We start from the raw sequence: 56526 nt of genomic DNA, 5'->3' as shown, positions 1-56526 counted from the left end.
GCCCGCCAACCCCAGGATGGAGGCTGCCACGCTGGCGACCCAGATGCGCCAGCGCCTGAGTGGTTTCACCGGGCTGATCGGCGAACTGCGCGAGCAAATAACCGACAGCGACCAGGTGGTCTACAAGCCGCTGGAGGTGCTGTTCGTCAGCGAGCCCTGGTACCGCGGCCGTGTCGTGCTGATTGGCGATGCGGTGCACGCCACGACGCCGCACCTGGGCCAGGGTGCCGGCATGGCCATCGAGGATGCCGTGGTGCTTGGCGAAGAGTTGATCGCCGGCGGCAGCCTCGAACAGCAGCTCCAACGCTTTATGGCGCGCCGTTATGAGCGCTGCAAATTCATCAGCGACAGCTCGGTGCTGGCCGGTGACAAGGAAATGGCCCACGACAGCAGCTTCGACCGGATCGGCCTGGTCAGGCGGATGCTCGACGTCACGGCAGCGCCTATCTGAGGCGCCGGCAAAACTGAATTTGCTCTCCCATGGATGCTTCATGCCTGTGCAGGCTTGGCCCGGTTCGACTGCGGGCGCCGTTCCACCAGAAGAGCTGACATACAACAACAATAAAGAGGGTTACTTCGATGGCTACTCGCAAGTTCGCTGCGTCGCGGCGCGTCCCCTTCACCCTGACCCTTGCGGCCAGCCTGGGGCTTGGCGCTTCGGCTGCCCAGGCCTTTCAGATCGACACCGGTAGTCCCGATCTCAGCTTGCGCTGGGACAACACGCTGAAGTACAGCGCGGCCTGGCGCCTGAAGGAGCCCAGCAGCAAGCTTAGCGAGGGGCAGACGGCGCTGAACCAGAATGACGGTGATCACAACTTCGGCAAGGGCCTGATCTCCAATCGCCTGGATATTCTTTCCGAACTGGACATCGGTTTTCACAACTTTGGTGCCCGTCTGAGCGGTGCGGCCTGGTACGACACTGTCTACCAGGACCGCAACGACAACAACGACGCGGCCAGTGCCAACCAGCGTTCGGTGGGTTTCAACGAGTTCACCAGTGATACCCGTCAACTGCACGGCGGTGACGGTGAACTGTTGGATGCGTTCGTCTACTGGAACGGTGAGCTGGCCGACCGTACCTTGTCGGTTCGCGCCGGGCGCCACGGGCTGATCTGGGGCGAGAGCCTGTTCTTCGGCGGCAACGGCATTGCCGGAGCCATGGCGCCGGTGGACGTGGTCAAGGCGCAATCGGTGCCCAACACCCAATTCAAGGAAATCACCCGACCGGTCAACCAGCTCTCGACCGCCTACCAACTAACCGACGATGTGTCATTGGGCGCCTTCTACCAGTTGGAGTGGGAAGCCACCCGCTTGCCGGGCGCCGGTAGCTATTTCTCCACCAGCGATACCATCGGCGACGGCAATGAACGGCTGATCACCGGCGGGCCGTTCCCGGATTTCCTCGGCGGTAATGCCAACAGCCCGGCTGCGTTTTTCCATGGCAAGGACAAGAAAGCCAGGAGTTCCGGCCAGGGCGGCCTGCAGCTCAAGTACAACACCGGGACGACGGATTACGGCCTGTACGCACTCCAATATCACGAGAAAACCCCAACGCTGTACTTGAAGCCGAATGCCACCGGGCCGAACTTCAGTACCGGGCAAGTCGGCGAATATTCCTGGGTCTACCCGGAAGATATCCGGGTCCTGGGCGCCAGTTTCGCGACCTCCGTGAACGAGTACAGCTTTGCCGGCGAGGCATCGATGCGCTGGAACATGCCGCTGGTGTCCAACGCCCAGACCGTCCTGCCGGGCGCCGAGGCGGACAACAACGACGACGCCCTCTATGCCGTCGGCCGTACGGCCCACGTCAACCTCAACGTCCTGGCATCGCTGGGCCCTTCCTTCGTCGCCAATGAAGCCAGCCTGGTAGGGGAAATCGCCTGGAACCGCCTGCTCGCCGTAACCAGGAACCGCGCCGCCCTAGACCCTAACGCCACTGATGATGGACTGGGCTTGAAGTTGGTTTACACGCCCACCTATCGCCAGTTCTTTCCGGGCGTGGATATCAGCGTGCCGCTGGGCATCAGCTATTTCCCCATGGGCAAGTCGGCTGTGATCAGCGGGTTCGGCCCCGACAGAGGCGGGGACATGAACATCGGCGTCTCCGCCACCTATTTGGACCAAGTGACGGTGGGGCTGACCTACACCCACTTTTACGGTCCCGAGGACACCAGCCTCAACGCCGCCAACCAGTTCAATTACAAGCAGTCGCTGAAGGATCGGGATTACCTGGCTTTCTCCGTCAAGACCACGTTCTAAGAGGATTTGCGCATGACCATTCAGTTCACTCTAAAGGCCTTGTGCTTAACCCTGCTGGCCGCTGCCGCGCCGATGGCCTTGGCCGCCAGCGCCGAACAAGCGGCCGCGCTGGGCAAGACCCTGACGCCCTTCGGTGCCGAGAAAGCCGGCAATGCCGACGGCAGTATTCCGGCCTGGGACGGTGGCTACACCAAGGTTGATCCAGGCTACGTCCCGGGCGGCAAACGCAGCGATCCATTTGCTGCGGACAAACCCTTGTACAGCATCACCGCCCAGAACCTGGCCAAGTACGCCGACAAACTCAGCGACGGCACCAAGGAGCTGTTCAAGCGTTTCCCGGACACCTATCGCATCGATGTCTATCCGACCCGGCGCACGGCGGCCGCGCCGCAGTGGGTCTATGACAACACGTTCAAGAATGCGACCCGCGCCAAACTGGTCGACAGCAGCGCCGGACTGATCCCCGACGGTGCCTATGGCGGGATCCCGTTCCCGATTCCACAGAATGGTACCGAAGCCATCTGGAACCATGTGCTGAACTGGCGCGGCACTTCGGTGGCGGGGCACTTTCGCCACTATCTGATGACCGCTGACGGCAACCAGGTGATGACCAGCGACGGCCTGTTGACCCAGGAAATGCCCTACTACTTTCAGGAGGGCGGCCCTGAGAACTATTCGGGCGACTACTGGCAGGTGCACTTTGTCAATCTCGGCCCGGCGATTCGTGCCGGTGAGCAGATCCTGGGGCGTGAAAACATCAACGGTGACAAATCCCAGGCCCATGTCTACCTGAGCGGTCAACGCCGGGTACGCACGCTGCCCAACGCTTGCTGCGATACGCCGACGCCGTCCACTGCCGGGGTCATGTCCTTCGATGAGTTGAGTGTGTGGGGTGGTCGCACGGACCGGTTCGACTGGAAACTGGTGGGCAAGCAGGAGATGTATGTCCCCTACAACACCAACAAGGTGCAAAACGCTGCCCAGCCGCAGGACCTGCTGGGCAAGCACCATCTGAACCCGGACTACGTGCGCTGGGAATTGCACCGCGTCTGGGTGCTCGAATCGACGGTGGCCGCCGGCAAGCGCCACCAGTTGCCCAAGGGGCGTTACTACCTCGATGAAGACACTTGGCAAGCCCTGCTCGGCGACCGTTGGGATGCCAGCGGCCAACTGGCCAAGACCCTCTGGTCGCTGCCTTCCGTATTGCCCGACCTGCCTGGGCTGGTGCAACTCTCTTCAGGTTTTTATGACCTGACCTCCGGTGCGTGGTTTATCCAGAATCTCTATGCCGGGTTGCCGGATCAGTATCGCGCGGTCGATCGCTACAAGTCCTCGGAGTTCTCGCCCGCGGCGATGGCGGGGCGTGGCGTGCGTTAGACCTGAGCCGAGAGTGAAGGGCAGGCCTGCCGGTCTGCCCTTGGGATACGAGTGTTTGTCCGAGGTAGGTTATGAACAGAATCAGTCAGGCGAGTGCGTTGCTGTTGGCCTTGTATTTGCCCCTCGCCACGAGCGAGTGTCTGGCCGGGTCGGCAGCGGTGGGCGTGCCGCTCAATACCCCGGCCATGCGGGTACCGGCTGCGCAGAACGGCGTATTGATCGACCTGGCGCGTGCCGGCACACGCCTGGTGGCCGTGGGTGAGCGCGGCCTGGTGCTGTTCTCCGACGACAATGGGCAAAGCTGGCACCAGGCTTCGGTACCGGTTTCGGTCAGCCTGACGGCGGTGCGGTTCGTGGATGCGCAAAAGGGCTGGGCAGTCGGTCATGCGGGCGTGGTGCTGGCGACGCTGGACGGCGGCGAGCACTGGACGCTGCAGCTCGACGGCGTACGCGTGGCACAGCTGGAACTGGACGCCGCCAAGGCGGAACAAGCCACCGCTGTCGACCCGGATGCCGCCCTGATACGGGTACAAAATGCCGAGCGTCTTGTCGCCGATGGTCCAGACAAACCCTTTCTGGCACTGGAGTTCGTCGACGCACATCGCGGGCTGATCGTCGGTGCCTACGGTTTGGCGCTGCTGACCACCGATGGTGGCGCCACCTGGCAATCGCTGATGGGGCAAATTGCCAACCCCAACGGCTTGCACCTGTACGCCATCAGTCGCCACGGCACACGTTGGTTCCTGGCTGGCGAGCAGGGCTACCTGGCACGCTCGGACGACGATGCGCTGTCGTTCAGTCAACTGGACAGCCCCTACGAAGGTAGTTTCTTCACCCTGCAGAACCGCGCGGATGGCGCGCTGATGGTCGCCGGTCTGAAGGGCAATGCCTTTGTCTCCCACGACGCCGGCGCAAGTTTCCAGCGTCTTTCGGTGCCCGTACCGATCTCCTTCAACGACGCCACACGCCTGGCCGACGGCCAACTACTGCTGGTCAACCAGGGCGGCATGCTGTTTCGCAACAGCGAGCAGACCGGGGCGGCGCTGCTGCCGTTGGGAACGCCCTTGGGCAAACCTGTTTCAAGTGTGATCGAGGCCGCCGATGGCAGCTTGATCGTTGCCGGTTTCACCGGGCTGCAGCGTCTTGCGCAGCCAGCCACTGCCGCTCCGGAGTGAGGTTATGACGTCCCCTGATAAATTTTCCCCGTCTCGTGCAAGTACGTTCGATGACTTTGATCCACGCTCCGGCTCGCTGCTCGAACGAGCATTGTTCAACCATCGTCTGTGGGTGTTGCTGCTGTGCCTGGCGACCACGCTGGTGCTGGGGTGGCAGTCCAGTCGTGTCGAGCTCAATGCCAGCTTCGAAAAAATGATTCCCACCCATCAGCCCTATATCGCCAACTACCTTGAGCACCAGCAGGAGTTGAGCGGGCTGGGGAATGCGGTGCGCATTGCAGTGGTCAACAAGCGGGGCGACATCTATGACAGCGCCTACCTCAAGACCCTGCAGGCGTTGAGCGACAAGATCTACCTGCTGCCCGGTGTCGACCGTGCGTACATGAAATCGCTCTGGACGCCGGCCACGCGCTGGGTGGCGGTGACCGAGGCGGGCCTGGAGGGTGGGCCGGTCATTCCGGATAACTACGATGGCGGCGCAGCGAGCCTTGCGGCATTGCGGCGCAACGTGCAGTTGTCCAACGAAATCGGCCAGTTGGTGGCGTTCGACCAGGCTTCGAGCATCATCCAGGTACCGCTGCTGCAGCGCACCCCGGACGGCAAACCCTTGGACTACAGCCAACTGTCGCAACAGTTGGAATCATTGCGCAGCCAATACCAGAGCGACAGCATCGACATCCGCATCACCGGTTTCGCCAAGAAAGTCGGTGACCTGATTGCCGGCCTGCGGCAAATCCTGATGTTCTTCGCCGTGGCGATCCTGATCACCACGGTGGTGCTTTATTGGTACACCCGCTGCATTCGCAGCACTCTGTTGGTGGTGTTCTGCTCATTGGTGGCGGTGGTTTGGCAGCTCGGCTTGCTGCCGCTGCTCAATTATCAACTGGACCCCTATTCGGTGCTGGTGCCGTTCCTGGTGTTTGCCATTGGCATGAGCCACGGCGCACAGAAGATGAACGGCATCATGCAGGATATCGGGCGCGGCATGCACCGGGTGGTCGCCGCACGCTTCACCTTCCGCCGCCTGTTTCTCGCCGGCCTCACCGCGCTGCTGTGTGATGCGGTCGGTTTCGCGGTGCTGATGATCATCAAGATCCAGGTGATCCAGGACCTGGCGATGATTGCCAGTATCGGCGTGGCGGTGCTGATTTTCACCAATTTGATCCTGCTGCCGATATTGCTTTCTTATGTGGGGGTCAGCCGCCGTGCGGCGCAACTGAGCCTGAAAAGCGAACACGCCGAACTGGCCGGCCACAATCGCCACGGATTCTGGCGCTTCCTCGACCTGTTCACCCAGCGCCGGTGGGCGGCGCTGTGCATCGCCCTGAGCCTGGCGCTGGCGACGCTCGGCTTCATCGTCAGCCTGCAATTGAAAGTCGGTGACCTGGATGCGGGCGCGCCTGAGCTGCGGGCCGACTCGCGCTACAACCAGGATGATGCATTCCTGACCCGGCATTACGGCGCCAGCAGCGATCTGTTCGCGGTCATGATCAAGACACCCGCCAGCGCCTGTTCGCGCTATGACATCCTGAACAAGGTCGATGCCCTCGACTGGCAGTTGCGCACCTTGCCGGGTGTCGATTCGACCAATTCCCTGGCGTTGCTCAACCGCCGCATGCTGGTGGGCCTGAGCGAAGGCAGCCCGAAATGGTATGAGCTGCAGAACAACCAGGCGATGCTCAACATGGTCACCGCCGGGGCACCGCGCGGTTTGTACAACGAAGACTGCAGCCTGCTGACACTGTACGTCTACCTCTCCGACCACAAGGCGCAAACCTTGAGCCGCCTGGTGGATCACGTCGAGCAATTCGCCGCGGCGAACAATACCGATGACGTCCAGTTCCTCCTGGCCGCTGGCAATGCCGGGATCGAGGCCGCGACCAACATCGTCGTCAGGCAGGCCAACCGCGAAATGCTGTTCTGGGTCTACGGCGCGGTGATCCTGCTGTGCCTGATCACCTTCCGTTCCTGGCGCGCCACGATTTGCGCGGTGATTCCGCTGATGCTCACATCGATCCTCTGTGAGGCGCTGATGGTCTGGCTGAACATCGGCGTCAAGGTCGCGACCCTGCCGGTGATTGCCCTCGGCGTGGGCATCGGCGTCGACTACGCGCTGTACGTGATGAGCATCCTGCTCGGTCATATGCGCCAGGGCACAAGCTTGTCTGAGTCGTATTACCGGGCACTGCTGTCCACCGGCAAGGTGGTGATGCTGACTGGCGTGACCTTGGCGATCGGCGTGGCCACCTGGATGTTTTCGCCAATCAAGTTCCAGGCTGATATGGGCGTGCTGCTGGCCTTCATGTTCGTCTGGAACATGGTCGGTGCGCTGGTTCTATTGCCAGCCCTGGCTCACTTCCTGTTGCCGAGCAAGCGGGTGAGCGCGGGGCAGGCCGAAGCCAGACCCAGCCATTCGACGAGCTTGCCGATGATGCCTGCCGTAGCCGAGGAGGGGGCTTGCGTGAAGCACTCGCTACGCCTGACTTCAGAGCACGATCAAACGATAAAAGACGCCAATCCCGTCGCGTCATAACAACAAAAAAGGACGTTCCCATGCCTCGTGTGCATTTGTTCCAGCAGTCTCTATGGTTCGACCTCATCGCCGGCCTGAGCGCCTTTGGTATGGCATTTTGCGCGGCGCAACCTGCGGAGGTGTGCGATGAACGTTGAACGCCAGGCGCGGCTACCGCAATCCTTGTTGCTGTTGCTCGGCAGTTGCCTGCCAGTGCTCGGTGCGGTGCTGCTGGCCCCCGTCCTGCCGCGTATGCAGGAACACTTCGCCGACACACCGGGTGTGGCCGTGCTGGTGCCCATCGCCCTGACGCTGCCGGCGTTGATGATTGCGTTGTTGGCTCCCGTGGCCGGAATCATCGCTGACCGGCTGGGGCGCAAACCGTTGTTGATCGGTGCGATGGTGCTCTACACCGTCTGCGGCGTGCTGCCGCTATGGCTGGAGTCGCTGCAGGTCATCGTGATCAGCCGCGCCGGCATCGGTGTGGCCGAAGCGGCGATCATGACCTGCTGCACCACGATGATGGGCGACTACTACAGCGGCGCGCGACGTGAACGCATGTTCGCCCTGCAAATGGTCGCGACCTCATTGTCGGCGGCGATCTTCATTGCCATCGGTGGAGTGCTCGGCGAGCACGGCTGGCGTACCCCATTTGCCCTGTATGGGTTGGGGCTGGTGTTCCTGCCGCTGATGGCCTGGTTGCTATGGGAGCCGCGTGCGCAGGCGGCCACCCTCACAACGGCGGGCAGGGCATTACCCTGGCGCCCGCTGGCACCGTTGTATGCCCTGGCATTCCTGGCGGGCCTGAGCCTGTTCATCGTGCCGGTACAAGTCGGTTACCTGCTTAACCTGCTGCATGTCGAAGGTTCGCAGCAGATCGGCCTGACCATGGGCGCCAGTCAGTTCGGCGTATTGGTCGGCGCCCTGAGTTTTCGTCTGTTGAGCGGTGTGCCGGCGCAGCGGCAGATGCTCCTGGCCTTCGTCGCGGCCGGGATCGGTGGCGGGCTGCTGGCGGTAGCCGACAGTCACGGGCTGGTGGTGATCGCCGTCCTGATCAACGGTCTGGGCATCGGCCTGATGATGCCGACCCTGCTCACCTGGATCATGAGCCAGGTCGACTTCCAGCAGCGCGGCCGCGCGGCCGGCGGCTTCACGGCGATGTTCTTCGCCGGTGAGTTCGCCAGCCCGCTGGTGGTGCTGGCGATCACCGGCGGCGTAATCGGCGCCTTGCCAGCGGCCTTGGGCATCGTCGCGGGCGTTCAACTGGTGGTAGCCCTGGCCTGCCTTCGGTTGCGTGGCAGCGGGTCTGTTTTTGCCACTGCGGTGGCCGCAGACCCTGAGCACTGACCTGCCCATTCGACGCTTCGACACAATAAGAACAACGAGGAGAACCGCATGAGTTATTTGCTCAATACCTGGTACATCGCTGGATGGGCAGACGAGCTGGCGCAAGGTGGCATGCTGGGCAGAACCATCGTCGAGCAACCCATTGTGTTCTTTCGCGATAGCCAAGGCGTGATCCAGGCGCTCGCCGATCGTTGCCCGCACCGTTTTGCCCCGCTGCACATGGGCAAGGTTGTCGGCGACAGCGTTCAGTGTCCGTACCACGGCTTGCGTTTCGATGGCAGTGGCCAATGCACGCAAAACCCCCACGGCGATGGGAATATCCCCAAAGCCGCCTGTGTTCGCGCGTTCGCAGTCGTTGAGCGCCATGGCGCGATCTGGGTCTGGCCTGGCGATGCGAGCCTGGCCAACGATGCGCTGATCGCGGATTTTTCCTTCTTCGAACAGGCGCCCACCCATGCCAAGGGGCACGGGTATTTGCCAACCCGCGCGCACTACGAGTTGCTGTCCGACAACATCATGGATTTGAGCCACGTTGATTTCCTCCACCCCGATACGCTCGGTGGCGGGGCGCTGTCACGCACCCGCGCCACCATCGAGGAGCTGCCCAACGACCGTGTGCGCATCAGTTGGTGGGCACCGGATGATGTGCCTCCTCCGGCTTTCGGCGCTCACCTTGAAGACCCGACCCGGGCGGACGTCTGGGCTGAAGTGATCTGGCACGCGCCCGGCCTGATGTTGCTGGGCAGCGGCGCCACGCCTCCCGGGCGCCCCAGGGCCGAGGGACCAGTGACATGGAACCTGCATCTGATGACGCCGCAGGACGCGGCCAACACCCATTATTTCTTTGCCAACACGCGCAGTTTCGAGCAGGACAATGCGCAGTTGAATGCCTTCGTCCAGGAGATGTTGATCGGTATTTTCGCCGGTGAAGACAAACCCATGGTCGAGGCTCAACAGCGCCAGATTGGTGAGGTTGAACTGCTTGGCCTCAACCCTGTGTTGCTGCCAGTCGATGCAGGGGCCGTGCGCTGTCGACGTGTTCTGCGTCGATTGATGGAAGCCGAGCGAGCGGAGACGCAAGCCAGTCGGTCATCAAACTATGAAAAAGAGGAACTGCGATGAGCTTTCTACGCAACGTCTGGTACGCGGCCGCCTGGGGAAACGAGATCAAGGCTGGCGAGTTGTTCCAACGAACATTGCTCAATGAACCCGTGGTGTTTTTTCGCGACACCCAAGGTAATGCCCAAGCCATTGCCGATCGCTGTCCCCACCGTTTCGCGCCCCTGGGCATGGGCATCCTCAAAGGCGATGCGGTGCGTTGTCCGTACCACGGCCTGGAATTCGATGGCAGCGGCACCTGTGTGCATAACCCTCATGGTGATGGTGCAATTCCCAAGGCGGCAAAGGTCAAGGCCTACCCGCTGGTTGAACGCTACAGCCTGCTGTGGATCTGGATGGGCGATGCACAACTGGCCGATGCGACGCTGATTCCGGATTTCAGTTGCATGGATGAAGACCGTTGGTATGTCGGCAAACGCTACCTGCACGCCAGAGCCAACTACGTGCTGGAAACCGACAACATCATGGACCTGAGTCATATCGAATTCTTGCACCCGTCTACGCTGGGTGGCGATGGCGTCAAGAGCGCGTTGACCAGCGTGCAAGAGGAGGGCAACACCGTTTGGTCCAACCGCCAGACGGTTGCGGAAATCATGCCGGAGTTTCTCTACACCGCCTGGAACATTCCTCAGGGCACACCGGTGGACCGTTGGATCGATGTGCGTTGGGATGCTCCGGCGAACATGTTGCTGTTTTCCGGCGCCGTGGCGACCGGGCTCCCCAGGGATAAGGGCGTTTCCACACCGATTCCGCATCTGTTCACTCCAGAGACCGAGACCACGACTCACTACTGGTTCTCAGTCTGTTTCCCCAAGGCAATGGGCGAATTTGCCGAGAGATTCGCTGATGAGCAGGCGGCCGCGATCAGCCGGCCCTTTGCCGATGAAGACTTGCCAATGCTCGAGGCGCAGCAGCGCATGATGGGCGCTGCATCATTCTGGGACTTGAAGCCGGTCCTGCTGATTGGTGATGCAGGAGCGGTCCGGGCGCGGCGTGTCCTCGACCGCATGATTGCTGCCGAACAGCCTGCGGGTGCCCAGTGATGATTGAAGTCATCGTCACTCGCAAGCGCCTCGAAGCCGAGGGCATCTACAGCTTCGAACTGGCCCCGGTCGAAAATTCCATGCTGCCTGCCTTCAGCGCTGGCTCGCATATCGACGTGCACCTGCCCAATGGCCTGGTGCGCCAGTACTCGCTGTGCAATCACCCGGAAGAACGCCACCGCTACCTGCTGGGAGTGTTGCTCGACCCAGCGTCTCGCGGCGGTTCGCAGGCCATGCACCAGCAAGTGCACGAAGGCAGCCGGCTGCGCATCAGCAAGCCACGCAATCTGTTCCCGCTTGAGCATGGGGCGGGGCACAGCGTGCTGTTCGCCGGCGGTATCGGCATCACGCCGATTCTCTGCATGGCCGAGCGCCTGGCGCGGATCGGCGCGCCTTTCGAGCTGCACTATTGCGGTCGCTCGGTCGGGCGCATGGCCTTTATCGAGTACCTGCGCCATTCGACGTTTGCCAAGTGTGTGCAGGTTCATGTGGACGATGGCGAGGATGCCCAGCGTCTCGACGCCGCTCGGGTTTTATCCGGGCCAGCCGCCGACCGTCACCTGTACGTCTGTGGCCCCAACGGTTTCATGGAACACGTGCTCGGCACGGCTCGCGAGCAGGGCTGGGCCGAGGCGCGACTGCACCGTGAGTACTTTGCCGCCGCCGCTGCCCCGGCGGGTGAGGCGGGCGGGTTCGAGGTGCAACTGGCAAGCACCGGACAGTGTTTCCAAGTGCCGGCCGCGCTCAGCGTGGCCCAGGTGCTGCTGGAAGCGGGAATCGATATTCCCCTGTCCTGCGAGCAGGGCATCTGTGGCACCTGCATTACGCGCGTGCTGGAAGGCGAACCGGAACACCGCGACATGTTCTTGACCGATGCCGAGCGGGCCCGCAACGACCAGTTCACGCCGTGTTGCTCGCGTGCCAGGAGCGCCCGGTTGGTGCTTGATCTTTAAGGTTTTCCACTGATTCATCTCTACCCGCTGCGGTGTTTTGCCAACTGATTAAGGAGTCGAACATGCAACAACTTCCTGGTTTCAAACGCGTGGTCACCGGGCATGATGTCCAAGGCCAGGCGGTGATCGCGCTCAGCGGACCGACGCCCAACAGCTTTGCGCTCAAGGCGGTACCCGGTACGGTCTTCCATGAGATCTGGAACAGTGGCGCCAGCCCCGCCGTACTCGACAACGGCGATGACCCCACTCGCAAGCCGCTTCAGTTGAGTCCGGCGCCGTTGGGCAGCGTCATCCGTGTGGTGGATATTCCGCCCGACAGCGTGCAGAACCAGGTCAGCGCCGAGGATGCCGCGGCGGCCTTCGCCGAAATTGGCCAGGCCCACGCCGGCACGGGGCAGGCTGATTCCAAACACAAGCTGATGCACCGCACCGAAACGCTCGATTACGGCGTGGTCACGGAGGGGGAGGTGTGGCTGGTGCTCGATGGCGAGGAAGTGCATCTCAAGCGCGGTGACATCGTCGTGCAGCGCGGCACCAACCACGCTTGGAGCAATCGCACCGAGCAGATGGCGCGCATGTTGTTCGTGCTGCTCGATGGCCGCTTCGCCCCCGAGCTGCAAGGAGAACCGGCATGAAGCTCAGCACCCTGAAAGATCACAGCCGCGACGGTCGCCTCTTGGTCGTGTCGCGCGACCTGGCCTGGGCGGTGGAGGCCAGCGATATCGCCGCGACGCTGCGGGAGGCTATCGAGCATTGGCCGAGCGTCGAAACGGCTTTGCGCATGCGGTATGACGCCTTGAACGAAGGCACGCTGACCGGGGCCTTCGCCTTTGATCCGCAGCGAGCCGCCGCGCCCTTGCCACGTGCCTGGCAGTGGCTGGACGCTTCGTCGTTCCTCAGTCATGGCGAGCGCATGCAGAAAGCGTTCGCGCTGGATCCGATCGAAGGTGTTGAACACACGCCGCTGATGTATCAGGGCTGTGGCGATGACTTTCTGGGGGCCCACGACGACATCGTGCTGCCCAGTGAAAGCCACGGTATCGATTTCGAAGGTGAATTCGCGGTATTGGTCGATGAGGTCCCCATGGGCTGCTCGGCGCAAGAGGCCGCCGACCATATCCGGCTCATCGTGCAAGTCAACGATGTCAGCTTGCGTGCGCTCGCCCCTCGGGAAATGAAGACCGGCTTCGGTTTTATCCAGGCCAAATCCTCGTCAAGTTTTGCCCCGGTGGCGATCACCCCCGACGAGTTGGGCGAGGCCTGGCGCGACGGGCGTGTGCACTTGCCGCTGAGGGTCGAATGGAATGGCCAGTGGTTCGGTCATGCCCACGGTGGCGCCATGCATTTCGGCTTTCATCAATTGATCGCCCATGCGGCGCTGACCCGGCGACTCAGGGCCGGCTGCGTGATCGGTTCCGGCACCGTTTCCAATGCCGATCCCACGGTCGGCGCGGCCTGCATCGCCGAGCGTCGTGCCGTTGAGATGATTGAGCACGGCGCGCCACAGACGTCCTTCATGCGCTTTGGCGACCGCGTGCGCATGGAGGTCTTCGATCTGCAAGGGCAGTCGGTGTTCGGGGCGATAGACCAGTGCATCGTGCGCGGAGGCCTCCCATGCGCGTAATGATTACCGGGGCCAATGGTTTTGTCGGCCGGGCGTTGGTGAAACGATTGCTCCAAACCAATGAGTTGCGAGGCCGGTCGATCAGCGCGTTGATATTACTGGACAAGGAATTGGTGGGGTTTGCTGAGGATAAGCGCCTGCGCCGGCATTGCGGCAGTGTCACCGACGCCGCGTTATTGCGCCGGGCCTTGGCCGATGGCATCGATGTGGTCTTTCACTTGGTCAGCATCCCGGGTGGCGCGGCCGAGCAGCACTATTCACTGGGCTATCAGGTCAACCTGCTGGCAAGCCTGGAGTTGCTTGACCAGTTGCGCGAGCAGCCTGGTACGCCGGTGCTGGTGTATGCCAGCAGCGTGGCGGTGTACGGCGGCGACCTGCCGGCTCGCATGGATGAGCGTGCCGTGCCGCACCCGCAGTTGAGTTACGGTGCGCACAAGGCAATGGTGGAAATGGCGATCAATGACCTTGCCCGACGGGGCGAGGTGGACGGTCGTGCCGTGCGCCTGCCCGGCATCGTCGCCCGTCCACGTGAACCCAATGGGCTGCGCTCGGCGTTCATGAGCGATCTACTTTACGCCTTCGCTCAAGGTGAACCGTATTGCTGCCCGGTGTCGCCGCAGGCGCAGGCGTGGTGGATGTCCGTGCGGTGTTGCGTGGATAACCTGCTGCGGGCCGCCGAACTGCCCGCTGTTGAGCTTGGTGAGTCACGTGTCTGGCAATTGCCGCTGTTGCACCTGTCCATTGCCCAGGTCATGGATGCCCTGGCCGCTGCCTACGGCCAGGAACGCCGCGCGCTGATCAGCTTCGCGCCGGATGCCGGGCTGCAAGCGTTGTTCGGCAACTTCCCTGCAATGAAAACCCCTCTGGCCCGCGCCCTTGGCTTTCGCCATGACGGCTCTGCCGGCGCCTTGATACGAAACAGTTTGAACGCTGCTGCCCCGGCGCGTCGTATGCGTGGACGGGTGGCGCTTGGAGTGACTGATCATGCAAACAGCTAAACGCCGCCTCGTGGACCTGTCCGTCACCCTGGACAACAACCCCTACACCGATCCGCCGCCATTGCTGCCGAAAATCGACTACATGGACCATCAGCAAGGCTGGCCGGAGATGGCCGCGATGTTTCCCGGCCTGTCCAAGGCGCAACTGCCTGGCGACGAATCCTGGGCGGCCGAGCGCCTGCAGATCACCACGCACAGCGGTACGCACATGGACGCCCCTTGGCACTACGCCTCGACCACGGACGGTGGCAAGCCGGCGTTTGGCATCGACGAGTTGCCGCTGGACTGGTGCCTGCAACCCGGCGTCAAACTGGACTTTCGTCATTTGCCGGATGGCCATGTGGTCAGCGCTGCCCAAGTGCAAGCAGAGCTGGAGCGTATTGGCCATATTCTACGGCCGCTGGACATTGTCCTGGTCAATACCCGTGCCGGCGCGCTGTTTGGCCAGCCTGGGTACCTGGACGCCGGGGTTGGCATCGGCCGTGAGGCCACGTTGTACTTGTTGGAACGCGGCGTGCGCGTGGTGGGCACCGATGCCTGGAGCTGGGACGCGCCGTTCAAGTACACACGCGAACGCTTCGCCGCCACAGGCGACGCCTCGATCATCTGGGAAGGGCACAAGGCCGGACGCGACATCGGTTACGGCCAGATGGAGAAGCTGGCCAACCTGGAATGCCTGCCGGCCCATGGTTTCCAGGTGTCCTGCTTCCCCTACAAGATCAGGCACGCTTCGGCCGGTTTCGTCCGCGCCGTAGCGATTTTCGAGGAATGAGCGTGCCGGCTGCCGGTGGGAAAAAGCGCGCTAGCCTGTCCCAGGGGCTTGAGGCGCTGCTGTCGGAGCACATTATCGAGGGACGGCTGCGTGGCGGTGAACAGTTGCCCACCGAGTCGGCCCTGATGCTGGAGCATGGCGTCAGCAGGACCGTGGTGCGCGAGGCCATGTCGCGTCTACAGGCCGGGGGAATGGTCGAGACACGCCACGGCATAGGGACCTTTGTATGCGGTAGCGCCCTGTCGTTGGGGTCCTTCATCGACCCGGAGACGATCGGTCTCATCACCGATTCGCTGGCGATCATGGAGTTTCGGATCGGTCTTGAGGTCGAAGCCGCCGGGCTCGCGGCCCAGCGACGCAACACGGATCAGTTGACGGGGTTGCGGGCACTTCTCGATCAGCTCGGGCAGCCGGATGTCAGCGTCAATGATCGGGCGGCGTTGGATTTTCAATTCCATTTGGGCATTGCCCAGGCGACCGGCAACCCCTACATCGCCAGCACACTGCTCAACCTGGGCGAGGTCATCATCCCCCGCAGCCGACTGGATTCTGCGCGTCTGTTTCACGATGAGCCTTTGCATTACGAACAGCGCATGCAAAGCGAGCACGAGCAGATTTACCAGGCGATCTTCCATCAGGACACTGAGTGTGCGCGTGCCGCGATGCGCCTGCATCTCCAGGACAGTCGCGAATACTTGCACCAGGCCCGCCAAGAGTTGATGACATGACGGAGAACCAGAGCTACCCGGTGCCGGACATGGCCACGCAGCCTACTGCCACGGCGCTCACCATCATCGATCCCCGCTGGACTTTGTTCGTCCGGGTCGTGGCGGCTGGCAGTCTCAGCAAAGCGGCCGTACTGCTGGACATGCCGCAGTCCATGGTGAGTCGCAATATTGCCCTGCTCGAATCGCAATGTGGCGAACGCCTGTTCCATCGCAACGGACGTGGGGTGGTTCTGACCGAATTTGGCGAGCAGTTGCTGCCCTGTATATCGGATCTTCTGGCGAACGCTGAAAGCCTTGTCGATGACATTCGCAACCTGCGTGGAAAGCCGGTGGGGGAGGTAGTTGTGGGCATGTTGCCTTCCGCGGTGCGCCGGTTTGCGGGGACGCTCTTTTCTGCGGTGCGCGCGCAGATGCCCGGGGTGAGATTGCACCTGATCGAGGGCGCCAGTGCTCAACTCGAAGAGCAGTTGCACGATGGTCGTCTGGATATGGCGCTGGTGCTGCGCGAGAGCGAGGCGAGCGTCGGCCAAGCTCATCTGTTGGCCAGGCTACCGCTGCACCTGGTAGGACCCGTCGCCGATCCTCTGCTCGGAAATCGAGATATTGCGCTGGAAAATCTATCTGGGTTGCCATTGGTCGTGCCTGGGCGGCCGCATCTGCTGAGGGCCAGGCTCGATCATTTGGCTGCGGAGCAAGGCGTGGAACTGTGCGTGGCCGTGGAAGCCGACTCGGTCCAGCTCCAGTACGAAGTCGTCGCGGCAGGCGGAGGCTATGCGATTGCCTCGGTGTTGCCGGGCTCACTGGATCAACGACTTATTTCATCGCGCATTATAGAGCCCGTGTTGGAGCGCTTTGTCGTGCTGGTCGAATCGCCCCGGCGCCCCTTGACCCGTGCTTCCCGTGAAGTGCGACGGCTGATTTGCAATCTGTCCATGCCATCGATTTAAGCGATAGCTGCTTTGCATCCCCAGCAGTATTCGGTGGGGGGCGCGCCTCGTAGGGTGTCAGTCAACCAACGACTGATCCCCGATTGCGAGGTTTGCGCCATGCATCACGCCCAAGAACTCCAAGTCATTGCCCCGACGCTTTTTCTCAGTGACGCCGATGTGGCCTCGCTCGCCGACTGGAGCACCGCCGTCGCCGCGCTCGCCGAGGCGTATGCACGCCCTGCATCGGATGCCATGGTGCCGCCTCGCTCCATGGCCCGGGGCGATGGCATCTGGCTGCGCAGTTTGACTGCCGTACCTCCGGCTGGCGGCCATATGGGCTGCAAGTTGATCGCAGCCTCCATGCGGGCGCGCTGCGCCAGCTACCTGATTGCGTTGTTCGATCAGAAAACCATGGCGCTCAGTGCCCTGATCGACGGCAACCGGGTGACGGGTTTGCGCACCGCGGCAACCGCTGCGCTGGCAGTCGATTTACTGGCGCCCAAGCGCGCGCTGCGGGTGGGGGTGATTGGCTCGGGGTTTGAGGCCCGTGGCGCATTGGACTGCCTCAAGTCCGTGCGCGATGTGGCGCATGTCCGGGTATTCAGTCCAACGCCCGCTAGCCGCGAGCGTTTTGCCGAGAGCTTCAGGCCAGGGCTGGAGATCCAAGCGGTGAACAGCGCGCAAGAAGCTGTGCAGGATTGCGACGTGGTGATTTGTGCCGCCCGCAGTCGTGACGAATCTCCGGTCCTGCAAGGCGCCTGGCTTTGCCCGGGGGCCACGGTTGTGTCGTTGGGTTCCACCTTGCCTGAGCAACGGGAAGTTGACCCGGTCACGATGGAGCGAGCCGTCTGCATCGTCGCCGATATGCCGCAAGAGGTGCTTCACGATACCGGTGACGCCATTGCGGCGATCAGTGCCGGCGTTTATGTCGCCGACAAATTGGTCGCGCTGTCGGACCTCGTCGCGGGCCGTGTCATACCGCGCCAGCACGCAAGCGACATCGTTCTCTACAAGTCTGTTGGCTCGGCGCTGCAGGACGTCGTCATCGCCCAAGCGCTGTACGAGCGCGCCCGGCAACAAGGCCTCGGCATCGAGTTGCCCGCCAGCATTGTCCCTGTCTCGAAATAACTCCCTTCACTGTGCAAAGGAACATCATCATGGCCACATACAAGAAAGCGGATGCCCGTGCCTGGGCGCGGGAAAACCTGGTGGGCTGCTCGGCTGTCACCATTCCAAGTTTCAGTGCTGATTTGAAGCGTCTCAATGAGCGTGGCATACGCCACGACATCGAACATACGGTTGGCCTGGGCTACAGTGCTACGTTGCTGTGCAGCGAGCTGGCGATTTCTATCCAGGAGAATGCCCAGTTCACTGCCTGGGCCCGTGAGTCAGGGAAAGACCTGATCCTGTTTTTCCATGCGGCCTTTGGCACGCTTGCCGAGAATATCGAGGCGGTGAAGCTCGCCGAGAATGCCGGTGCGGACATCGTCCTACTCTCCTATCCACCACAGTTCTGGCCGACCAGCGAGCAGGAAATCTACGACTACACCAAGTCGTTCTGTGACGCGACGGACCTCGCCGTCATGCTCTTCCCGATTCCGCTCTGGGGCTTTGAGCGCGTGCATCCGGCGGGTATGTCGCTGGAATTGGTCCGTCGCCTGTTGGCCGATTGTCCGAACATCGCGGCCATCAAGTCGGAGCAAGGGTTTCCGCTGCCAGCGGGCATTTGCGAGATGTATTACCACTTCCGTGATCAGGTGGTGATCAGTTGCCCGATCGAAGGCGACGCAATCCCCTTGATGAGCCTGATGAAGTTGCAGTTTTCCGGCACCAGCAACACCGCCTGGATGAGCGACTACTACCCGAAAGCGTTCGAACTGGCACGCACGGGCCGCTTTGAAGAGGCGATGGAACTGTACTGGAAGGTCAATCCGGCACGCAGCGCCAACGGCGCCGCCGCGCAAAGCTATGCCGGCGGCACTGGTGTGCTCAATCGCACGATGTGGAAATACCAGGATTGGCTCGCCGGCTTCAACGGCGGCCCACTGCGTGCCCCGGCGATGCGCGTGCCGGATCGCTTCATGAAGTCGCTGCGTCAAGGGTTGGTTGCGTCGGGGTTGCCGGTGACTTCGGATCCTGACAGCGCCTTCATGATCGGGCGTCATCCGTGCTGATCAGGAGGGTTGCACAGTGAAGCATTTACTTAAAGATCCCACACTGTGGCGTGACGGTGCCTATATCGCCGGTGAGTGGCTGACCGAGACGCCGCACGGTCACTACACGCTGCGTAATCCGGTGGACCAAACGGTGCTGGCCGAGTTGCCGCGTTGTCGTGAAACTGAAGTTCGGCACGCCATCGACGCGGCGAATGAGGCCTTTGGCCCATGGCGTCGCCTGACGGCCAAACGCCGTGGCGAGGTGTTGCGCCGCTGGTATGAGTTGATGGTTGAACATCGGGAGGACCTTGCCACGCTGATTACCCTGGAGGAGGGCAAACCACTGGAGGAGGCGCGGGGTGAAGTCGATTACGCGGCGTCTTTTGTGCGCTGGTTTGGCGAGGAAGCCACACGGGTGCGCGGTGATCTGATTCCGGGCGTAAAGGACACTCAGCGCATCGTGGTCCTGCGCGAACCCATCGGGGTCTGCGCCGCGATCACGCCCTGGAACTTCCCCGCTGCGATGATCACGCGCAAGGCCGCTCCGGCTCTCGCGGCCGGTTGCACGATGGTGGTGAAACCGGCCAGCCAGACACCCCTGACCGCCCTGGCACTCGCCGAACTGGCGCAGCGCGCTGGCGTGCCCGCCGGCGTTTTCAGTGTGATCACTGGCAACGACACCCGCGACATTGCCGGTGAGCTTACGGCCAACCCGCTGGTGCGCAAGCTCACCTTCACGGGGTCCACGGAAGTGGGCCGGCTGCTGCTGGCGCAAGCGGCGCAGACGGTCAAGAAATGCTCCATGGAGTTGGGCGGCAACGCCCCGTTCATTGTCTTCGATGATGCTGATCTGGATGCTGCGGCTGACGGGGTGATGTTGGCCAAGTTTCGCAATGGTGGACAGTCCTGTATCGGCGCGAATCGGGTGCTGGTGCAGTCCGCGGTTTATGACGCACTGGCCGAACGCATCGTCGAGCGCATGGCACGCCTGAAGCTGGGCAATGGTCTGGAGCCGGGTGTACAAGTCGGGCCGTTGATCGATGACGCGGCGGTACGAAAATCCCAGGCGCTGGTTGATGATGCGCTGGCCCAAGGCGCTCGACTGCTGTCTGGCGGCAAGCCCCATGCGCTGGGCGGGTGTTTTTTCGAGCCCACCTTGTTGGCTGATGTGACCCATGGGATGCGGGTTGCTCGTGAGGAGATCTTCGGCCCGGTCATGCCGCTGGTGCGTTTCGACACGGATGACCAAGCCATTGCCATGGCCAACGACAGCGAGTTTGGCCTGGCCGCGTATCTGTTCAGCCGTGACGCGGCGCGTATCTGGCGCAACGCCGCGCGCATCGAGTCGGGCATGGTGGGCATCAACTGTGGCTTGATTTCAAATGAGGTCGCACCTTTCGGTGGCGTGAAGCAGAGCGGTCTTGGGCGAGAGGGATCTCACCTGGGAATAGACGAGTTCCTAGAGGTTAAATACCTCTGCTGGGATGGCTTGGAAAGCGTGTAAACAACCGTCGTTAAAGGCCGGTGGACGGCGGTTCGTGTGAGCCGTCGTTCATCGGCTTTTGTATTTGTTCTGCCGCAAAGGCAGGCACTCCGAGCAATGCCCCCGGCTTACCTGCGAGACCCATCGCCGCCAGCGATACCTCGGATTGTGCAAAGCGATTTCAGCCCTGATAGCCGATTCGATAGTCTCGTGGCTGATCCGGCATTTTTCGTCGGCATTCCATGTTGCTGCGGCATTGACGCAATGACGCCGCAGCGCTCGTTGGTGCGCCATGCAATGTCTGCCCGAGTGAATAAGAATAATTAGGAGAGCGTGATGATTGCAGCAGTCAACAAGGTCCTGGTGATCGGGGGAGGGTTCTCCGGTATGACCGCGGCTATCCAGCTCGCCCGCCAGGGCGTCGAAGTGGACCTCGTCGAAATCGATCCATTGTGGTGTCCTTTGGGAGCGGGGATTACGCTCAGTGGGCCCACGCTGCGAGCGCTTGATACGGTTGGGATTTTGGAAAGGGTCGCCGGGGAAGGGTACCTGTCGACCAATTTCGATGTGTTTTCACCGGTGGGCGACCTGATCGTGCAATTGGCGCTTCGACCGCCGGTCAGCGATAAGCCGATTCCCTGTGGTGGCGGCATCCTGCGCCCGGTACTGGCTCGAATATTTGCCGACAGGACGCGGGAAGTGGGGACCCGTGTGCGCCTGGGCATCACCTACGACAGCGTCATCGAGCATGATGATGGCATTGATGTGTCTTTCACCGACGGGACCACTGAACGCTATGACCTGGTCGTCGCCGCTGACGGCGTGCATTCGCGCACGCGAAAGGAGTTTTTCCCGGAAGCACCCTCGCCAAAACCCATTCATCAGAGCGTCTGGCGCGCGGTGCTGAAGCGTCCGCCGGAAATCGTGCGCCCCACTCATTGGCTGGGTAGCACCAAGGTTGGCGTCAATCCAATCTCCGAAACGCACATGTACATGTTCCTCATGGAAAGCCGCGAGTTTTCCGAGTGGATCGACCCGGCCAGTTGGCCGGGTGAAATGGCGCGCCTGTTGAGTGAGTTCCCAGCTCCGATCCTGCAAACGCTGGTGCCGCAACTGTACGAGGCGGACGCCAATATCGACTATCGTCCGCTGTCCAATCTGTTGGTGCCGTTGCCCTGGCACAAGGGCCGAATCGTGCTGATCGGAGACACGGTGCATGCCACCACACCGCACCTGGCTTCCGGGGCTGGCATCGGTATTGAGAGCGCCATCGTGCTTGCCGAAGAGTTGCTCGGCAATAGCAATCTACAGACGGCCCTGAGCCGGTTCGAAACGCGGCGCTGGGAGCGTTGCCAACTCGTGGTCGAGAACTCCGCGCGTCTGTGCGAGATAGAGAAAAGTGGCGGGGACAAGGAAGAGCATGCGCAGATCATGCGTGAGTCCACTGCGACGCTGGCTGAGCCTATCTGATTGATTGCGACCCTGCTGGATGAGAAGGGTCGCGCTTCTGGTCGTTAGGAGCAGTGATCGAAAATAACGACCTCTTTGACGTAAGCGAAAAAAGACGCCGACGTCAGCGCCACGCCGTCCTCGGCAAGTTTTTGAAACAGCGCTCGCTGATACTGCCGAAAGGTCGAAAAATCCGCTTCATTTTCAAACCACAGGCTAGAGGCGCCTTCGTATACGGCGATGTTTGGCCCGAAATAGGCCGTCACCTTGTCACCCTCGGGCAGATACCGGGAGCGAACATACCGGCGTAGGGCGTTCTGGAAGTCGGGCTGTTCGCGGGTAATGCTCTCGTGAGCTGCGTCCCAAGCGTCGAAAAAACGATCGAGCGCCATGGATGGATTTTTCTTCAGCAGGATCATCACTTTCCATGGGAGAGGCGCTGTAGCGGTGCTAGCCGTCTCCGCTTCATCCATCAATTGAGCGAGCTGCTCGGAAAGGTCAGCGAAGTTCTTTGCATCAGGGCCCACGGTTTGCTGGGTATAGGGATCGCTGAAGGTGCGAATCAAACCTGGCACGTCTTCAAAAAACAGCTCCGTAATGGAGTCTTTGTGGAAGGACTGTGCGTAGGCACTGTCGGCGTCAACCCCGAAAGCCGCGTCGATGACATGGTTCTGCACGTACCGTTTGACGCCTAACGGTTTGGCTTTAGCGATTTCTCCGTGGGTGTGCTCTACATAGTTTATAAACTCGGCATGCGTCATTCCGGGTTTTCTGCGTACAGCGGCTAGGATTTTGATCATGAGGCGTTCTCGCTATTGGCAGGGTGAAGGGCGCCTGAACCTTAAATGCACTTCATGCTGTTGTAATTCATCTGATTGTTTTTCAACACCAAAATATAAGGCCAGGTTTAACCCGCAAACCAATCGGTATTCGTGCTGGTAGGTATCGCGCAATAACATGCTTGACCAGCCTTGAGTCAGCTTTGGATTTTGAGCGTTTTGTATGAGCCGATTTGGCGGTGAATCTATGGCAAAGAAAATTAACCGCGAGCAAGCTCAGCCCCCACAGGGGATATCGTGAACCCAGATGAATTGGAAACTGGCTCAAGCCGCTGTTGATTTCTCCCGACTGCCGCTCGCAGTGTCGCGGAACAGTCTGGGCGACATGCCGAACGTCGATTTGAAATGCCGGCTGAAGTGGGAGCTGCTGCCATAGCCCCAAGCGTAGGCGATCTCGGTGAGCGAGCGATGAGCATGTTCCCGATTGCGCAGGTCTTCGGCGCAACGTGACAGGCGCCGCTGCCAGATGTACTCGCTGACACTGCACCCCAGCTCATCCTGGAAGGCGCGGTGCAGGCTGCGTACCGAGCACTGTTCGGCGTTGGCGATGCGTTCGATGGTCAGGTCGCGGTCGGCCAGGTGGCGCTCGATGTACGCTTTGAGGCGGTTCTGCTTGAAGAAGCGGAAGTCGTGTTCGAGTTGCTTTTCTTCCTGCTTGTTCTTCAGCGCGTTATCCAGTAGCCCGGTGATGCTGTCGCCGATCAGCCCGGCCGAATGGTTGTTCAGCAAGGGGTATTGGTTGTAGGCATCGCTGATCAGGTGCATGAGCATCCGCCCCAGTCCATTGCGACCGTTAAGATGCATGTCGGCGGTTTGCGCGAGCTGCCCGGATGCCCCCTGGAACAGCAGGATGAAGTGTTCGCAACCTTGCATGCTGGTCACGTTGAAAGGTTTGCCGCAGTCGACCAAGAGCATTTCGTCAGGGGCCAGCACGCTACTTTGCTGGCCCTGCTCGAAGTGACTGACACCAGCCACCTGCATGATCAACATACGCGGCGTATCGAGGGCATCAATCGCTTTGCTCAGGTGGCGCGAATATCGATGGGCGCTGGCGGTCATTCGACAGAAACGCAACTGGCCCAGGTCCCCGTACTCCAGCCGACCCTGGAAGTTGCTGTCATGCAACGGGTCGATGAACGTCGATTCCAGCCGTTTTATATAGTCCGGCGTACGCCCCAGGTGATCGCTCATGAACTCTTTCCATTTCATCAAGCGGTCGGAGCGAACAACCTGATCGGTGGACACGCAGGCTAAATGGTTCATTTTTCGCCTCTATTTATTATTGTTTTTCTGACGGATCGGGCAAAGGGGTCGATTTGCCCGATCCGGGTGTGATCAAGGGTGCCAAAGACTCAGAACGGGTAGTGATGGCCTCCGGGCTGCCAGGTCACCCAATGGGCACGGGTAAACTCATCCAGGGCATAGTGACCGTTGAAGCGACCGAGGCCGGAATTCTTTTCACCACCGAACGGGGCATTGGGTTGGTCATCGACGGTGATGTCGTTGATATGGGTCATGCCCGCCACAATGCTCCGGGCGAAATTCAAGCCGCGGGCCATGTCCCGGGTGAACACGGCGCTGGAGAGGCCATACTCGCTGGCGTTCGCTAACGCCAATGCATGGGTTTCGTTTTCTGCGACCAGCAGCGGCAGCAGGGGGCCGAACGTTTCATCGCGGGCCAGTTCCTGATCGACTCCCACTTCACCGAACACATGGGCGGGCAGCACCAGCCCGGATGCCGGGCCGCCGCAAAGCTGCTTGAGGCCAGCACTCCGGGCACCGTCGAGCTTACGCAGCAGGCCATCGAGCTGGCTCTGATTGACCACTGGCCCGATCACCGTGTCGGCCTTGGTCGGATCGCCCGTCTTGAGGTTGCGCACGCGCTCCACCACCAGCGCTGCGAAATCGGCATACAGCGAGCGGTCGACGATCACCCGGTTGACGCTCATGCAGATCTGGCCCTGGTGCAGGAAACGCCCGACCACCGCAGCGTGCGCCGCACCTTCAATGTCGGCGTCATCCAGCACCACCAGCGGCGCGTTGCCGCCCAGTTCCAGGGCCACGCGCTTGATGTGTTTGCCACCGGTGGCAATACGGCCGACATTGCGTCCCACATCCGTCGAACCGGTGAAGGAAATCAGGCTCGGCACCGGGTGCTCGACAAAGGCATCGCCGATTTCCGAGCCGGCGCCGACCACGACGTTGAGCGAGCCCTCGGGGAAGCCGGCTTCTTCGAACAGGTGGGCAATCAGCAGGCCGCCGGTCACCGCTGTGTCGCTGGCGGGCTTGAGCACGATCGTGTTGCCCAGGGCGAGTGCCGGCACCACCGAGCGCATGCTCAGGTACAGCGGGAAATTCCATGGGCTGATCACGCCCACCACACCCAAGGGCTCACGGAAGACAAAACTCTGTTCGCCGGGCTTGTAGCTGGTCAGGATTCGACCTTCAACCTGCATCGGCATCGTCGTGCATTCACGCACCAGGTTCAGCGTGAATTGCCATTCCATGCTCGCCTTGATCCGGGTGCTGCCGGACTCGTCGATCAGCCAGTCGATGATCTCTTCACGGCGGTTCTGGATGACTTGGGCGAGCTTTTCAAGTTGAGCGCTGCGCTGGGTGGGGTGCAGTTGTGCCCACGCGGCCTGCGCCTGCTGCGCCGCCTGATAGGCGTCGTCGAGATCGGCAATCGAGGCCAGGGGCATCTCCAGCAATTGTTCGCCATTGAAGGGATTGCGGTCGTCCAGGCGGCGTGCGGAGCGCCCTGCACGCCAGGTACCGTTGATGTATTGGTTGCCGTTGATGGCGTAGGGCCCGAGCGGTTGAGTCGTCATGGTCTTTTACCTTTGGAGGCAGGTGGTCGCCTCGTTTAGAAATTAAGGGGGCAAACGCCGATGGGGAAAACTGCTCAGCTCCTGATCCAGGCGCGGCCCCAGGAATTGAGGGTGTATTCCTCCTGTGCCCAGACACCGGGCTGGCGGCTGGCATCGGTGACTTCGAGCTCCGCCGAGAACTCCAGGCGGTTGCGATCGGCATCGACCACCATGAAGAACAGGTTGTTGCCAGGCCCATGTCGGCCGGGGCCGAAGAAAATGGTGATGCGCTCCTTGGCGAAACGATCCCCCCAGTCACGGATGTCATTCCACTCGTTGGTTTCGTAACAGTGGTGGTCCCACTCGTTTTTCGAGCCGCGGAAAAACGCCAAGGTGTGGTGTTCGTCGTCCGAGCGCAGGAAGCACGTCGTGAGTTGGCCGGTCTGCTCGTCCACGACATTGTCCGAAACGGTAAAGCCCACCGTGTTGACGTAGAAATCAATCATGGCTTCCAGCTCCGTGGTCTGGAACACCACGTGCTGCAAGCGACCCGGCATGCCTGGGTGAGGGGCGTGGAGGGCAGGGGGAGCGACGCCAAATATCGTTTGCCGGCCCTGGGGGTCGCGGATCAGGAACGCCCCCGGCTCAAGCAGCGGCGAGTTGGTCTCTTCGATCACGCAGCCATTGCCGAGCAGGCGAACCCGCAGTTCTTGCAGTCGAGGTTGGCTTCCCAAGTCGAACGCTGCCGCGAGCAGGCCGCTGTGGTCGGCGGGGGAAACGAGCATGGCGCGTTGCGGGCCGCTGAGCATCCAGCTGCCATCGGCTTGCGCCTGGCTGCCCATGTCCAGCATCCGCCGATAGAAATCGATTTGCCGTTGCGCGTCCTTGCTCGCCAGGTGCAGGTAGCACAGGCGTGCAGGTGTGGAAGTCTGGAGTGTTTGCATAACCACCTCTGTGCTTGAAGGTTTTAGTGAAAGACGGGCGCGCTGCTCGGTTCGATTTCGCTGTTGTGGGGCATGGCGATGCCGAACAGTGACTGCAGCGATTCTGCGGCCTGGGTCTCGGTCGCCTTGTCGAAAATCGCCGCGATGTAGCGATCCGGGCGCAGCAGCAGAAACGGGTGGGAATCGCCCAGCAGGGTTTTGAGCTGGCCTTCACGGTCTTGAAGCACCGTGCAGCCCGGGATCGACGGTATGGCATGGACGGACGCGGGCAGGATCAGGATGCGTCTGGCTTCAAGGTGGCTCCAGAGATCATGCTTGAGTTCATCGATACGCTGGCGGGTCGGGTCGCCGTATTGAATCAAGGCGAAGCCGGCGCCGATGGTGTCATCGAGCAGGCGTTCCTGGCCGTGGGCATCGGTGAGCTTCGGTTGGGGGAACATCTGTCCGCAGGACAAGGTGCCTGCTTGCCCCTCGGTCAGCACCAGGCCCCGGGTGAAGCGGGGTTTGGGCTTGAAGCGCATTTGCAGGAAATAATCGCGCAACGGCGGCAACAGGCCGATCAAGGCGAATGCGCCACTGATCAAGCGAGCGCGCAGGACGGTGGCCGGTGCCATGACCACGCCGAGGTTCAAGGCCAACTTGATCAATGCCCACGCATGATCACGACGCTCGCTTTCGTATGACAGCAGTGCGCTTTCCGCCATTTTTCCCTTCAGCACGCCGACCAGCTTCCAGCCCAGGTTGTGGGCATCGCGAACGCCGCTGTTCATGCCTTGCCCGGCATAGGGCGGGGTCAGGTGCGCAGCGTCGCCGGCGAGAAATACCCGTTGCACCTGCCACTGCTCGGCGACCCGGGCATGGAAGGTGTAGACCGTCTTGCGCACGATGGAAACCGGCGTGTCTCCCTTGAACGGGCGCAGCAATGCTTGCAGGCAGGTTTCGTCGAGCACCTGTTCGTCCGTTTCATCGGGCTTGAGCAGGAACTCGAATCGGCGCGTACGGTGAGGGCCGGGCACCTCCACCACCGGACGCCTGGCGTCGCAATACACTCGGGTTTGCCAGAAGGGGTCGTCGTCCTGGTCGGTATCGACCACCAGCCAGCGTGAGGAGAAGCTCGAACCGACCATCTCGATCCCGAGTTGCTTGCGCACCGGACTACGCCCGCCGTCGCATGCCACCAGGTAAGCCGCGTGGACTTCCATCAGTTGCCCTTCGGCGTCACGCACCAGCGCGCACACGCTGTGTGGGTCCTGGGTGAATTCCACCAGCTCGTGGCTGAACCGAGCCGTCAGGCTGGCAAAACGTTCAAGGCCTAGCCTGAGGGTGTTTTCAAAAAGTGGTTGGCGAAACGCGTTGCGCTTGGGGAAGCCATACAGCTTGCCGGTCGGCTCGACCTTGCCGAAGCAGCGACCGCCGGGCCGGGTGAAGTAATGCACGCCGTAGCCGGGCACGACATCACGCAGCACGGCAGCATCCAGCCCGATGGCCTGCATGGTGCGCAAGGACTCATCATCGATTGAAACCGCCCGTGGCTCGGTAACCGTGCCCGGCTTGCGGTCGATGATCAGGGTGTCCACATCGGCTTGGCCGAGCAGGTTGGCCAGGGTCAGCCCGGTAGGACCGGCGCCGATGATCAGTACCTGGGTGTTGATGCGTTTGAGGGTTGTCATTGTTATTCCCTTCCGGATGGCTCAGCCCAATGGCTTGGCGCGGTTGGCGAGCGCAGCCATGCGTTGCGACAGATCCTGGGCCAGGGCAAGGATCTGCTGTCCTTGTGTCTCCTCCTGGGCACTGTCGCGTTCTCGCACCGGGCGCACGCAACTGATGCTGCCAACGACCTTGCCATCGCCATCGAAGATCGGCGCGGCCAGGCCATAGACGCCCGCGTCGACTTCACCTGCGCTGGCCACATAGCCTTGGCGACGCAGTTGCTGCAACGAACGACGGAACTGTTCCCAGGTCTGGCCCAGTTGACTGGCGCGCGCCTCTTCGGGGTGGTCGAGAAACAGCTGGCTGTGTTGACGCGAGGTCATGTTGGCGAGGATCGCCTTGGACGTCGCACCCAGGAACAACGGCCTGGGCGAACCACGGGAGTAGCTGACCTCGCTGAACAAGTCCCCGTGCTGGTGAATGCACACGACCTGGTCCTTGAACAGCCGGCAGATCAGCCAGACCTGTTGTTCGCTCCACTGTGGGAAGTTGGGCTCAAGCGCTTGTGCGGCGCGCAAGAGGGGGTCGCTCAGGCGCAACTGGCGGTCCCAGGTAATGATCCGTGCGCCCAGGGCATAACGCCCGGCTTCGACCTGGAACAATAGATTGGCCTCGGCCAATTCGCGCACGTAGCGGTAGATCGTCGAACGGGTAAAACCCAAGGCGCCGCCCATGTCGTCCACCGCCCAGATCGGGCTCTGTTCGGTGAACAGGTCGAGTACCCGCAACATGCGCTCCAGGCTCGAGCCTTTGCTGTCGCCATCCTGCTCGGGCAGGTGTTCAGGGGTGTGTAGGTTTTCCATGTTCATTGCTCGTCCACGATGCTGTTGCGCAGGGTGCCGATGCCAGCGATCTCGACCTCCACCTGATCGCCCGGCTTCATCCACACCGGTGGTTCGCGGAACGCACCGACGCCGCCGGTGGTGCCGGTGACAATTACGTCACCCGGGGCGAGTTCGGTGAAGGTGGAGCAATACTCGATCAGCTGGCGCACATCGAAAATCATGTCGCTGGTACGGGTGTGCTGCATCACTTGGCCATTGAGGCGGGTGGTCAATTCCAAATCCTGCGGGTCGCCGATCTCGTCGCCGGTCACCAACCAGGGGCCGAAACCGCCGGTGTTCGGGAAGTTCTTGCCGGGGACGAACTGAATGGTGTGCTTCTGCCAGTCGCGGACACTTCCGTCGTTGTAGCAGGCATAACCGGCGACGTAGTCCAGCGCGTCGGCGTGTTTGACGTGGCGGGCCGCTTTACCGATCACCACCGCCAACTCGCCCTCGAAATCAAGCTTGTGGGACGCGGTCGGGCGAACGATGGGTTGCAGGTGGGCAGTCTGGCTGTCGGCGAAGCGGGTAAAGATCATCGGATAGGTCGGCATTTCCCGACCGGTTTCGCGCACGTGAGTGGCGTAGTTGATGCCGATGCACAGCACTTTGCCCGGGTTCGGGATCACCGGCAGGAACGTCACTTCAGCAAGGGGGATACGCGGCAGGCTTGCCAGGCGCGCAGCGCTCAGTTCGTTCAGACGGTTCTGGCCGATAGCCTGTTTTAGGTCGCTGCCAAGGGTTGGCTTGAGCGATTCCAGGTCGATGATTTGATCACCTTCGACCACGCCGTAGCTGCTACGGCCCTGGACAATAAAGCTTGTGAGTTTCATGGAGGCTCCTAGGAAGAGGGAGGGTGCAATGAGGGTTAATCTAATCGTGCTATAAAATCCTGTAAAGTGGGATTTATACAAAAATCCTAAAATATGGAATTTATGTGTTTTTTTGCGCGACTGTCCCTTTGGCGGACTTGGGGAGCAAAGGGCGGGGAGGCAGGCAGCCACCGTAGATGGCAGGGGCCGCGAGAGGTGCGCAAAAGGCTCTAAACCTGTGGGAGCGAGCTTACTCGCGATGAGGTCAGCCAGTTCAATACTCATGTAATTGAACCGCCGCCATCGCGAGAAAGCTCGCTCCCACAGGGATTGTGCTTAATTGACGGATATCAGGGCCTGATGCCAATCAATCGCTTGGTGCCCAGCAGCCATGCAGCGACATGCGCATCCGGAAGGGAATCCTGATGCGGGCAATGGGGCCGCTGGCCATGTCACGGGTGTCCAGCACGACCAGTTCGCTGCGCCCTTCGGCAATGAGGTTGAGCATGGCAACCACGTAGCCATCGGCTTCCTCTGCATCCGCCGAGCGCGGTATGAAGATGGGTTCCTGAAAGCATCCGCTGTCGCCGGGAAACCAGGCGTCGGTGCGGCCTGTCTGCAGGTCCAGGTGCGCCAGCAGGTTGAAAAACTGGAAGGGTATCGGCCCATTCGCCGGGTTGTAAGGACGCTCAGGATCAAAGGCGAGCAGAAAACCATGCTGGTACTTTCGACCGATGTAGCGATCATCACACCGTGGAAACTCGCAGGGATATTCCGTCAGTGGCTGCGGTTGAACGTTCTCCTGCGCGCCATTCAGGTCGAAGGTCCAGCGCATCAGGCTGGCGGCCAGGGTTTCAGGCGGTGGTACGTAGCCGTCGGCCTGGGGGAAGAAGTAGAAGATGTTGCCGCCGGTGACGGGCATGTCGACATACACCTTGCCGTCCTCATCGAACGCATTCAGTGTGTGCCCCTGGAAGCCGTCCTTGGGCCCCTTGAACCAACGTACATCTTGCGCACACCCGTTACGCGGTACGACCGCGAACAGCTGAGGCAGATCGGGTTGCCACTGGAAATGCGGGCCGCCGTTTTTCATGCGCTCGACGTCCACCGTCAACGGAATCAACGGGAACACCACGTACCGTTCGGTCACCGCGAAATCATGCACCATCGCCGCATAAGGCGCCTGGAACCAGATCTCGTGCAGCAGTTTTCCGTCCGGCGAGAGTTCAAAGTAGGCCAGGTCAGGCGTGCCGTCGCCTTTGGCCTCATAACTGCAGGCCAGCAGGTTGCCTGTCACCGGATCGAGCTTGGGGTGGGCGGTGAACGTCGCGGCTTTGATCTGCCCATCAAAGGTCCATTCGCCGAGGGTCTCCAGGGTTTCGAGATCCATCGCCCAAGGCAGGGCATCTTCCTTGAGCGCCAACAGGACGCCGTTGTGAGGGATGACGGTGGTGTTGGCGGTGGTGTTGTTTTTCGCCGCGAGGGGGTCATTGGTGAAAGCGTTGCGATAAACACCATTGAGTGAGCGACCTTCCCGGCGCTGGGCCAGCAGGCGATCGGTTTTCACGTAGCGGCGTCGCAGCGAGGCCTTACCGTTGGCAAAATGAAAGCGGCTAACCATGCCGTCACCGTTAAAAAAGATATCGGTGCCCAGCATGGGGGGATACTGCGGGTCTGGCGCGACTTGATAAAAAGTCCCGTGGATCGAAGCGGGAAGAATGCCTTCGATCTCCAGGTCAAACACGTCGGCTTCCACCCGGCTGGGTGTGTAGAGTGCGCCGCTAAACTCAGGTGTCTGAGGGTATTGAATGGTCATCTGGCAATCTCATCAGTGTGCGGTTTCATTCATTTGCAAGGTGCAGCGTCAGGCCGATTGTGCAGACATGGCCGGCCCGGAAGGTTTTACGCCGCGCCGAAAGCGGGCAACGACCAGGCACGAGATAATCAAGGCTAGCAAATAGGCGGAAGCGGCCAGCCACCCCACCGCCCGGAAGTGTCCCTCGCCGACGACCAGCGCAGCCCCGAATGGCCCCAGCCCCTGGCCGACGAAAATGGCGGCGTTACCCAGGCCCGCCAATCGACCGGAAGGGTCCAGTTCCGCCGCCATGGAAAGCAGGTAGGGCAGGCTGAAAAACCAGACCATATGGATCAAGCAGGCCGTGGTGATAAAGGCAACGGGGCTGGTGCCATAGACCATGATCAAGGTCGCCAGCAATGCCGTGCCGAAGCTCAACAGTTGCGGAAACAGCAGGCCCAGGCGCCGTCCGATCAGACCGGCCAGGCCGGCGCCAAGGGCACCGGCAAGAATGCTGCCGCCGAGGATGCCGCCAATCTGCTGGGGCTCCAGGCCGATGCTCTTGCCGATGCGTTCCTGGTACACCCACAGGGCCGAGTGACCGAAGAACAGCAGGGCAAACAGCAGGATCAACAGCATGGCGGTGAGACCGAATGGCTGGATCGAGCCATTGGCCGCGCGATGGGCGTCCGGGTAGCGCTTGGGCACTCTCCGGCAACCCAGCGCCGCGAGCACGCTGGTGATCGCCAACAGGGAAAACGCCCCATTCACGCCAAATGTTTGAAGGACCAGCGGCATGGAGGTCACCAGCAGCATGCCCCACAGCAGGTTGCCGATGTTGATGACCGCGAAGGTCGCATCCTTGGACGTGCGCAGCGCTGCGGTGGCATAGACCACCGCCATGACCGCGCCGCCGCTGGCGCCGCAGATCATCCTGGAAATGACCAGTCCGGCCTGGCTGTGCAGTTGTGTGCTGACCAGGTTACCCAATGCCAGGATCAACAAGGCCACCAGGGCGAAGCGGCGCCGGTCGACGCTCGCCATGAACAGGGCGCAGCCCCCGCAGGCGATGGCCATCGCCATGAGTTCCGCAGCGAAGATCGCGCCGATTGCATTGAGCGGCAGGCCGAGCTGGTCGATCAAGGCACCGCCCAGGATCGGCTGGATCTGCAGCGTCCCCAGGGAAATGACCATCATCAGGCAGATGGCGCCCAGTGATTTTTTGCTGTCGATGGAGTCGAGTGCGTTCATGAAGCATCACCTCAGGTAAAGAGCCCGCTCATGCGTGAGCCGGCCTACACGTCAATCAGAACTTGTGAACGTAGCGAACCTGCACCTGGTAATCCGCTCGGGAGCGATTCTCGACGCCGGTTTCTTTATAGGTGTTGAGCCAGAAGGCTTTGTCTTCGGTGATTTTCCAGAACAGGCCCGGGCCAAAGCCCAGCACCTTTTCCCGGGAGTCGGTTAGGGTGCTGCCGTTGACCTTGTCATCCGAAATCTGCCGGAAGTAGTAGCCGTTGATGCCGACCGAGACCTTCGGGAACACTTCGTACGAGGCGGTGAAGTTGGCCCATGCCGACTGTCCTGACTGGGTGTCGCGCACCGCTTGCCCTTCAAAGAACTGCTGCGAACTGCTCGCCGGATCGTCGTTCTTGAAGTTGTACAGATAGTTCAGCCTCCAGCTTACTTCCCAACGGGGTGCCGGCATCCAGGTCGCTGCCCAGTAGGGGTTCAGGGAGAAGTGGTTGGAGCCTGGGTTCAGGTCTTTGTCTTTGTCGTACTTGCCCGTTGGTAGAATGATGTCGAAGGCCATGCGCTGGACGAAAACCGGCCGGCCGCTGGCGTCGACGATCGGATCGAACTGGACCTGTGGCCCGACCGTGACATCGCCCATGCCGGTAGCGTTGTCCTTGAGCTTGGCACCGTTGTCACCGAAATCGCCGTCCAGGGAAACAACGGGGACCAGCAGGCTCCAACCCAGGTGTGCCCCTCCCGCGAAGGTGTCGGGTGAGTAGTAGCTCAGCTGATTGATCATCGTGATGACGTTGATCTTCGGGTCATCGAAGGCGCCGTTTTTCTTGCCGCCGTTGGTCCTGATGCTACTGGCGGTGCTGAACTTCAGGTAGGTCTGGTGAGTCAGCCCGGGTGGCCCCGCAAACCCGTCGTAGAAGCTGGTGCCGCCCAGGTTGATACCGCTGGGTTGGCTTACGGACGGTGGAGGAGGGCCGTCGGCTGCATGGGCGGCAAATGACGCGAAGCTGAGTGCCAGGCACGCTGGCAAAGATTTAGTCAGACTCATCGAAGTGGCTCTATTCTTGGAATTGTGAGCGGGGGAATGTCCCCTGGCACTTCGACTTTAAGTCCCGGTGGTGGGTGATGCTTGAGCGCAACGGCCAGAGTTGACTGAGCGTGCCATGATGGGGCGATGATCCCCAACACTCTTGGCGCTCAACGCGGCGATTGAGGCGGCGCGCGCGGGCGAAGCGGGCCGTGGCTTTGCGGTCGTTGCAGACGAAGTTCGCAAGCTCGCAACTCGCACGACTGAAGCAACCGAACAAGCTGCCGGGATGATTGCTCGCTAAGTACGGTTCCGGTGAAGCTCCTCAAGCGTGACGTTTACCCATACGCTCTCTGCCTTGGTACCTGCTGTCTAACTCGCGAGGCCCACTGTGAAGCATGCGCACGGCCATGATAGCTATGAGCTATCATGGCCGTGCGTATTACTAACTGGATGACCATTCTGCGTCTACGTATCGTAGAGGTATTAAGCGTGATGGGCCGGTAGCACCGTTCGCGTCTTCCAAATCAACACAGGCCTGTACAGGTCATGTTTCCGAGATTTCCATGAAGAAAACGCTTTCGTTGGCCACACGCATAGGGCTTAGTTTCGCGGCCATCCTGGCGCTGCTCATATTGATAACCACCATCGGCATTCACCGCGTTGCGTTCATTGACTCCACCTTGGGCGACGTAAGCGAAAATGCCGCAAAGGTGCAGCGCTACGCAATCAATTTCCGAGGCAGTGTCCATAACCGTGCCATCGCTATTCGGGATGCCGTGCTGGTAACGACTGATTTGGATTTGGCAAAACACTTATCGGAAGTCTCAGCCTTGGAAAAGGCCTACTCTGACTCGGCAGCTCCAATGGATCAGTTGTTCAAGGGCGCAAGCGTAACTGACGAGGAGGTTCGATTACTGAGCGCTATCAAGGACATCGAACAACAAACCCTTAACTCCACCAGAGCGGTAATCTCCCTGCGCCAGGCGGGTGACATACCAGGGGCTCAGGCGCTGCTGATGCGTCAAACGTCTTTGGATTACAGTGAGTGGCTCAAGCGCGTCAATGCATTGATCGACTACGAGGAAGCATCAATCAAGGCGAAGTTGGGCGCAGTGCAGGCAACCGCCAGCCAGTTCAGTACGCTGATGCTTATCGCGACAGGTATTGCCCTGCTGCTGAGCATCACGTTGTCGGCTGTACTTATTCGCTTTGTTACATCCACGCTGGGTGCTGAGCCCACAGACGTTGCATTGGCCATCGAGCGACTGGCAGCTGGTGATCTGAATCAAACGATTTCCACAGAGTATCCCGGCAGTGTCATGGGCGTCCTGAAAGACACGCTGGGCCATCTCGCAGAGACCATTCGTCAAGTACGTAAGGCGGCCCAAGAAGTCAATTACTCGGCCACCCAGTTGTCTGCCGCATCATCGGCTAATAATGAGCAGACCAGCTTGCAAACCCGCGAAGCCGAGCAGGTAGCCGCAGCCATCATGCAAATGGCGGCGACGGTTAATGAAGTATCCGGGTATGCCGCGCAGGCAGCTGATGCCTCCCGGTTGGCTGATACTGACGTGGGAAGTGGGAACAAATTGGTTGCAAGCACCACGGTTGCTATCGAACAGCTGGCATTAACCCTCGAGCAAACGACTGCTACCGTGAACCAGGTGTCCAAACATAGTGAAAATATTGCGTCAGTGATCGACGTAATCAACTCCATCGCCTCGCAAACCAATTTGCTTGCTTTGAACGCAGCTATCGAGGCTGCTAGAGCTGGCGAGCACGGGCGTGGATTTGCGGTGGTAGCGGACGAAGTACGTTCTTTGGCCAACCGGACACAGCAGTCGACCGAAGAAATTCGAGAGATGATCAGTACGTTGCAATCGGGTACCGAAACAGCATCTCAAACCATGCGCGATAGTTGTGAGTTGGCGAGCCAAACGGTCACACAAACACGCAGTGCGCAGGAGGCGTTGGCAAGGATCAGTGAGCAGGTTGCCGCTATCAGTCATATGAACGCCCAGATCGCGAGTGCCTCCGTGCAGCAGAGTAGCGTGACCGATGAGGTCGCTGAAAACATCAACCGCATTCATGGCTCGACGGTTGAGTCGGCCAATGGCGCGCGCCAAGTGGCAGCAGCCAGCATCGAGCTATCAGATTTAGCGGATCGTCTTACCGCTAAAGTGGCGTTCTTCTCTGCGGCTTAGTGGATTCGACAGTTTTTCACAGCCGGACTGACGTTTATGCGCGACCGCTGGGCTACTCAGCAGGATGCTTCGACAAGAAGTAATAAATATCCTATCAAACCCCGTAACGCTTGTTTCCACCTGAGGTAATGCAGTACCTACCCCTTGATCCTTGTTGCACAGCGCTGCCCATTCAGCACTGATACAGCAGAACCAAAGCAACTGACTGAATACCTGAAAGCAGCTGCATTAAGCGGGCTTTCAAGGTGAGTATTATGCTCGGGCCGCTCTGCTGCGGGTCATATGGATGAGTGCTGATCTACGACTATCCAGGGAGATTCGCTCTTCGACAGCAAAGGGCAAGAAGCCTAGTTTTGGATAAAGCAGCAAGCCTGCTGTATTTTCATTGAAGCACGAGATCTGCACCTCTGTGGCGTCGTAGCGGTCGAACGCCTGAGCTGTCATCGTCTCCACGATGAAGGTCGCCACACCTTTACCTCGTGCCTCTTGGGCAACGATGACATTGCCGATACAGCAAACCCCACCCGTTTCAGCCCGATAGAAGTTAGCAAAGCCGACAACGCTGTTCCGGGTCTCGACAACCGTGGAGTCGAATCGTTGAGTAATAGCGTTAGACAGTTGAGCTTCAGTCAGAGGGTATTGAGCTTTCGGGAACATATAAAACAGTTCCCGAGCGTTCAGGGGAAAGCTACAGATAGTTTTGATGTCGTCAGCCTTCACTGGCCTGTGTTGCAATATCATCGCGCGTCCTTGAGGTCTGTGTTTCCGGCATTTTAGCTCAACTAGATTTGCTCAAGCACCTTGCCTGATTACCGGGGGCATGCATCGATGCATACATAAAAACGTATGGGACAACCTGGTGGCAGGCCTGCAAAAGGAGGTTCCCTACGACTCAACCGTCGTTGCTTTCTTCGCTTCGTCCAGCATCCATTGAGCAAACGCTTGTATTGGCTCTCTGCTCAATGCGATGGGCTCGGGGAGGATGAGGCAGAAGGTTTTGGAAATGGTTTTCCCCTCTGGCCACGGAGCGACCAGACGTCCTAACGCCAGTTCAGTTTCAACGTAAAGACGCGGGACCAGCGCAACACCGAGGCCGGCCAATGCCGCCTCGATCAACATGCCGTGAAGATCGTAGCGCGCACCAATCGCTGGATTGGTAAGTGGGATCCCCGTTTCCAGGGAATAGCGCTGCCAGGCATCCGGGTTCTGCCGTCGGTGCAGGCGTGGAAGCATGTCCAGTGTTGCTGCTCCTGTGCTCTCTTGGAGCAATGCAGGATGACAAACAGGAACCAGCACTTCATGCAAAAGGTGGTGAGTCCGCATACCCGTCCACGCTGGGTGCTCGAAATGGATGGCAGCATCGAATCCGCTCCCGGCCAGGACGAAGGGGTCCATGCGCTCGGCCAAATGCACAGTGATGTTCGGATGCTTTTGCTGGAATCGTGTCAAGCGAGGAATGAGCCATCGCATCGCGAACGTCGGGATAGTGGCGATGTCCAGGCTCGCACCATCGTTCGGCTGCCCCATTAAGTACTGACTGTCCCGATCCAGGCGGTCCAGCGATTCGCGAACTTGGGCCGCGTAGCGTTCCCCGTTGGGCAGGAGCCGGACACGATTGCCGACTCGTTCGAATAGCGCGACACCGAGGAAGGCTTCCAGCCGGCCAATCTGGCGACTGATGGCGCCTTCAGTCAAAGACAGTTCTTCTGCCGCGCGCGCGAAGCTGCCGTGACGAGCGGCCGCCTCGAATGCTGTCAATGCCGTGCTGCTCGGGATCTTCTTTCGCATAAGCGTTCTCGGTCTAAGGGTGGTGATCCAGATAAGCTTGAGCTTTTATCACTGAAGCATACCGAAAAATCGCTTTATTCGTTGATGTCAAGGCCATACCGTGATGGAACATCAACAAGGAGGGCCGGACACACGATGTTCGGCCGCGACGTTATCCATGATCTATACCGTCGAGTGCAGCTTTACCGACCCCGCCAGCGAAGCCGAGTGGAATGATTTCTATAGCCTGGAAAAACTACCCGCGCTTATTTCCGTGAGCGGGTTCCATACCTCGCAGCGCTTCAAGGCGTTGAGCACGGGTTGCCCTGTCTACCTTGCCATGCATTCGATCGACGGCCTGGCCGTGCTTGAGGGCGATGAGTATCGCCAGAAGGGCGGCGGCAATTTTGCACGCTGGCAGCAGCACATCACCGATTGGCACCGCAATCTGTATGGCGCCCTTGAACGTGCGCCTGCCGTCGGTGAAGGCGAGCATCTGATCGTAAGCGCAGTCGGTCCCGAGCCGCTCATCGAGAGGGGGCTGGCGCCTGATCGGATGCTCGCCGTCGCATTGGAGAAGTGCCCTGAAATCAGATGGCTGGCGAAGCTGGATAGCTCCATCCGTCTCGATGTGGATACCCTTCCGAACCACGTACACCTCTATGCTCCGATGACCGCGCAGTTGACGAGTGGCAGTGGCGCACTGCCCCACACGCCGGGGCAAAACCGACATGCCTAACCTGACAATCTTCATCCAGGCGGAAAAGATGCCGCCCGAGGCGAATCTGGCGGAACTCACTGAAGAATGTACTCGGCTTTGCACGGACGTCCTCCAGGCTACGTTGGACAACGTGCATGTCATCTATGTCTCTGTTCGCCAGGGGCGCGGGCATCCTGCTTACGCGGAAATCAGGTACCGCCTCGAACCGCTCAGAACGCCATCGGTCATGGATGTCTTCATGGCGCGACTGGATGAGGCCGTAGAGCGCCATGCGGGGCTAACGGCGCGCATCCGTTGCATCGGCTATCCAGCTGCTGCCATTTACGCGCGGAACTGATGACGCGCAAGGAGTGCTGCAATGAGCGACATGAAATTTCCGGGCCAGCAGATCGGCGAGTTTTCGATTACGGCCATCAGTGACGGATACCTTTGCGCAAGTCTGGATCTCCTCTCCAATATCGATCCTGCGCAGGCGTCCAAGTTGCAGCAGGACGCAGGCGTGAGCGACCCATCCTCGATCCACATCAACTGTTACCTGGTGCGTGGAAGGGGCCGCACGATTCTCATCGATGCGGGGGCTGGTGGTTTCAAGCAGTGGGGCGGAAAGCTGAAGGCCAATCTCGCACTGGCTGGCGTGCAACCCTCTGACATTGACGCGATTCTCCTGACTCACGCACATCCCGACCATGTTGGGGGGCTGGTTGATTCTTCCGGGGCAGCTGTCTTTCCCGATGCAGAGTTGGTCGTGCACCAGCGTGAGGTTTCTTTCTGGGAGGACGATGGCAATCTCAGCCGAGCGAGTGAGCGTGCTCGTGGCAACTTTCTGTTTGCTCGGAAGGTGTTCGATCAGTATCGGGAGAAAATGCGCACATTTACTGATAACGAAGTCCTCCCTGGCATCAGTGCGACGCCCCTTCTGGGGCATACGGCGGGGCATTCCGGTTATCGCCTCGAATCCGATCAGAGGAGTCTGTTGATCTGGGGGGATATCGTTCATTTCCCTCAAGTCCAGATTGCGCGTCCCGACGTATCCATTGCATTTGACCAAGACCCGCTGCTTTCCGCCGCCACACGTTCAAAGTTGTTGGATGTCGTCAGCTCGGACAAGATTCTTATCGCGGGTATGCACCTTGGCGAGCTTGGATTTGCACATGTCGAGCGGATAGGCAAGACCTACAAAATTTCCTACGAAACTTAGCGGCTGTTCGAGATGCCTACGATGCATCGGCTGCGGCGAATGAGGTCATTGATCCCACGGCGCCTCCTGCCAGCGGTCGAACAGAAAATCGCTGAACGCCGTCAGCCGGCGTGGGTTGCAATCGTCACTCCTCATTTGCGGCGCATACGCGGTGCCACACCGGTCAGATGCTCACGTACACACGCCCAGGCTATGTGAAGGCTGTTGCGCAGTGACACGGCATCAAGGGTCATGATGCGTAATGAAACCCCGCAATCGTTGGGCAATGCGCTGACACCCAGATAGCTGTCGGGGTGAGTGGGCAGGGCATTGCGCAATGCGGTTTTCAGCGCTTCGACAGGCAAGCCCTGACCCACGAGCATGAATGTCGCCAGGGTCTGGAAGGCACCACTGACGCCCGGTAATTGCCGCAGCAGGTCTTGCCCGTTCAGCGCCAGGCGATCGCCGGCCAGCAAGCGGCCTGCCGGGCAGCGCACTTCCAGGTCGGCGCGGTAGACATCGAAGAGGCCGGCACTGTCCTGGGGGGTGTGCAGGCAAAACGCGTCGCACAGCATCACCCTGGCGCCCGGGTGCAGATTCACCCTTACCTGGCTGTGCAGTTTTGCCTGGGGAAACAGGATCGTCGCCATAGGCAGGTACTCCAGTAGCGCTCCGTGTTCGGCGGTGAGGCTGACGGTCTGCCGTGCCGATTGCTCGAGCATACTGTGGGCTACCGTCGCCGCGCCAGTGCTGACATGCACTTGAGTGTCCGGCCCGGCATGCAGGTGCATCCGCAAATCCTGGCCTGCGAAAATCCCGCCCGAGCAAGACTGCACATACACGGCGGCCATGCCTTTCGGGTCGTCGGGCAGCTTCAGGGTGCGGCCCAGATGAAAGGGATAGCCCACGCGCTGTTCGCTGATATAACTGGCGCCGGACGGCGCTTTGCTGAAGGCAATCCGGGCCTGCACCTGCGAGGATGCCTTGGGCGGTGCAATCAACGGGTGAAACAGTTCCTGCGGCGCGTTCATGGTCGGTCAAACAACACGGCGCGGCTGATGGCGTCGACGACCGCGTCGACCCCGTCACCCGTCGCGCAGTTGGTGAACAGCACGGGCCGGCCGTTGCGGGCTTCGGCTGACTCGCGACGCATGCGTGGCAGATCCACGCCCACATAGGGCGCCAGATCATATTTGTTGACCACCAGCAGATCACAGCTCAACACGCCGGGCCCTCGTTTGCGCGGGATGTCATCGCCGCCGGCGACATCAATGACAAAGATCCAGTAATCCACCAGATCCAACGAGAAGGTCGAGGCCAGGTTATCGCCGCCGGACTCAATCAGGATCAGGTCCAGGTTCTCGAATCGCGCTTCCAGCTCGTCGGCCATTTGCAGGTTCAGCGTCGGGTCTTCGCGGATCGCCGTGTGCGGGCAGGCGCCGGTTTCCACCGCGAGCACCCGTTGTGGGTCGATCAGGCCGCTGCGCTGCACGCGTTCGGCGTCCTCGCGGGTCGCCAGGTCGTTGGTGATGATGGCCAGCTCGGTGCCGCGCGCGATGAAGCGCGGAATCAGTTGCTCCAGCAGGCGAGTCTTGCCCGAGCCGACCGGGCCGCCGATCCCGACGCGCGCGGCGCCGGGGTGGGGTTGCGGCTGCGGTGCGGCGTTGAATGCAGTGCTCATTAGCAGGTTCCTTTTATTGGCTGTGATCAGCGCAGCATGTAGCGCTGGGCCAGGGGCACTTCGCTGACCGGCTCGCAGGTCAGGCGCTCACCGTCGGCGTACACATCGAAGGTCTGGGGGTCGACGCGAATGTCCGGGCAGGCGTCGTTGTGCAACATGTCGGACTTGCGCAGCGTGCGGGTGCCGAAGGCCGGCAACAGGGCTTTTTTCAGGCCCAGTTTCTCAGCGGTATCGGCCTCCACCGCAAGGCGATTGACGAAATTCACCGACAGTGCCTGTTTGGCCTCACCAAAGGCCCCCCATTGCGGGCGCATGATCAGCGGCTCGCAGGTGTACAGCGAGGCTGCCGAGTCGCCCATCACGCCGTGCACGATAAACCCGCCCTTGACCACCAGCTCCGGCTTGACGCCAAAAAAGGCCGGCCGCCACAGCACCAGGTCAGCGAGCTTGCCCGGCTCCAGCGAGCCGATGTAACTGTCGATGCCGAACACCCGCGCAGCGTTGATCGTATACTTGGCGATGTAACGCTTGATGCGTTCGTTGTCGCCCAATCCGGTTTTTTCTTCCGGTAGACGGCCGCGTTGGTCTTTCATCTTCGAGGCCAGCTGCCAGGTGCGGCAGATCACCTCGTTGATGCGCCCCATGCCCTGGCTGTCGGAACCCAGGATCGAAATCGCCCCGGTGTCGTGCAGGATGTCTTCGGCGGCGATGGTCTGCGGACGCACTCTGGATTCGGCGAACGCCACGTCTTCCGGCACGTCCGGATTGAGGTGATGGCAGACCATGATCATGTCCAGGTGCTCGTCGAAGGTGTTGACGGTGTACGGGTTGGTCGGGTTGGTCGAGGAGGGGATGCAATTGGATTTTCCCGCCACGCTGATGATGTCCGGGGCGTGGCCGCCGCCTGCGCCTTCGGTGTGGTACATGTGGATTGTGCGGTCGCCGATGGCGGCCAGGGTGTCTTCGAGAAAACCCGATTCATTCAGGGTGTCGGTGTGCAACTGCACCTGGAAGTCGTATTCATCGGCCACCTTGAGGCAGGTATCGATCACGGCGGGCATCGCGCCCCAGTCCTCGTGGATCTTCAATCCCAGGCAGCCACCGCGCAGTTGGCCGAGCAGCGATTCCGGCTTGCTGGAATTGCCCCTGCCGAGAAAGCCGAAATTGATTGGCCAGGCTTCAGAGGCCTGCAGCATCTTGCCGACGTTCCATTCGCCGCCGCAGTCGATCCCCACGGTAATCGGCCCGAGCGAGCCGCCGATCAGCGTCGTCAGGCCCGCCGCCAGCGCGTGATCGCACAGTTGCGCCGAGTCGAAATGCACGTGCACGTCGATCCCGCCCGGCGTGACGATCAGGCCTTCTGCGTCGCGCACGGTGGTTGCGACGCCGCAGATCAATTGCGGATGGACACCGTCCATGACCTGCGGATTGCCGGCCTTGCCGATGGCCACGATCTTGCCGTCCTTGATGCCGATGTCGCCTTTGACGATGCCGATCACCGGGTCGATGATCAGCGCGTTGCAGATCAGCATGTCCAGCGCGCCGTCTGCGCTGTCATGCCCCGGCATCAGGCCCATGCCGTCGCGCAGGGTCTTGCCGCCGCCGTGCAGGCATTCATCGCCGGGCACCGCGTAGTCGAATTCCACCTCGGCCAGCAGCGACGTATCCCCCAGGCGCACCGCGTCGCCGGTGGTGGGGCCGTACATCGCGGCGTATTCCTTGCGCGTCATTGTTGCCATGGGTCACGCCCCCTTGAACTGTTGTGCGCGGGCTCGATCAAGCGCGATGGCTTTGCAGGCCGGATCGTGCAGGTTGCCATTGGTCAAACCGCTGAAACCGTAGATGTCCCCCGTGCCGCCGAATTGCACCAGCTGCACTTCGCGCAGCTCCCCCGGCTCAAAACGTACGGCGGTGCCCGCGGGAATGTCCAGGTGCATGCCGAAGGCGGCGGTGCGCGGGAAATCCAGCGCCTTGTTGACTTCGAAAAAGTGGTAGTGACTGCCGATTTGCACCGGCCGGTCGCCGGTATTGATGGCCCGTACGGTGGTCGTGGGGCGACCGCTGTTGAGTTGTATATCGCCCTCGGGCGAGATGATTTCCCCAGGCGTCGGCATGACGGCCAACGGCAACTGCCCGGGTCGAATCGGCTGATGCACGGTGACCAGTTTGGTGCCATCGGGGAACGTACCTTCCACCTGCAGTACCGGCAGCAGATCGGCCACGCCGGGCATGACGTCGTCAGTGTTGAGGAGTGTCGAGCCGAAACCGATCAGCTCGGCCACGCTGCGACCCTCACGGGCGCCTTCGAGGATTTCATCGGCAATCAGCGCCGAGGCTTCCGGAAAGTTCAGGCGCAGCCCTTTGGTGCGGCGTTTGCGCGCAAGTTCGGCGGCGGTGTATAGCGTCAGCCGCTCAAGTTCGGTGGGCGTCAGCAGCATGTTCAAGCTCCTGTGTCGGCAGCAGGCGTTTTCGTGCCCGCCACCTCAATTGGCGAAAAGACGGAGGTCCTGGGTTTCGTGCCGCATCACGGCGATCTCGGCCATGGGTGTGAAGCCGCTGGCGTCGTCGAGGGCGAGCGGCGCCTGAGCCAGTAGTTGCAGCAGCAAGGGCTGGATGTCGGTGAGCACCCGCTGCGCATCCACATGCCCCATTACGCCCAGGCGCACAGCGGCACTGACCAATCCGGTGCACAGCCCATGGGCGGCGGCGAGTTGGCAGTGCTCGAGTTGCATGCCGAGTTGTTGCCACAGCAGCCCTTGCAACACCGGCAAATGCCCCGGCGTTGCCCGGGCGAGCACGTGTTGCTGGTAAGCGGCAGCGCCGGGGGTACCGAGCGCGACATGCACGCCCAGCAACGATTGGCCGACGCGACGTGAGCCTTGGCGCAGTTCCTCGGCCAGGGTCAGGGCCTCGATGTGACTGTCCAGGTCCATCAGGGTGGCGAGGTCAGCCGCTGCATGCCAGGCGGCGCATAAAAACACCCGGTCAAAACTGTTCCAGCGATGGCGCAATTGACCTTCGACGAAGGCCCGCACCTGAACGCTGCGATCATTCTGCAGGCCGCGCTGACGGCGCCTGACAGGGACGGGGTCGGTCATCGCGGCGTTCTGCCCCAGGCGCGCATCGGCCACCAGCGTTTCCAGGCCCCATGACCAGGCAACCGCACCACCAGGGAAAAAACTGTCGGCCTGTTGCAGTGCCAACAGGCTGCTGCGCAACTCGGCCGGTGCGGCGTTCATAGGCGCAGCACCCGGCCGTCCGCGAGCAGCGGCGCCAGACGCTCGAGGTAGTCGGCCTCCGGGCCATTCAGCGGGATCCGTAACGCAGTGCCTGCAAAGCGCACGGCCCAGTGCATGTTGCCGGCGAAATACCCCAGCTCCAGCGCGGCGGCAGCGTCCCGCGGTTGCAGGTCGAGAAAGTGCACGTCCTGCATGTGCACGACGATGGCGCGCTGACCGTCGAGCATCAGCACCGAGCCGTTACGCAGCTGCTGATGGCGCTCCAGCCGAATCGCACAGTCGGTGCCGCGATCACTGGCCAGGCGCAGGCGATGACGCTGAATGTCGCTGGCCGACAGGCTGAGGGTTTCGACCAGGCCTGCGTGGCTGAGGTCATGCAAACGGTCGGCGAGGGCAGGGTCGCTGGCCTGGCCCAGAATGCGGTCGAGGATCAACATGGTGTGTGCTCCCAGGTCCGGTTTCAGATGGTCAGGTAGCGCAGGATGCGCTCGCGGTCGACGGTTTCGCGGACCTCGCTGTGCACGAACTCGCCTTTCTCGATGATCAGGTAACGGTCGGCCACCGCCATCGCAAACGACAGCACCTGTTCGGAGACGATCAGCGAAAATCCCCGTTCTTTTTTCAGCAGGTTCAGGGCCCGGGCGATGTCCTTGATGATCGACGGCTGAATGCCCTCGGTCGGCTCATCCAGGATCAACACTTTGGGGTTGGAGACCAGCGCGCGGGCAATCGCCAGCTGTTGTTGCTGGCCGCCGGAGAGGTTGCCGCCCTTGCGTCGACGCATCTCGAACAGCACCGGGAAGTACTCGTAGATGTAGTCGGGAATCGGTGCGGCAGGGGCGCCCTGCATGCCCGTCAGGATATTTTCCTCCACCGTCAGGTACGGAAAAATCATCCGCCCCTGCGGCACGAAGCCCACCCCGGCGGCGACCCGCTCATAGCTCTTGCTGGCGGTGAGTTCCCGGCCCGCCAGCGTGATGCTGCCGCTGCGCGCCGGCAGCATGCCCACCAGGCTTCTGAGCAGGGTGGTCTTGCCCATGCCGTTGCGACCCATGATCGCCAGGGACTCGGCCGGTGCGAGGGTCAGGTCGAGATTGCGCAGCACATGGCTGTCGCCGTAATACACGTTCAGGTTATTGACGGTCAGCATGCTCAGTGCCCCAGGTAGACGTCGATGACGCGAGGATCGTTTTGCACCTGATCCATCGAGCCGTAGGCCAGGGTTTTGCCCTGGTGCAGGACGGTGACTTTGTCAGCCACTGACTTCACGAACTCCATGTCGTGCTCGATGATCACCATGGCGCGGCCCTTGGCGATGCGCTTGAGCAGGCCTGCGGTCTTTTCCCGCTCGCCTGCACTCATGCCGGCCACCGGCTCGTCCAGCAGTAACAGTTCCGGGCGCTGCATCAGCAGCATGCCGATCTCCAGCCACTGCTTTTGCCCGTGGGACAACAGCCCGGCTTTGCGCCCCAGCTGGTCCTGCAGGAAAATCATCTCGGCGGTCTGCTCGATCTCTGCTTGCAGGGCCGGGTCTTTGCGGGCGAACAGGCAGTTGAAAATGCCGCGTTTGCCGGGCGATGAGATGTCGAGGTTCTCGCGCACGGTGAGGTCTTCATACACCGAAGGGTTCTGGAACTTGCGCCCAACGCCCGCGCGGGTGATCTGGTATTCGATCATGTTGGCCAGTTGCAGGTCCTTGAAACGAATGCTGCCGGCACTCGGGCGGGTTTTGCCGCAGATCATGTCAAGCAGGGTGGTCTTGCCCGCGCCGTTAGGCCCGATCACCACGTGCACCTGGTTTTCTTCGACATAGAAATTAAGGCTGTCCACTGCCTTGAAACCGTCGAACGACACCGTGAGGTCTTCGACACTCAGCAACAGGCCACTCATGACTGCACCTCCTGTTTGTTGTGGCCAAGGCGTTGCAGCAAACCGGCCAGCCCGGTCGGCAAGAACAGCACCACGCCCATGAACAGGAAACCGATGAAGTACTGCCAGAAGTTGACGAAGTTTTCCGACAGGTAGGTTTTGGCCACGCCGATCAACAGCGTGCCGTACACCGCACCGACCAGCGACAGACGCCCGCCAAGGGCTGCGTAAATCACGATTTCGGTCGAAGGAATGATGCCCACCAGCGACGGCGACGCGAGGCCGACCTGCAGGGTGAACATCACCCCGCCGAGCGCCGAGATCAGTGCTGCAACGGCAAAGATGAACGCTTTGAACAGCGCCGTGTTGTAGCCGGAAAACCGTACGCGGTCCTCACGGTCACGGATCGCCACCACCACTTTGCCCAGCCGGCTGCGCAGGATGAACCCGCACAACGCCACGCAGCCCAGCAGTAACAGGGTGGTGATCAGGTACAGAATCCAGGGCGTTTGAGGCGTTTGCAGGCTCAGGCCAAAGGCGGTCTTGAAGTCGGTCAGGCCGTTGACGCCGCCGGTGTAGCCTTGCTGGCCGATGATCATGATCGACATGATCGCCGCCAACGACAGGGTGATGATCGAGAAGTACACGCCGCCCACGCGCTTCTTGAAATACGCGTAGCTGAACACAAACGCGAGCAATGCCGGGAGGACGAGGATCGCCGCAAAGGTGAATGTCGCCGACTCGAAAGGCTTCCACCACCAGGGCAGCGCGTCGACGCTGTTCCAGATCATGAAGTCCGGCAACGCCGAGCCGTAGAAGGCGGCGAGCGCGCTCGCCGCTTCGTCGTTGGCGGTGGCTTCAAGTTTCAGGTACATCGCCATCATGTAGCTGCCAAGGCCAAAGAAGATGCCCTGGCCCAGGCTGAGTATCCCGCCGTAGCCCCAGATCATCACCATGCCCACGGCGCAGAACGCCAGGCTCAGGTATTTGCCGGCCAGGCCCAGGCGAAAGTCGCCCAGGCTCAGGGGCAATATCACCAGCAACAGCAGCGACAGCCAGACCAGGCTGTGGCGCTCGAGCAACGGCAGCAACCCGGTGCGCAGCCGGCGCGTGGTCGGCGTCGAGGTGCTGGGGCGGGTGAGGGGCGTCTCAGTCATATCGTTCATCTCAGCGTCTCACTTTCGCGGCGAACAAGCCGTTGGGGCGGAAGAACAGCAGCACGATCACCACCAGCAGCGTGATGGCTTTGGCCATGGACCCGGTGGTGAGGTATTCCAGCGAAATCTGCGTCTGGCCGATGGCGAAGGCCGACAGGAAGGTACCCAGCAAACTCTCCACCCCGCCAAACACCACGACGATGAAGGTGTCGACCAGGTACTGCTGGCCGCTGACCGGGCCGGTCGAGGCCAGCATGGTGAACGAGCTGCCGGCGATCCCTGCCAGCCCGCAGCCCAGGGCAAACGTGACCGCATCGACACGGGCGGTGTTAATGCCGGCTGCCCCCGCCATGGCGCGGTTCTGGGTCACCGCGCGAATGCGCAGCCCCCAGCGGCTGCGGTACAAAAACAGAAACACGGCGCCGGCGATCACCAGTGTCAGGCCGATGATGAAAATCCGATTGAGCGGCAGTTCCAGGCCTTCGCTGATCTTCCACGCGCCTTGCAGCCATTGCACCGTGGGCACGCTGACTTCCTTGGGCCCGAAGACCTGGCGGAACACCTGCTGCAGCACCAGCGACAGGCCCCAGGTCGCCAGAAGCGTGTCGAGCGGGCGGTTGTACATGAAGCGAATAAAGCAGCGCTCGAGCAGGAAACCGAACGCGAAGGTCACGACGAAGGCCACGCCGATGCCGATCACGAAATACCAGCCCATGTAGTCGGGAAAGTAGCGCGCAAACACCACGGACGTGACGTAGGTCATGTACGACCCCATCGCCATCAACTCGCCGTGGGCCATGTTGATTACGCCCATCAGGCCGAACACGATGGTCAGCCCCAGGGCCATCAGCACCAACACCGAGAACAGCGAAAACCCGCTGAAGACCTGCATCACCAAAATATCGAAAGTCATTGCGTCGCTACCTGTCGCTGCACGTTGGCGGACCGCGTGGGCGGGAGAGGGCGCGAGTCAGATCGCGCCCGACCCTGCATCACAGTTTCGGGAAAGGGTTAGGCTCGATGGGCGCGGACTCGTAGATCACGTCAACCTGGCCCTGGGCGTTGAGGGTGCCGATGCGCGCACGCTTCCACAGGTGGTGGTTGTCCTTGTGGACCTTGACCTCGCCTTCAGGCGCGTCGAGGGTCAGCTCCGAGGACGCGGCGATCACGGCCGGGACGTCGAAACTGCCGGCTTTTTCCACGGCTTTCTTCCACAGGTACACGGCGGTGTACGCGGCCGCCATCGGGTCGCCGACTACGCGTTTGTCGCCATAGCGGGCCTTGAAGGCGGCGACGAATTTCTCGTTGACCGGGTTTTTCAGGCTCTGGAAGTAGCTCATGCAGGTGAGAAAGCCGGTGAGGTTTTCGGCGCCGATGCCGGTGACTTCTTCTTCGGTGACGGCCAGCGCCATCAGCGTCTGGTTGCTGCTGTCGATGCCGGCGGCCTTGAGCTGTTTGTAGAACGCCACGTTTGAGCCACCGACGATGGTGGACAGTACGATGTCGGGCTTGGCGGCCTTGATTTTGTTGATCACCGAGGAGAACTCGATGTTGCCCAGGGGCAGGTAATCCTCACCGACGATGGATCCGCCCTGCTTGGTCACCGACGCCCGTGCCAGCTTGTTGGTGGTGCGCGGCCAGATGTAGTCCGAGCCCACGAGGTAGACGGTCTTGCCTTTGTTGGCCATCAACCAGCTGACGGCTGCCAGGGTTTGCTGCGACGCTTCGGCGCCGGTGTAGATGATGGCCGGGGATTTTTCCAGGCCTTCATAGAACGTCGGGTAATACAGCAACGCCTTGTTGCGTTCGAACACTGGCAACACCGCTTTACGCGACGCCGAGGTGAAGGCGCCGAACGTAGCGACAACGTGATCGTTTTCCAACAGCTTGCGCGCCTTCTCGGCGAAGGTCGGCCAATCGCTGGCACCGTCCTCGACGATCGGTTCGATGGTCTTGCCGAGCACGCCACCGCTGGCGTTGATTTCGTCGATGGCGAGTTTTTCCGCATCCACCACCGAGGCCTCACTGATGGCCATGGTGCCGGTCAGCGAGTGGATGATGCCGACCTTCACGGTCTCGGCTGCCTGCACCTGGCTGACCAGGGAAAACGGCAACAGGCTGAAGGCGCCCAGCAACAGGGCATGCTTGATCAAACGGCGTTTGTCGTTGTGCATTCACTTCTCTCCAGGAATAAAAAAAGCCCGACATCCCGGCTAAATCAATAGTCGGGAAATCAGGCTTCTTGTGCCGAATCTGGCGGGACAGCTGTGTCCGATCCAGTCGTACGCGAGGTGCTTCCCTACTTGCCAAGGGGGCGTAGGGCAAACAGCTGGCGCGATGTCTCTGGAGAGTTATAGCAAGGGCAGTGCCAATTGCGATCAGGGCGTTTTCCGGGCAGTCGAAGGGGCGTGCGAGTGACGCCTGCATCTATTGCCGCGTGTCACTGGCCTGCGCTGCTTTGGCGCGAATGCACCCTGAATGCACCAATACCGTGAGCGTGTGGGCGGCATGGATGGGCTCCACGGCAAGGATTGAAACCGGCCGGCGCCGCGGGTGCAGCTCGTCCATTGCGTGTGGCCCACTATCTGCATGAGCGACAGGCAACACCCTCGCAGGGTCCCTTGTCACACGCCCATCCTCGGCAGGTGTGGAAGGCCCCTCGCATGACTGGCCCTGACAGTGTTGTCGCGCCAGCCCCAGGCACAACCCGCCTGAGAGCAGCCATTTTGTTATACGGCGTCTCGCTCAATCATTATTTGCACAGGCCTCCAGACCCCCATCCACGAGCGGGTGTCTTTTCTCACGTTGAACAAGGTTGATAGGCATGGTTGACCAGTCGATCCGCATAGGCGGTCTGTTTTCCGATACCGGTGTCACGGCGGCTGCCGAGGGCTCGACGATGCGCGGCGCGCAGTTTGCAATTGCGCAGATCAATGCGGCAGGCGGGGTCGGTGGTCGCCCGCTGCAGTTGATCACCCGCAACCCCGATTCAACGCCTGCGCTGTACGCCATGCATATCGAATCGCTGATCCGCGAAGAACACCTGCGGTTTTTCTTTGGTTGCTACACCTCGGCTGCACGCAAGGCGGCACTGCCGATTGTCGAGCGCTACGACGCCCTGTTGCTGTACCCGGTGTATTACGAAGGTTTCGAGTATTCGCGCAACATTATCTACACCGGCGCCACACCGAATCACAATGCCTTGCCCCTGGGCAATTACATGCTCGACAACTTCGGCAATCGCGTGTTGATGATCGGTTCCGAGTACGTCTACCCGTACGAAACCAATCGCTTGATGAGCGACCTGTTGTACGAGCGTGGCGGTACCAAGCTGGGCGAGTATTACCTGCCGCTGAAAAACGCACGTCCGGAAGATTTTGCCAAACTGATGGTCAAGGCCAGGGAGCTCAAGCCCTCGTTTATTTTCTCGACGGTCGTCGGCGAAACCATGGGGCATTTGTACCAGGCCTACGCCGACGCAGGCTTTGACCCCTCGGTGATGCCGATTGCCAGCCTGACGACCAGCGAAACCGACATCCAGCAAATGGGGGTTCACCTGGGCACTGGGCATATCTCGGCGGCTACGTATTTTCAGTCGGTGGACACGCCGACCAACCGCCAATGCATCGCCCAATACCGCGAGTTGTTTGGTCAACACCAGGTCACTGACCGTTGCTGGGAGGCGGCGTACTTTCAGGTGCACTTGCTGGCCAAGGCGATCATTCGAGCTGGCAGCACGCAAGTGGAGGATGTGCTGCAGGCCATGCGCGGGCTGGAATTCGAAGCGCCACAAGGACGCATTCGGGTCGATGCCAACAATCACCACACGTACCTGTTTTCGCGGATTGGCCGGGCCAACGTCGAGGGCCAATTCGACATCCTTTACGAAAGCCAGAGTGCACTCAAGCCTGATCCTTATGCCATTGCACCCAATTTCAATGAATGGTCCGGCTCGGTGGGGAGACGTCCATGACCTTGCGCGCCGCCAAGAAACGCCTGCGCAACGACAGCGCGACAGGCATCAAGGACCTGCGCGATGTCAGCGTATTGGTGATCCACCCGGATGACGAGGATGGACGCAACCTGATCGAGCAGTTGCAGCGCATCGGTTGTCAGGTGCGTGTGCAATGGCCGATTCCGGAGCGCTTGAGCGCCGAGGCGGACGTGATCGTATTGGCGGTGTCGCCGGAAAGCCTGTCGACCAACACGCCATGGCTGCTGCACGCCAGCACGCCGCCGATCATTCCGGTGATTGCCTATGAGAACCCGATCATCGTCGAGGCATTGGTGCAACTGAACGCTTGCGCTGTCATCCCTTCGCCCGTGAAGTCGTTCGGTTTGCTGACCGCTTTGGCGATCACCCTGAGTCAGTCACGCAAGGCCCGCGAACGGGAACGGCACGTCAAGCGCCTGGAAGGGCGCATGGCGGTCATGCGCACCGTGCAGCAGGCGAAAATAATCCTTATCGAAACCAAGGGCATGTCGGAGACCGATGCCTACAACGCCTTGCGAGATCAAGCCATGGCCAAACGCGAACCGGTGGAAAAAATCGCCGAAGCGCTGGTCAAGGCCCATGAGTTGTTCCGACAAGCCTGTTCCTGAACAGCCTTTGAGCATCGAGCTTGTGAGGGCTTGATCCTCTTCTGCGTGGACGTTTGCCATACGCCTCCCTTGGCAGGTATGGATCACCGCGTGGCGACCGGCGTGGACAATGGAGTCCTCCGGAGCGAGCCGTAACCTGTGCAGTGGGCACGGGTGGCGCGCGTCAATGATCGCCCGAGATTGGGTGGTTCTTAACGTCATTTGGAGAACACCATGTCCGTAAAACGCCCCAGCAAAACCGACTTTCTGATTGCCGCCGAAGACCACGGTTATCACCTGACAGATAGCCAGATGGAGGCCTTCCTCAACCTGGCCGATGAAACGTTGAATTCCTACGAAGCCATCGATGCGCTCTACGCTGCCAACGTCGCGCAGCAACCGCCTGAACGCGAATACAACAAAGCCGCCGAGGCAGACAACCTGCACGGCGCCTGGTACGTGAAAACCCGAATCGTCGGCGCGGCGCAAGGCCCGTTGGCCGGCAAGACGGTGGTCATCAAGGACAATGTGTCGGTGGCTGGCGTGCCCATGGCTAACGGCTCATTGAGCCTGGACGGTTATATCCCGTCCGAAGACGCCACTGTGGTCAAACGCTTGCTGGCGGCCGGGGCCACGGTGGTGGGCAAGTCGGTGTGTGAAGACTTGTGTTTTTCCGGGGCAAGTTTTACCTCCGCCAGCGGCCCGGTTAAAAACCCCTGGGACCTGACGCGCAACGCAGGCGGTTCGTCCAGCGGCAGTGCGGTGCTGGTGGCGCTTGGCCAAGTCGACATGGCCATCGGCGGCGATCAGGGCGGTTCTATCCGGATGCCGTCGGCCTGGAGCGGCATCGTCGGGCACAAGCCGACTTACGGCCTGGTGCCTTACACCGGCGCTTTTCCGATTGAGCGGACCATCGACCATGTGGGCCCGATGGCCAATAACGTACGCGATGTGGCAGCGATGCTCGATGTCATTGCGGGGGCCGATGGGCTTGATTCCCGGCAGAAAAATCCGCCAGCGGTCAACTGCCTCGCGACGCTGGAGCAGGGCGTGGCCGGCTTGAAAATCGGCTTGCTGCGAGAAGGTTTTGCGATCCCGGGAATGTCCGAGCCGCAGGTGGATGCCCTGGTCAAGGCGGCGGTTGCCCAGCTTGAAAGCCTGGGCGCCAGCGTCGGCGAAGCAAGCGCGCCGTGGCACACGGGCGTGGCGTTGGATCTGTGGAACGTGATTGCCACTGACGGCGCGGCGTATCAGATGTTGCAGGGCAATGGTTACGGCATGAACGTCGACGGTTATTACGACCCGGGCATCATGAGTTACTTCGGCGAAAAACGCCGCGAACACGCCGATGCGTTGTCCAGTAGCGTGCGAGCGGTTGCGTTGACCGGTCACTACAGCCTGAAAAACCTGCATGGCGCCTACTACGCCAAGGCGCGGATGCTGGTACCGGAGCTGACGCGCCAGTACGACGAGGCATTCAAGGATTTTGACGTGTTGGTGATGCCCACCATGCCCTTCGTAGCCACGCCGTTGACCGCCGCGGACGCACCCGTGGAGGAGTACGTGCACAGTGCACTGGACATGCTTGCCAATACCGCGCCGTTTGACCTCACGGGGCACCCCGCGACATCGATCCCGGCGGGGCTTGCGGACGGCTTGCCGGTCGCCATGATGATCGTTGCTCCGCGCTTCCAGGACGCCCTCGCACTGCGCGTTGCCCAGGCCTACGAACACGCCCGCGGCGTATTCCCTAAACCCCCGGCGCTGTAAACCGATGGCCTGCCCAGGCGCTGGCGAATACGTTCGCTGGCGACTGGGCCTGGAATGGCCAGCGCGCAACGCCTGCTGGCAGAAGGCTGGCGTGTGCAGGGGCTGAGTCGCCGCGCTGCCGGTATCGACCATCCGCGCTTTCACTGGACTGAATGCGATCTGAGTGACTTGCAGGCCTTGGATCAAGCCTTGCAGCCCATCGAAACGGTGGATGCCATCGTCCACGCGGCAGGTTTCATGCGTACCGCCCCGTTGGGGCAGTTGCAGCCGCAGGATGGCCAAGCCATGTGGCAGGTTCACGTGGCGGCGGCGAGCCATTTGGTCAACACCCTGCACGCCAGGCTGCACCCCGGCGCCCGAATCGTGATGATCGGCAGCCGCACGATGCAAGGCGTCGTGAAAAGACCTGCGCGGGGTCTTTAGCCGGCTGCAAGTATTCTGTTAATCCCTGGAACCACATCACCTCGACAAAATCACCGCTGATTTTCAGATCGCCTGTACGCAACCCCGTCAGGAATTCATCCTTGCTGTCTTTAGCCGACAGAATGGCGAAGCCTCTTTCTGTGTTTCTAAACGACAGCGTGAATGCCGGCTTTTGCGTTAAACCTGCGGCGGATTTTATCTTTCCGTTCGCAACGGTGAAGTAGCGACCCACGCCATCCTCTGTTCGAATCTGAAAGACCAACGACTTGCCTTTAACAAATTTTGCGCAGCCGGGGTTTTTCTTGATGGCCCGCTGAAACAGCTTGGTCAGCGCCCACAACAAAAATTTAAACTTCAGCATGATGTGCTGGCTCCGTAAGTTGTCATTCGCTGAGGAACGCGATGGCGTGTTTCAGAAAGCGCTCAGGGCATTGGAATTGGGCGCCGTGGCCCGCATCCGGGTACAGGAATAACTGGGCGTTCGGGATGTTCTGGGCCATGTACCAGGAGTTGACTGTTGGAATCATGACGTCATTCATGCCGTTCAGGATGAACGTTGGCTGTTTGATAGCGCGCAGATGATTGAAGAGATCATTTGGGTCCAGCTTGGGCATAAAGTGCATGTGGGCTTCGATCTGTGCCTGCACCACCTGCACAGAGCTGGGTGGATCCTGGTCGACACGCTGATGACGGCGCTCCCAGAACGCGAGCCCTGCCTGCCGCGCCGCCTCGGAGCGACCGAAAAACAGAAACAGAAAATCGTCCACTGTGGGAATGGGCCGTGGTGCGGCCTCCAGCACGCCAGGGTCTGAGTCCGGATTACCGCCACGAGGCCCGGTACCCAGCAGCATCAGTTTGCGCACGAGGTCGGGATGGCGTCGTGTCAGGTCCTGGGCGATAAAACCGCCAAGCGAGAAACCCAGCACATCGACTGTTGATAGACCGAGTGCGCGGATCACTGCGGCAGCGTCGTCGGCCATCAGCTCAATTCGGTTACGCGGCTCTCCGGAAGAAGAGGCAATGCCGCGACCGTTGTAGAGGATGACCTCGCGCCCTGCCGCCAGCCCATCCGTCATGATGGGGTCCCAATGATCCATGCCGCCACGGAAATGCTGGAGGAGGAACAGCGGAGGCGGATCTGTCTTGTCATTGCCCCAGCGGCGATAGGCAAATGTCTCGCCATCGACGTCGATATACAGGGTAGGGGCGGTTAGATGGCTATAGCTCATTTTGAAGTCCTCCAAGGGGTTGTCATCTGATGCAGCAAACCATGGCTGTTTGGGTACAGATTGCACCCGCGTGGGTTGTCCGCACCGGGCTCGATGTCTGGTTGCACTGCGACGGGTGTTGACGGAGCAATGCGACTTCGCAGTGTTACTGCTGCAACATCAAGCTACGCCAGACGATTACAGGCTGAGCCGCGTCTTCAGGTACTTTGCTGGTCGGTGACTGCGCAGGTATCGCTTCGTCACGTTGTGGCGCTTGATCCTGATGTGGGCCTGTGTGTCCTGTATCGGGTGGTGCGGCTGCGGTTGATTCAACGCACTCATTGATGTCGCACTTATCGTTATTCAACTTCATCTTTCCAGCCTTTTGCGCGCTCCTGCCTTACCCCTTGTGCCCCCAGTCGTGATCGTTCTGTAATCGACGCTGGCTCGTTTGGTGCCAGAACACAGGTAACGACACCAAGCGCGCCATTTATACGGAGTTACCTGGACCTTCCCGGATACAAGCTTCGGTCACGCAGTGAGAGGGATGCACAAATAAAACCTGGCCCGGTCAGGCACCGCCTAGTTGGTGGCAGCGCTTGATTCGGCCAGTGTCGGGTAGTCGATGTAGCCCGTCGCACCGCCGCCGTAGAGGGTGGTGGGGTCGAAGGCGGACAGCGGCGCACCGGCCTTGAGCCGCTCCACCAGATCCGGGTTGCCGATAAACGGGCGGCCAAAGGCGATGAGGTCAGCCTTGTCCTGCGCAAGCCGCGAGTTGGCCAGGTTTTGG

General features: G+C 60.8%; 52 protein-coding genes and 3 pseudogenes (2 of these 55 cut by a window edge). 29 read left to right on the top strand and 26 right to left on the bottom strand.

Features of this window, described 5'->3' with window-relative positions; translation table 11 throughout:
* From BFP99_RS17720 to BFP99_RS17630, 19 genes are all read left to right on the top strand, one after another.
* Window positions 1–451 carry the final stretch of an FAD-dependent oxidoreductase gene (locus tag BFP99_RS17720; protein ID WP_065947821.1) on the top strand. Its footprint begins 674 nt before the window's first position, so only the last 451 of its 1125 coding nucleotides appear in the window; its start codon lies beyond the left edge, outside the window; the stop codon is at window positions 449–451.
* Between the two features lie 128 nt (window positions 452–579).
* Window positions 580–2259: a DUF1302 domain-containing protein gene (locus BFP99_RS17715; RefSeq protein WP_065926047.1), complete on the top strand. Its 1680-nt coding sequence runs from the start codon at window positions 580–582 to the stop codon at window positions 2257–2259.
* Between the two features lie 12 nt (window positions 2260–2271).
* Window positions 2272–3636: a DUF1329 domain-containing protein gene (locus BFP99_RS17710; RefSeq protein WP_065939493.1), complete on the top strand. Its 1365-nt coding sequence runs from the start codon at window positions 2272–2274 to the stop codon at window positions 3634–3636.
* 71 nt (window positions 3637–3707) lie between these two features.
* Entirely contained in the window at window positions 3708–4811 is a 1104-nt protein-coding gene (locus tag BFP99_RS17705; RefSeq protein WP_065926049.1) for a YCF48-related protein, read from the top strand.
* A 4-nt stretch (window positions 4812–4815) separates the two neighbouring features.
* A complete protein-coding gene (locus tag BFP99_RS17700; protein ID WP_065947820.1) occupies window positions 4816–7344 on the top strand; it encodes an efflux RND transporter permease subunit in 2529 nt (842 codons plus the stop codon).
* 126 nt (window positions 7345–7470) lie between these two features.
* Window positions 7471–8670, top strand: a complete 1200-nt coding sequence (locus tag BFP99_RS17695) for an MFS transporter (RefSeq protein WP_065947819.1) — start codon at window positions 7471–7473, stop codon at window positions 8668–8670.
* 48 nt (window positions 8671–8718) lie between these two features.
* Complete coding sequence (locus tag BFP99_RS17690) at window positions 8719–9792, top strand: aromatic ring-hydroxylating dioxygenase subunit alpha (RefSeq protein WP_065947818.1); 1074 nt, start codon at window positions 8719–8721, stop codon at window positions 9790–9792.
* Window positions 9789–10832, top strand: coding sequence for an aromatic ring-hydroxylating dioxygenase subunit alpha (locus BFP99_RS17685; RefSeq protein ID WP_065926053.1), 1044 nt, complete (start codon window positions 9789–9791; stop codon window positions 10830–10832). Before BFP99_RS17690 ends, BFP99_RS17685 begins: the two co-directional genes overlap by 4 nt.
* Entirely contained in the window at window positions 10832–11785 is a 954-nt protein-coding gene (locus tag BFP99_RS17680; RefSeq protein ID WP_065947817.1) for a PDR/VanB family oxidoreductase, read from the top strand. The genes BFP99_RS17685 and BFP99_RS17680 overlap by 1 nt, the downstream gene beginning before the upstream one ends.
* A gap of 62 nt (window positions 11786–11847) precedes the next feature.
* Window positions 11848–12420: a cupin domain-containing protein gene (locus tag BFP99_RS17675; protein ID WP_065947816.1), complete on the top strand. Its 573-nt coding sequence runs from the start codon at window positions 11848–11850 to the stop codon at window positions 12418–12420.
* Window positions 12417–13409 (top strand): fumarylacetoacetate hydrolase family protein, encoded by a 993-nt coding sequence (locus BFP99_RS17670; RefSeq protein ID WP_065947815.1) that lies wholly within the window; start codon window positions 12417–12419, stop codon window positions 13407–13409. Before BFP99_RS17675 ends, BFP99_RS17670 begins: the two co-directional genes overlap by 4 nt.
* A complete protein-coding gene (locus tag BFP99_RS17665; protein ID WP_065947814.1) occupies window positions 13400–14407 on the top strand; it encodes an NAD-dependent epimerase/dehydratase family protein in 1008 nt (335 codons plus the stop codon). Before BFP99_RS17670 ends, BFP99_RS17665 begins: the two co-directional genes overlap by 10 nt.
* Complete coding sequence (locus BFP99_RS17660) at window positions 14394–15179, top strand: cyclase family protein (protein ID WP_065939502.1); 786 nt, start codon at window positions 14394–14396, stop codon at window positions 15177–15179. Before BFP99_RS17665 ends, BFP99_RS17660 begins: the two co-directional genes overlap by 14 nt.
* A complete protein-coding gene (locus tag BFP99_RS17655; RefSeq protein ID WP_065947813.1) occupies window positions 15176–15907 on the top strand; it encodes a FadR/GntR family transcriptional regulator in 732 nt (243 codons plus the stop codon). The genes BFP99_RS17660 and BFP99_RS17655 overlap by 4 nt, the downstream gene beginning before the upstream one ends.
* Window positions 15904–16854 (top strand): LysR family transcriptional regulator, encoded by a 951-nt coding sequence (locus BFP99_RS17650; RefSeq protein WP_235865574.1) that lies wholly within the window; start codon window positions 15904–15906, stop codon window positions 16852–16854. The genes BFP99_RS17655 and BFP99_RS17650 overlap by 4 nt, the downstream gene beginning before the upstream one ends.
* A 99-nt stretch (window positions 16855–16953) precedes the next feature.
* Window positions 16954–17964, top strand: coding sequence for an ornithine cyclodeaminase family protein (locus BFP99_RS17645; RefSeq protein WP_065947812.1), 1011 nt, complete (start codon window positions 16954–16956; stop codon window positions 17962–17964).
* Between the two features lie 29 nt (window positions 17965–17993).
* Window positions 17994–19010 carry a dihydrodipicolinate synthase family protein gene (locus BFP99_RS17640; protein ID WP_065947811.1) on the top strand — a complete coding sequence of 339 codons (1017 nt, stop codon included), beginning with the start codon at window positions 17994–17996 and terminating at the stop codon, window positions 19008–19010.
* 16 nt (window positions 19011–19026) lie between these two features.
* On the top strand, window positions 19027–20496 hold the full coding sequence (locus BFP99_RS17635; protein ID WP_065926059.1) for an NAD-dependent succinate-semialdehyde dehydrogenase: 1470 nt from the start codon (window positions 19027–19029) through the stop codon (window positions 20494–20496).
* A 315-nt stretch (window positions 20497–20811) separates the two neighbouring features.
* A complete protein-coding gene (locus BFP99_RS17630) occupies window positions 20812–21945 on the top strand; it encodes an FAD-dependent oxidoreductase (RefSeq protein ID WP_083221216.1) in 1134 nt (377 codons plus the stop codon).
* A gap of 44 nt (window positions 21946–21989) precedes the next feature.
* On the opposite strand, the gene BFP99_RS17625 is transcribed toward BFP99_RS17630, so the two are convergent.
* The 10 genes from BFP99_RS17625 to BFP99_RS17580 form a co-directional block, all read right to left on the bottom strand.
* Entirely contained in the window at window positions 21990–22724 is a 735-nt protein-coding gene (locus tag BFP99_RS17625; protein WP_042727883.1) for an EthD domain-containing protein, read from the bottom strand.
* A gap of 303 nt (window positions 22725–23027) precedes the next feature.
* Complete coding sequence (locus BFP99_RS17620; RefSeq protein WP_065926061.1) at window positions 23028–24026, bottom strand: helix-turn-helix domain-containing protein; 999 nt, start codon at window positions 24024–24026, stop codon at window positions 23028–23030.
* A gap of 89 nt (window positions 24027–24115) precedes the next feature.
* Window positions 24116–25594 (bottom strand): aldehyde dehydrogenase family protein, encoded by a 1479-nt coding sequence (locus BFP99_RS17615; RefSeq protein WP_065947810.1) that lies wholly within the window; start codon window positions 25592–25594, stop codon window positions 24116–24118.
* Between the two features lie 74 nt (window positions 25595–25668).
* Window positions 25669–26517 (bottom strand): VOC family protein, encoded by an 849-nt coding sequence (locus BFP99_RS17610; RefSeq protein WP_065926063.1) that lies wholly within the window; start codon window positions 26515–26517, stop codon window positions 25669–25671.
* 23 nt (window positions 26518–26540) lie between these two features.
* Window positions 26541–28187, bottom strand: a complete 1647-nt coding sequence (locus BFP99_RS17605) for a bifunctional 3-(3-hydroxy-phenyl)propionate/3-hydroxycinnamic acid hydroxylase (protein WP_065926064.1) — start codon at window positions 28185–28187, stop codon at window positions 26541–26543.
* 21 nt (window positions 28188–28208) lie between these two features.
* Window positions 28209–29030 (bottom strand): IclR family transcriptional regulator, encoded by an 822-nt coding sequence (locus BFP99_RS17600; protein ID WP_065926065.1) that lies wholly within the window; start codon window positions 29028–29030, stop codon window positions 28209–28211.
* A 2-nt stretch (window positions 29031–29032) separates the two neighbouring features.
* Window positions 29033–29884, bottom strand: a complete 852-nt coding sequence (locus BFP99_RS17595; protein WP_065926066.1) for a fumarylacetoacetate hydrolase family protein — start codon at window positions 29882–29884, stop codon at window positions 29033–29035.
* Window positions 29885–30230: 346 nt separating this feature from the next.
* Complete coding sequence (locus BFP99_RS17590; protein WP_065947809.1) at window positions 30231–31679, bottom strand: carotenoid oxygenase family protein; 1449 nt, start codon at window positions 31677–31679, stop codon at window positions 30231–30233.
* A gap of 48 nt (window positions 31680–31727) precedes the next feature.
* On the bottom strand, window positions 31728–32909 hold the full coding sequence (locus BFP99_RS17585; RefSeq protein ID WP_065947808.1) for an MFS transporter: 1182 nt from the start codon (window positions 32907–32909) through the stop codon (window positions 31728–31730).
* 55 nt (window positions 32910–32964) lie between these two features.
* Window positions 32965–33957: a SphA family protein gene (locus BFP99_RS17580; RefSeq protein WP_065926069.1), complete on the bottom strand. Its 993-nt coding sequence runs from the start codon at window positions 33955–33957 to the stop codon at window positions 32965–32967.
* Between the two features lie 139 nt (window positions 33958–34096).
* On the opposite strand from BFP99_RS17580, the pseudogene BFP99_RS32240 reads away from it, so the two are divergent.
* The 3 pseudogenes from BFP99_RS32240 to BFP99_RS34115 all read left to right on the top strand — a co-directional run.
* Window positions 34097–34231 (top strand): annotated as a pseudogene (locus BFP99_RS32240) (methyl-accepting chemotaxis protein); the annotation flags it as partial.
* A 271-nt stretch (window positions 34232–34502) separates the two neighbouring features.
* Window positions 34503–35012: pseudogene (locus BFP99_RS34120) on the top strand (MCP four helix bundle domain-containing protein); the annotation flags it as partial.
* 609 nt (window positions 35013–35621) lie between these two features.
* A pseudogene (locus tag BFP99_RS34115) lies at window positions 35622–36143 on the top strand (methyl-accepting chemotaxis protein); the annotation flags it as partial.
* 252 nt (window positions 36144–36395) lie between these two features.
* Here the strand turns inward: BFP99_RS34115 and BFP99_RS17570 are convergent.
* Window positions 36396–36884, bottom strand: coding sequence for a GNAT family N-acetyltransferase (locus BFP99_RS17570; RefSeq protein ID WP_065926071.1), 489 nt, complete (start codon window positions 36882–36884; stop codon window positions 36396–36398).
* 144 nt (window positions 36885–37028) lie between these two features.
* Complete coding sequence (locus BFP99_RS17565) at window positions 37029–37931, bottom strand: LysR substrate-binding domain-containing protein (protein ID WP_065947806.1); 903 nt, start codon at window positions 37929–37931, stop codon at window positions 37029–37031.
* A gap of 157 nt (window positions 37932–38088) precedes the next feature.
* Here BFP99_RS17565 and BFP99_RS17560 point away from each other — a divergent pair, with 157 nt between their 5' ends.
* The 3 genes from BFP99_RS17560 to BFP99_RS17550 are packed head-to-tail and all read left to right on the top strand — an operon-like array spanning window position 38089 to window position 39829.
* Window positions 38089–38649: a sugar ABC transporter gene (locus BFP99_RS17560; RefSeq protein ID WP_065947805.1), complete on the top strand. Its 561-nt coding sequence runs from the start codon at window positions 38089–38091 to the stop codon at window positions 38647–38649.
* Window positions 38642–38968: a hypothetical protein gene (locus BFP99_RS17555; RefSeq protein ID WP_065926074.1), complete on the top strand. Its 327-nt coding sequence runs from the start codon at window positions 38642–38644 to the stop codon at window positions 38966–38968. The genes BFP99_RS17560 and BFP99_RS17555 overlap by 8 nt, the downstream gene beginning before the upstream one ends.
* A 21-nt stretch (window positions 38969–38989) precedes the next feature.
* Window positions 38990–39829: an MBL fold metallo-hydrolase gene (locus BFP99_RS17550; protein ID WP_065926075.1), complete on the top strand. Its 840-nt coding sequence runs from the start codon at window positions 38990–38992 to the stop codon at window positions 39827–39829.
* Window positions 39830–39960: 131 nt separating this feature from the next.
* Here the strand turns inward: BFP99_RS17550 and BFP99_RS17545 are convergent, their stop codons facing one another.
* The 11 genes from BFP99_RS17545 to urtA form a co-directional block, all read right to left on the bottom strand.
* A complete protein-coding gene (locus BFP99_RS17545) occupies window positions 39961–40839 on the bottom strand; it encodes an urease accessory protein UreD (RefSeq protein ID WP_083221215.1) in 879 nt (292 codons plus the stop codon).
* Window positions 40836–41489 (bottom strand): urease accessory protein UreG, encoded by a 654-nt coding sequence (ureG, locus tag BFP99_RS17540; protein ID WP_027603381.1) that lies wholly within the window; start codon window positions 41487–41489, stop codon window positions 40836–40838. The genes BFP99_RS17545 and ureG overlap by 4 nt, the downstream gene beginning before the upstream one ends.
* Window positions 41490–41515: 26 nt before the next feature.
* Window positions 41516–43228 (bottom strand): urease subunit alpha, encoded by a 1713-nt coding sequence (ureC, locus tag BFP99_RS17535; protein WP_065947804.1) that lies wholly within the window; start codon window positions 43226–43228, stop codon window positions 41516–41518.
* 3 nt (window positions 43229–43231) lie between these two features.
* The gene (locus BFP99_RS17530) at window positions 43232–43927 is read right to left on the bottom strand and encodes an urease subunit beta (protein ID WP_065926078.1); all 696 of its coding nucleotides are present in this window, start codon (window positions 43925–43927) and stop codon (window positions 43232–43234) included.
* Window positions 43928–43972: 45 nt separating this feature from the next.
* Window positions 43973–44728 carry an urease accessory protein UreF gene (locus BFP99_RS17525; protein WP_065926079.1) on the bottom strand — a complete coding sequence of 252 codons (756 nt, stop codon included), beginning with the start codon at window positions 44726–44728 and terminating at the stop codon, window positions 43973–43975.
* A complete protein-coding gene (gene ureE / locus BFP99_RS17520) occupies window positions 44725–45165 on the bottom strand; it encodes an urease accessory protein UreE (RefSeq protein WP_065947803.1) in 441 nt (146 codons plus the stop codon). The genes BFP99_RS17525 and ureE overlap by 4 nt, the downstream gene beginning before the upstream one ends.
* A gap of 23 nt (window positions 45166–45188) precedes the next feature.
* A complete protein-coding gene (urtE, locus tag BFP99_RS17515; protein ID WP_027603386.1) occupies window positions 45189–45878 on the bottom strand; it encodes an urea ABC transporter ATP-binding subunit UrtE in 690 nt (229 codons plus the stop codon).
* A 2-nt stretch (window positions 45879–45880) separates the two neighbouring features.
* The gene (gene urtD / locus BFP99_RS17510) at window positions 45881–46618 is read right to left on the bottom strand and encodes an urea ABC transporter ATP-binding protein UrtD (RefSeq protein ID WP_027603387.1); all 738 of its coding nucleotides are present in this window, start codon (window positions 46616–46618) and stop codon (window positions 45881–45883) included.
* On the bottom strand, window positions 46615–47763 hold the full coding sequence (gene urtC, locus BFP99_RS17505) for an urea ABC transporter permease subunit UrtC (RefSeq protein WP_027603388.1): 1149 nt from the start codon (window positions 47761–47763) through the stop codon (window positions 46615–46617). The genes urtD and urtC overlap by 4 nt, the downstream gene beginning before the upstream one ends.
* Window position 47764: 1 nt before the next feature.
* Window positions 47765–48667, bottom strand: a complete 903-nt coding sequence (urtB, locus tag BFP99_RS17500) for an urea ABC transporter permease subunit UrtB (RefSeq protein ID WP_027603389.1) — start codon at window positions 48665–48667, stop codon at window positions 47765–47767.
* A gap of 79 nt (window positions 48668–48746) precedes the next feature.
* Window positions 48747–49928, bottom strand: coding sequence for an urea ABC transporter substrate-binding protein (urtA, locus tag BFP99_RS17495; RefSeq protein ID WP_065926081.1), 1182 nt, complete (start codon window positions 49926–49928; stop codon window positions 48747–48749).
* A 650-nt stretch (window positions 49929–50578) separates the two neighbouring features.
* On the opposite strand from urtA, the gene BFP99_RS17490 reads away from it, so the two are divergent.
* From BFP99_RS17490 to BFP99_RS17475, 4 genes are all read left to right on the top strand, one after another.
* Entirely contained in the window at window positions 50579–51727 is a 1149-nt protein-coding gene (locus BFP99_RS17490; protein ID WP_065926082.1) for a transporter substrate-binding domain-containing protein, read from the top strand.
* Window positions 51724–52356, top strand: coding sequence for an ANTAR domain-containing response regulator (locus tag BFP99_RS17485; protein WP_065926083.1), 633 nt, complete (start codon window positions 51724–51726; stop codon window positions 52354–52356). Before BFP99_RS17490 ends, BFP99_RS17485 begins: the two co-directional genes overlap by 4 nt.
* Window positions 52357–52569: 213 nt before the next feature.
* Window positions 52570–54105, top strand: coding sequence for an amidase (locus tag BFP99_RS17480; RefSeq protein WP_065947802.1), 1536 nt, complete (start codon window positions 52570–52572; stop codon window positions 54103–54105).
* A gap of 54 nt (window positions 54106–54159) precedes the next feature.
* The gene (locus tag BFP99_RS17475; RefSeq protein ID WP_065926085.1) at window positions 54160–54528 is read left to right on the top strand and encodes an NAD-dependent epimerase/dehydratase family protein; all 369 of its coding nucleotides are present in this window, start codon (window positions 54160–54162) and stop codon (window positions 54526–54528) included.
* Here the strand turns inward: BFP99_RS17475 and BFP99_RS32235 are convergent.
* The 3 genes from BFP99_RS32235 to BFP99_RS17465 all read right to left on the bottom strand — a co-directional run.
* Window positions 54428–54889 (bottom strand): SCP2 sterol-binding domain-containing protein, encoded by a 462-nt coding sequence (locus BFP99_RS32235; RefSeq protein ID WP_242001099.1) that lies wholly within the window; start codon window positions 54887–54889, stop codon window positions 54428–54430. The genes BFP99_RS17475 and BFP99_RS32235 overlap by 101 nt on opposite strands.
* 22 nt (window positions 54890–54911) lie before the next feature.
* The gene (locus BFP99_RS17470) at window positions 54912–55757 is read right to left on the bottom strand and encodes an alpha/beta fold hydrolase (RefSeq protein ID WP_065947801.1); all 846 of its coding nucleotides are present in this window, start codon (window positions 55755–55757) and stop codon (window positions 54912–54914) included.
* Window positions 55758–56318: 561 nt separating this feature from the next.
* On the bottom strand, window positions 56319–56526 hold the end of the coding sequence (locus tag BFP99_RS17465; protein ID WP_065947800.1) for an alkene reductase. It continues 893 nt past the right edge of the window; 208 of the gene's 1101 nt are visible here — the last part of the coding sequence; its start codon lies off the right edge, out of view; its stop codon occupies window positions 56319–56321.

It is taken from the genome of Pseudomonas sp. 1 R 17 (assembly GCF_900067035.1).
In the GTDB taxonomy this organism is placed as follows: Bacteria; Pseudomonadota; Gammaproteobacteria; order Pseudomonadales; family Pseudomonadaceae; genus Aquipseudomonas; species Aquipseudomonas marginalis.
Note: the sequence above shows the minus strand (reverse complement) of the source record. Positions and strands in the feature narration are given on the sequence as shown.

Excerpts from the sequence above, each read along its gene's own strand:
- urtB (WP_027603389.1), bottom strand. The coding sequence starts at position 48,667 with ATGACTTTCGATATTTTGGTGATGCAGGTCTTCAGCGGGTTTTCGCTG.
- urtC (WP_027603388.1), bottom strand. The coding sequence starts at position 47,763 with ATGAACGATATGACTGAGACGCCCCTCACCCGCCCCAGCACCTCGACG.
- BFP99_RS17680 (WP_065947817.1), top strand. The coding sequence starts at position 10,832 with ATGATTGAAGTCATCGTCACTCGCAAGCGCCTCGAAGCCGAGGGCATC.
- BFP99_RS17705 (WP_065926049.1), top strand. The coding sequence starts at position 3,708 with ATGAACAGAATCAGTCAGGCGAGTGCGTTGCTGTTGGCCTTGTATTTG.
- BFP99_RS17615 (WP_065947810.1), bottom strand. The coding sequence starts at position 25,594 with ATGACGACTCAACCGCTCGGGCCCTACGCCATCAACGGCAACCAATAC.
- BFP99_RS17585 (WP_065947808.1), bottom strand. The coding sequence starts at position 32,909 with ATGAACGCACTCGACTCCATCGACAGCAAAAAATCACTGGGCGCCATC.
- BFP99_RS17490 (WP_065926082.1), top strand. The coding sequence starts at position 50,579 with ATGGTTGACCAGTCGATCCGCATAGGCGGTCTGTTTTCCGATACCGGT.
- BFP99_RS17650 (WP_235865574.1), top strand. The coding sequence starts at position 15,904 with ATGACGGAGAACCAGAGCTACCCGGTGCCGGACATGGCCACGCAGCCT.
- BFP99_RS17480 (WP_065947802.1), top strand. The coding sequence starts at position 52,570 with ATGTCCGTAAAACGCCCCAGCAAAACCGACTTTCTGATTGCCGCCGAA.
- BFP99_RS17605 (WP_065926064.1), bottom strand. The coding sequence starts at position 28,187 with ATGACAACCCTCAAACGCATCAACACCCAGGTACTGATCATCGGCGCC.
- urtA (WP_065926081.1), bottom strand. The coding sequence starts at position 49,928 with ATGCACAACGACAAACGCCGTTTGATCAAGCATGCCCTGTTGCTGGGC.
- BFP99_RS17550 (WP_065926075.1), top strand. The coding sequence starts at position 38,990 with ATGAGCGACATGAAATTTCCGGGCCAGCAGATCGGCGAGTTTTCGATT.
- BFP99_RS17630 (WP_083221216.1), top strand. The coding sequence starts at position 20,812 with ATGATTGCAGCAGTCAACAAGGTCCTGGTGATCGGGGGAGGGTTCTCC.
- BFP99_RS17710 (WP_065939493.1), top strand. The coding sequence starts at position 2,272 with ATGACCATTCAGTTCACTCTAAAGGCCTTGTGCTTAACCCTGCTGGCC.
- BFP99_RS17565 (WP_065947806.1), bottom strand. The coding sequence starts at position 37,931 with ATGCGAAAGAAGATCCCGAGCAGCACGGCATTGACAGCATTCGAGGCG.
- BFP99_RS17580 (WP_065926069.1), bottom strand. The coding sequence starts at position 33,957 with ATGAGTCTGACTAAATCTTTGCCAGCGTGCCTGGCACTCAGCTTCGCG.
- BFP99_RS17685 (WP_065926053.1), top strand. The coding sequence starts at position 9,789 with ATGAGCTTTCTACGCAACGTCTGGTACGCGGCCGCCTGGGGAAACGAG.
- BFP99_RS17645 (WP_065947812.1), top strand. The coding sequence starts at position 16,954 with ATGCATCACGCCCAAGAACTCCAAGTCATTGCCCCGACGCTTTTTCTC.
- BFP99_RS17570 (WP_065926071.1), bottom strand. The coding sequence starts at position 36,884 with ATGATATTGCAACACAGGCCAGTGAAGGCTGACGACATCAAAACTATC.
- ureG (WP_027603381.1), bottom strand. The coding sequence starts at position 41,489 with ATGAGCACTGCATTCAACGCCGCACCGCAGCCGCAACCCCACCCCGGC.
- BFP99_RS17715 (WP_065926047.1), top strand. The coding sequence starts at position 580 with ATGGCTACTCGCAAGTTCGCTGCGTCGCGGCGCGTCCCCTTCACCCTG.
- BFP99_RS17590 (WP_065947809.1), bottom strand. The coding sequence starts at position 31,679 with ATGACCATTCAATACCCTCAGACACCTGAGTTTAGCGGCGCACTCTAC.
- BFP99_RS17655 (WP_065947813.1), top strand. The coding sequence starts at position 15,176 with ATGAGCGTGCCGGCTGCCGGTGGGAAAAAGCGCGCTAGCCTGTCCCAG.
- BFP99_RS17595 (WP_065926066.1), bottom strand. The coding sequence starts at position 29,884 with ATGAAACTCACAAGCTTTATTGTCCAGGGCCGTAGCAGCTACGGCGTG.
- BFP99_RS17620 (WP_065926061.1), bottom strand. The coding sequence starts at position 24,026 with ATGAACCATTTAGCCTGCGTGTCCACCGATCAGGTTGTTCGCTCCGAC.
- BFP99_RS17670 (WP_065947815.1), top strand. The coding sequence starts at position 12,417 with ATGAAGCTCAGCACCCTGAAAGATCACAGCCGCGACGGTCGCCTCTTG.
- BFP99_RS17675 (WP_065947816.1), top strand. The coding sequence starts at position 11,848 with ATGCAACAACTTCCTGGTTTCAAACGCGTGGTCACCGGGCATGATGTC.
- BFP99_RS17690 (WP_065947818.1), top strand. The coding sequence starts at position 8,719 with ATGAGTTATTTGCTCAATACCTGGTACATCGCTGGATGGGCAGACGAG.
- BFP99_RS17695 (WP_065947819.1), top strand. The coding sequence starts at position 7,471 with ATGAACGTTGAACGCCAGGCGCGGCTACCGCAATCCTTGTTGCTGTTG.
- BFP99_RS17665 (WP_065947814.1), top strand. The coding sequence starts at position 13,400 with ATGCGCGTAATGATTACCGGGGCCAATGGTTTTGTCGGCCGGGCGTTG.
- BFP99_RS17610 (WP_065926063.1), bottom strand. The coding sequence starts at position 26,517 with ATGCAAACACTCCAGACTTCCACACCTGCACGCCTGTGCTACCTGCAC.
- urtE (WP_027603386.1), bottom strand. The coding sequence starts at position 45,878 with ATGCTGACCGTCAATAACCTGAACGTGTATTACGGCGACAGCCATGTG.
- BFP99_RS32235 (WP_242001099.1), bottom strand. The coding sequence starts at position 54,889 with ATGCTGAAGTTTAAATTTTTGTTGTGGGCGCTGACCAAGCTGTTTCAG.
- BFP99_RS17640 (WP_065947811.1), top strand. The coding sequence starts at position 17,994 with ATGGCCACATACAAGAAAGCGGATGCCCGTGCCTGGGCGCGGGAAAAC.
- BFP99_RS17555 (WP_065926074.1), top strand. The coding sequence starts at position 38,642 with ATGCCTAACCTGACAATCTTCATCCAGGCGGAAAAGATGCCGCCCGAG.
- urtD (WP_027603387.1), bottom strand. The coding sequence starts at position 46,618 with ATGAGTGGCCTGTTGCTGAGTGTCGAAGACCTCACGGTGTCGTTCGAC.
- BFP99_RS17530 (WP_065926078.1), bottom strand. The coding sequence starts at position 43,927 with ATGCTGCTGACGCCCACCGAACTTGAGCGGCTGACGCTATACACCGCC.
- BFP99_RS17660 (WP_065939502.1), top strand. The coding sequence starts at position 14,394 with ATGCAAACAGCTAAACGCCGCCTCGTGGACCTGTCCGTCACCCTGGAC.
- BFP99_RS17525 (WP_065926079.1), bottom strand. The coding sequence starts at position 44,728 with ATGAACGCCGCACCGGCCGAGTTGCGCAGCAGCCTGTTGGCACTGCAA.
- BFP99_RS17625 (WP_042727883.1), bottom strand. The coding sequence starts at position 22,724 with ATGATCAAAATCCTAGCCGCTGTACGCAGAAAACCCGGAATGACGCAT.
- BFP99_RS17470 (WP_065947801.1), bottom strand. The coding sequence starts at position 55,757 with ATGAGCTATAGCCATCTAACCGCCCCTACCCTGTATATCGACGTCGAT.
- BFP99_RS17700 (WP_065947820.1), top strand. The coding sequence starts at position 4,816 with ATGACGTCCCCTGATAAATTTTCCCCGTCTCGTGCAAGTACGTTCGAT.
- ureC (WP_065947804.1), bottom strand. The coding sequence starts at position 43,228 with ATGGCAACAATGACGCGCAAGGAATACGCCGCGATGTACGGCCCCACC.
- ureE (WP_065947803.1), bottom strand. The coding sequence starts at position 45,165 with ATGTTGATCCTCGACCGCATTCTGGGCCAGGCCAGCGACCCTGCCCTC.
- BFP99_RS17475 (WP_065926085.1), top strand. The coding sequence starts at position 54,160 with ATGGCCAGCGCGCAACGCCTGCTGGCAGAAGGCTGGCGTGTGCAGGGG.
- BFP99_RS17600 (WP_065926065.1), bottom strand. The coding sequence starts at position 29,030 with ATGGAAAACCTACACACCCCTGAACACCTGCCCGAGCAGGATGGCGAC.
- BFP99_RS17485 (WP_065926083.1), top strand. The coding sequence starts at position 51,724 with ATGACCTTGCGCGCCGCCAAGAAACGCCTGCGCAACGACAGCGCGACA.
- BFP99_RS17560 (WP_065947805.1), top strand. The coding sequence starts at position 38,089 with ATGATCTATACCGTCGAGTGCAGCTTTACCGACCCCGCCAGCGAAGCC.
- BFP99_RS17545 (WP_083221215.1), bottom strand. The coding sequence starts at position 40,839 with ATGAACGCGCCGCAGGAACTGTTTCACCCGTTGATTGCACCGCCCAAG.